This is a genomic window from Modestobacter versicolor (genome assembly GCF_041028285.1).
In the GTDB taxonomy this organism is placed as follows: Bacteria; Actinomycetota; Actinomycetes; order Mycobacteriales; family Geodermatophilaceae; genus Modestobacter; species Modestobacter versicolor_A.
The window spans coordinates 1-56,717 of record NZ_JABGDB010000001.1; the positions used below are offsets into that span (position 1 = coordinate 1).

General features: G+C 75.6%; 54 protein-coding genes and 2 tRNA genes (1 of these 56 running past the window's edge). 40 read left to right on the plus strand and 16 right to left on the minus strand.

Annotated elements, in window-relative coordinates:
• Positions 1–185 precede the first annotated feature (185 nt).
• From HL054_RS00005 to HL054_RS00035, 7 genes are all read left to right on the plus strand, one after another.
• The gene (locus HL054_RS00005) at positions 186–551 is read left to right on the plus strand and encodes a hypothetical protein (protein ID WP_369136628.1); all 366 of its coding nucleotides are present in this window, start codon (positions 186–188) and stop codon (positions 549–551) included.
• An 18-nt stretch (positions 552–569) separates the two neighbouring features.
• Complete coding sequence (locus HL054_RS00010; protein WP_369136629.1) at positions 570–1,010, plus strand: SRPBCC family protein; 441 nt, start codon at positions 570–572, stop codon at positions 1,008–1,010.
• 60 nt (positions 1,011–1,070) lie between these two features.
• Positions 1,071–2,231: an FIST signal transduction protein gene (locus HL054_RS00015; protein ID WP_369136630.1), complete on the plus strand. Its 1,161-nt coding sequence runs from the start codon at positions 1,071–1,073 to the stop codon at positions 2,229–2,231.
• Positions 2,231–4,987 (plus strand): EAL domain-containing protein, encoded by a 2,757-nt coding sequence (locus tag HL054_RS00020; protein WP_369136631.1) that lies wholly within the window; start codon positions 2,231–2,233, stop codon positions 4,985–4,987. The genes HL054_RS00015 and HL054_RS00020 overlap by 1 nt, the downstream gene beginning before the upstream one ends.
• Before the next feature lie 64 nt (positions 4,988–5,051).
• Entirely contained in the window at positions 5,052–5,909 is an 858-nt protein-coding gene (locus HL054_RS00025; protein ID WP_369136632.1) for an NAD-dependent protein deacetylase, read from the plus strand.
• Positions 5,906–6,205, plus strand: coding sequence for a biopolymer transporter Tol (locus HL054_RS00030; protein ID WP_369136633.1), 300 nt, complete (start codon positions 5,906–5,908; stop codon positions 6,203–6,205). The genes HL054_RS00025 and HL054_RS00030 overlap by 4 nt, the downstream gene beginning before the upstream one ends.
• Before the next feature lie 105 nt (positions 6,206–6,310).
• Entirely contained in the window at positions 6,311–7,225 is a 915-nt protein-coding gene (locus tag HL054_RS00035; protein WP_369136634.1) for an MSMEG_6728 family protein, read from the plus strand.
• Here the strand turns inward: HL054_RS00035 and HL054_RS00040 are convergent.
• The 3 genes from HL054_RS00040 to HL054_RS00050 are packed head-to-tail and all read right to left on the minus strand — an operon-like array spanning position 7,185 to position 8,823.
• Positions 7,185–8,069: a phosphotransferase family protein gene (locus HL054_RS00040; RefSeq protein ID WP_369136635.1), complete on the minus strand. Its 885-nt coding sequence runs from the start codon at positions 8,067–8,069 to the stop codon at positions 7,185–7,187. The two genes, HL054_RS00035 and HL054_RS00040, sit on opposite strands and share 41 nt — an antisense overlap.
• Positions 8,066–8,467, minus strand: coding sequence for a PaaI family thioesterase (locus HL054_RS00045; RefSeq protein ID WP_369136636.1), 402 nt, complete (start codon positions 8,465–8,467; stop codon positions 8,066–8,068). The genes HL054_RS00040 and HL054_RS00045 overlap by 4 nt, the downstream gene beginning before the upstream one ends.
• Positions 8,464–8,823 (minus strand): VOC family protein, encoded by a 360-nt coding sequence (locus HL054_RS00050; RefSeq protein WP_369136637.1) that lies wholly within the window; start codon positions 8,821–8,823, stop codon positions 8,464–8,466. Before HL054_RS00050 ends, HL054_RS00045 begins: the two co-directional genes overlap by 4 nt.
• Before the next feature lie 91 nt (positions 8,824–8,914).
• Here HL054_RS00050 and HL054_RS00055 point away from each other — a divergent pair, with 91 nt between their 5' ends.
• Complete coding sequence (locus tag HL054_RS00055; RefSeq protein ID WP_369136638.1) at positions 8,915–9,460, plus strand: YbaK/EbsC family protein; 546 nt, start codon at positions 8,915–8,917, stop codon at positions 9,458–9,460.
• Between the two features lie 30 nt (positions 9,461–9,490).
• On the plus strand, positions 9,491–9,673 hold the full coding sequence (locus tag HL054_RS00060) for a hypothetical protein (protein ID WP_369136639.1): 183 nt from the start codon (positions 9,491–9,493) through the stop codon (positions 9,671–9,673).
• On the opposite strand, the gene mscL is transcribed toward HL054_RS00060, so the two are convergent.
• The 4 genes from mscL to HL054_RS00080 form a co-directional block, all read right to left on the minus strand.
• A complete protein-coding gene (gene mscL / locus HL054_RS00065; protein ID WP_369136640.1) occupies positions 9,670–10,128 on the minus strand; it encodes a large conductance mechanosensitive channel protein MscL in 459 nt (152 codons plus the stop codon). The genes HL054_RS00060 and mscL overlap by 4 nt on opposite strands.
• A gap of 48 nt (positions 10,129–10,176) precedes the next feature.
• Positions 10,177–10,833, minus strand: a complete 657-nt coding sequence (cpaB, locus tag HL054_RS00070; protein ID WP_369136641.1) for a Flp pilus assembly protein CpaB — start codon at positions 10,831–10,833, stop codon at positions 10,177–10,179.
• Between the two features lie 109 nt (positions 10,834–10,942).
• Positions 10,943–11,305, minus strand: a complete 363-nt coding sequence (locus HL054_RS00075) for an FmdB family zinc ribbon protein (protein WP_369136642.1) — start codon at positions 11,303–11,305, stop codon at positions 10,943–10,945.
• A 124-nt stretch (positions 11,306–11,429) separates the two neighbouring features.
• The gene (locus HL054_RS00080) at positions 11,430–12,305 is read right to left on the minus strand and encodes a helix-turn-helix domain-containing protein (protein WP_369136643.1); all 876 of its coding nucleotides are present in this window, start codon (positions 12,303–12,305) and stop codon (positions 11,430–11,432) included.
• A 37-nt stretch (positions 12,306–12,342) separates the two neighbouring features.
• Here HL054_RS00080 and HL054_RS00085 point away from each other — a divergent pair, with 37 nt between their 5' ends.
• The 4 genes from HL054_RS00085 (at position 12,343) to HL054_RS00100 (ending at position 15,138) form a co-directional block, all read left to right on the plus strand.
• Positions 12,343–12,891, plus strand: a complete 549-nt coding sequence (locus HL054_RS00085) for a TIGR03086 family metal-binding protein (RefSeq protein ID WP_369136644.1) — start codon at positions 12,343–12,345, stop codon at positions 12,889–12,891.
• 28 nt (positions 12,892–12,919) lie between these two features.
• Positions 12,920–13,402, plus strand: a complete 483-nt coding sequence (locus HL054_RS00090) for a MarR family winged helix-turn-helix transcriptional regulator (protein ID WP_369136645.1) — start codon at positions 12,920–12,922, stop codon at positions 13,400–13,402.
• A 43-nt stretch (positions 13,403–13,445) separates the two neighbouring features.
• Positions 13,446–14,471 carry an LLM class flavin-dependent oxidoreductase gene (locus tag HL054_RS00095; protein ID WP_369136646.1) on the plus strand — a complete coding sequence of 342 codons (1,026 nt, stop codon included), beginning with the start codon at positions 13,446–13,448 and terminating at the stop codon, positions 14,469–14,471.
• Between the two features lie 109 nt (positions 14,472–14,580).
• Entirely contained in the window at positions 14,581–15,138 is a 558-nt protein-coding gene (locus HL054_RS00100; RefSeq protein ID WP_369136647.1) for a dihydrofolate reductase family protein, read from the plus strand.
• An 8-nt stretch (positions 15,139–15,146) separates the two neighbouring features.
• Here the strand turns inward: HL054_RS00100 and HL054_RS00105 are convergent, their stop codons facing one another.
• From HL054_RS00105 to HL054_RS00115, 3 genes are all read right to left on the minus strand, one after another.
• Positions 15,147–15,866, minus strand: a complete 720-nt coding sequence (locus HL054_RS00105) for an ABC transporter ATP-binding protein (protein ID WP_369136648.1) — start codon at positions 15,864–15,866, stop codon at positions 15,147–15,149.
• Positions 15,867–16,014: 148 nt separating this feature from the next.
• Positions 16,015–17,520: a carboxyl transferase domain-containing protein gene (locus tag HL054_RS00110; RefSeq protein WP_369137959.1), complete on the minus strand. Its 1,506-nt coding sequence runs from the start codon at positions 17,518–17,520 to the stop codon at positions 16,015–16,017.
• Positions 17,521–17,525: 5 nt separating this feature from the next.
• Positions 17,526–18,758: a CaiB/BaiF CoA transferase family protein gene (locus HL054_RS00115; RefSeq protein ID WP_369136649.1), complete on the minus strand. Its 1,233-nt coding sequence runs from the start codon at positions 18,756–18,758 to the stop codon at positions 17,526–17,528.
• A 193-nt stretch (positions 18,759–18,951) separates the two neighbouring features.
• Between HL054_RS00115 and HL054_RS00120 the strand changes: the two genes are divergently transcribed.
• From HL054_RS00120 to HL054_RS00140, 5 genes are all read left to right on the plus strand, one after another.
• Positions 18,952–19,902, plus strand: coding sequence for a UTP--glucose-1-phosphate uridylyltransferase (locus tag HL054_RS00120; RefSeq protein ID WP_369136650.1), 951 nt, complete (start codon positions 18,952–18,954; stop codon positions 19,900–19,902).
• A 110-nt stretch (positions 19,903–20,012) separates the two neighbouring features.
• Positions 20,013–21,503 (plus strand): molybdotransferase-like divisome protein Glp, encoded by a 1,491-nt coding sequence (glp, locus tag HL054_RS00125; RefSeq protein ID WP_369136651.1) that lies wholly within the window; start codon positions 20,013–20,015, stop codon positions 21,501–21,503.
• Positions 21,504–21,558: 55 nt separating this feature from the next.
• Positions 21,559–22,122, plus strand: a complete 564-nt coding sequence (locus HL054_RS00130; RefSeq protein WP_369136652.1) for a GNAT family N-acetyltransferase — start codon at positions 21,559–21,561, stop codon at positions 22,120–22,122.
• A 220-nt stretch (positions 22,123–22,342) separates the two neighbouring features.
• Entirely contained in the window at positions 22,343–23,047 is a 705-nt protein-coding gene (gene sepX, locus HL054_RS00135; RefSeq protein WP_369136653.1) for a divisome protein SepX/GlpR, read from the plus strand.
• Positions 23,048–23,147: 100 nt separating this feature from the next.
• Positions 23,148–23,221 (plus strand) — tRNA-Ala (locus HL054_RS00140).
• A gap of 42 nt (positions 23,222–23,263) precedes the next feature.
• On the opposite strand, the gene HL054_RS00145 is transcribed toward HL054_RS00140, so the two are convergent.
• The 4 genes from HL054_RS00145 to HL054_RS00160 all read right to left on the minus strand — a co-directional run bounded on the left by HL054_RS00145 (position 23,264) and on the right by HL054_RS00160 (position 27,331).
• Positions 23,264–24,052 carry an enoyl-CoA hydratase/isomerase family protein gene (locus HL054_RS00145; RefSeq protein ID WP_369136654.1) on the minus strand — a complete coding sequence of 263 codons (789 nt, stop codon included), beginning with the start codon at positions 24,050–24,052 and terminating at the stop codon, positions 23,264–23,266.
• A 61-nt stretch (positions 24,053–24,113) separates the two neighbouring features.
• Positions 24,114–25,013, minus strand: a complete 900-nt coding sequence (locus HL054_RS00150) for an aminotransferase class IV (protein WP_369136655.1) — start codon at positions 25,011–25,013, stop codon at positions 24,114–24,116.
• A gap of 4 nt (positions 25,014–25,017) precedes the next feature.
• On the minus strand, positions 25,018–25,746 hold the full coding sequence (locus tag HL054_RS00155) for a hypothetical protein (protein WP_369136656.1): 729 nt from the start codon (positions 25,744–25,746) through the stop codon (positions 25,018–25,020).
• Between the two features lie 55 nt (positions 25,747–25,801).
• A complete protein-coding gene (locus HL054_RS00160; RefSeq protein WP_369136657.1) occupies positions 25,802–27,331 on the minus strand; it encodes a dolichyl-phosphate-mannose--protein mannosyltransferase in 1,530 nt (509 codons plus the stop codon).
• A 77-nt stretch (positions 27,332–27,408) separates the two neighbouring features.
• Here HL054_RS00160 and rsmI point away from each other — a divergent pair, with 77 nt between their 5' ends.
• Complete coding sequence (gene rsmI, locus HL054_RS00165; RefSeq protein WP_369136658.1) at positions 27,409–28,248, plus strand: 16S rRNA (cytidine(1402)-2'-O)-methyltransferase; 840 nt, start codon at positions 27,409–27,411, stop codon at positions 28,246–28,248.
• 49 nt (positions 28,249–28,297) lie between these two features.
• Here the strand turns inward: rsmI and HL054_RS00170 are convergent, their stop codons facing one another.
• Together HL054_RS00170 and corA are read right to left on the minus strand one after the other, a co-directional pair.
• Entirely contained in the window at positions 28,298–29,179 is an 882-nt protein-coding gene (locus HL054_RS00170; protein ID WP_369136659.1) for an endonuclease domain-containing protein, read from the minus strand.
• A 119-nt stretch (positions 29,180–29,298) separates the two neighbouring features.
• Positions 29,299–30,399 carry a magnesium/cobalt transporter CorA gene (gene corA / locus HL054_RS00175; RefSeq protein ID WP_369136660.1) on the minus strand — a complete coding sequence of 367 codons (1,101 nt, stop codon included), beginning with the start codon at positions 30,397–30,399 and terminating at the stop codon, positions 29,299–29,301.
• Between the two features lie 155 nt (positions 30,400–30,554).
• On the opposite strand from corA, the gene HL054_RS00180 reads away from it, so the two are divergent.
• The 21 genes from HL054_RS00180 to HL054_RS00280 form a co-directional block, all read left to right on the plus strand.
• On the plus strand, positions 30,555–32,063 hold the full coding sequence (locus HL054_RS00180) for an amino acid permease (RefSeq protein ID WP_369136661.1): 1,509 nt from the start codon (positions 30,555–30,557) through the stop codon (positions 32,061–32,063).
• A gap of 107 nt (positions 32,064–32,170) precedes the next feature.
• Positions 32,171–32,833, plus strand: a complete 663-nt coding sequence (locus tag HL054_RS00185; RefSeq protein WP_369136662.1) for a hypothetical protein — start codon at positions 32,171–32,173, stop codon at positions 32,831–32,833.
• 130 nt (positions 32,834–32,963) lie between these two features.
• Positions 32,964–34,787 carry a methionine--tRNA ligase gene (gene metG, locus HL054_RS00190; RefSeq protein WP_440347906.1) on the plus strand — a complete coding sequence of 608 codons (1,824 nt, stop codon included), beginning with the start codon at positions 32,964–32,966 and terminating at the stop codon, positions 34,785–34,787.
• Positions 34,784–35,650: a TatD family hydrolase gene (locus HL054_RS00195; protein WP_369136664.1), complete on the plus strand. Its 867-nt coding sequence runs from the start codon at positions 34,784–34,786 to the stop codon at positions 35,648–35,650. Before metG ends, HL054_RS00195 begins: the two co-directional genes overlap by 4 nt.
• A gap of 57 nt (positions 35,651–35,707) precedes the next feature.
• On the plus strand, positions 35,708–36,541 hold the full coding sequence (locus tag HL054_RS00200) for a hypothetical protein (RefSeq protein WP_369136665.1): 834 nt from the start codon (positions 35,708–35,710) through the stop codon (positions 36,539–36,541).
• A 356-nt stretch (positions 36,542–36,897) separates the two neighbouring features.
• Positions 36,898–37,977 (plus strand): ubiquitin-like domain-containing protein, encoded by a 1,080-nt coding sequence (locus HL054_RS00205; RefSeq protein ID WP_369136666.1) that lies wholly within the window; start codon positions 36,898–36,900, stop codon positions 37,975–37,977.
• Positions 37,978–38,146: 169 nt separating this feature from the next.
• On the plus strand, positions 38,147–38,878 hold the full coding sequence (gene rsmA, locus HL054_RS00210) for a 16S rRNA (adenine(1518)-N(6)/adenine(1519)-N(6))-dimethyltransferase RsmA (protein ID WP_369136667.1): 732 nt from the start codon (positions 38,147–38,149) through the stop codon (positions 38,876–38,878).
• Positions 38,879–38,949: 71 nt separating this feature from the next.
• A complete protein-coding gene (locus HL054_RS00215) occupies positions 38,950–39,918 on the plus strand; it encodes a 4-(cytidine 5'-diphospho)-2-C-methyl-D-erythritol kinase (RefSeq protein ID WP_369136668.1) in 969 nt (322 codons plus the stop codon).
• 91 nt (positions 39,919–40,009) lie between these two features.
• A tRNA-Gln gene (locus HL054_RS00220) sits at positions 40,010–40,085 on the plus strand.
• A gap of 75 nt (positions 40,086–40,160) precedes the next feature.
• Entirely contained in the window at positions 40,161–41,696 is a 1,536-nt protein-coding gene (gene glmU, locus HL054_RS00225; protein ID WP_369136669.1) for a bifunctional UDP-N-acetylglucosamine diphosphorylase/glucosamine-1-phosphate N-acetyltransferase GlmU, read from the plus strand.
• Positions 41,693–42,673: a ribose-phosphate diphosphokinase gene (locus tag HL054_RS00230; RefSeq protein WP_369136670.1), complete on the plus strand. Its 981-nt coding sequence runs from the start codon at positions 41,693–41,695 to the stop codon at positions 42,671–42,673. The genes glmU and HL054_RS00230 overlap by 4 nt, the downstream gene beginning before the upstream one ends.
• 467 nt (positions 42,674–43,140) lie before the next feature.
• Entirely contained in the window at positions 43,141–43,836 is a 696-nt protein-coding gene (locus tag HL054_RS00235) for a 50S ribosomal protein L25/general stress protein Ctc (protein ID WP_369136671.1), read from the plus strand.
• 81 nt (positions 43,837–43,917) lie between these two features.
• Positions 43,918–44,505 carry an aminoacyl-tRNA hydrolase gene (pth, locus tag HL054_RS00240; RefSeq protein ID WP_369136672.1) on the plus strand — a complete coding sequence of 196 codons (588 nt, stop codon included), beginning with the start codon at positions 43,918–43,920 and terminating at the stop codon, positions 44,503–44,505.
• A gap of 224 nt (positions 44,506–44,729) precedes the next feature.
• Positions 44,730–46,223, plus strand: a complete 1,494-nt coding sequence (locus tag HL054_RS00245) for a sugar transferase (protein ID WP_369136673.1) — start codon at positions 44,730–44,732, stop codon at positions 46,221–46,223.
• Between the two features lie 175 nt (positions 46,224–46,398).
• Positions 46,399–47,676: a DUF1972 domain-containing protein gene (locus HL054_RS00250; RefSeq protein ID WP_369136674.1), complete on the plus strand. Its 1,278-nt coding sequence runs from the start codon at positions 46,399–46,401 to the stop codon at positions 47,674–47,676.
• Positions 47,673–48,434, plus strand: a complete 762-nt coding sequence (locus HL054_RS00255; RefSeq protein WP_369136675.1) for a CDP-alcohol phosphatidyltransferase family protein — start codon at positions 47,673–47,675, stop codon at positions 48,432–48,434. The genes HL054_RS00250 and HL054_RS00255 overlap by 4 nt, the downstream gene beginning before the upstream one ends.
• Positions 48,431–49,111 carry a hypothetical protein gene (locus HL054_RS00260; protein WP_369136676.1) on the plus strand — a complete coding sequence of 227 codons (681 nt, stop codon included), beginning with the start codon at positions 48,431–48,433 and terminating at the stop codon, positions 49,109–49,111. Before HL054_RS00255 ends, HL054_RS00260 begins: the two co-directional genes overlap by 4 nt.
• Entirely contained in the window at positions 49,108–50,334 is a 1,227-nt protein-coding gene (locus tag HL054_RS00265; protein WP_369136677.1) for a glycosyltransferase family 4 protein, read from the plus strand. Before HL054_RS00260 ends, HL054_RS00265 begins: the two co-directional genes overlap by 4 nt.
• Complete coding sequence (locus tag HL054_RS00270; RefSeq protein WP_369136678.1) at positions 50,331–51,065, plus strand: polysaccharide deacetylase family protein; 735 nt, start codon at positions 50,331–50,333, stop codon at positions 51,063–51,065. The genes HL054_RS00265 and HL054_RS00270 overlap by 4 nt, the downstream gene beginning before the upstream one ends.
• 256 nt (positions 51,066–51,321) lie before the next feature.
• Positions 51,322–55,872, plus strand: a complete 4,551-nt coding sequence (locus HL054_RS00275) for a PKD domain-containing protein (protein ID WP_369136679.1) — start codon at positions 51,322–51,324, stop codon at positions 55,870–55,872.
• Positions 55,873–55,974: 102 nt separating this feature from the next.
• Positions 55,975–56,717, plus strand: the 5' portion of a protein-coding gene (locus HL054_RS00280) for a hypothetical protein (RefSeq protein WP_369136680.1). It continues 517 nt past the right edge of the window; only the first 743 of its 1,260 coding nucleotides appear in the window; it begins with the start codon at positions 55,975–55,977; its stop codon lies beyond the right edge, outside the window.

Genomic DNA, 56,717 nt, shown 5'->3' on the forward strand with positions numbered 1-56,717 from the left:
TGAAGTCCCACGTGAAGGCGATCCTGCGCAAGCTGGGTGCCCGGGACCGGGCGCACGCGGTCTCCCTGGTCGTGTCCGCCCGCAACGGCGGCACCTGCACCTGCGGCGCCCACTCGCTCACCGCGGCCCCGGCGGCCGTCGTCGTCGACTGACCGCTGCGGGCGGCACCGCACTACCGTTCCTCCATGGTCGGTGTGCTGATGGCCGTGCTGCTGCTCGTGCTGCTGGCCGGCATCGTCGCCTGGGCCGCCGCGGCGCCCCGGCCCGCCGCAGCGTCCGGCCGGCTGCCCGCCACGAGCCGCTCCCAGCGGCGGGTCGGGCCGGTCCCGGCCCACTGGTCCGCGGCCCACGACGAGGTCGACGGCACCACCCGGGTGCTGCTGCGCCGCACCGTCCCCGGCCCGGACGGCCGCCCCGAGGTCCTGGAGGAGCGGGTGTTCGAGACCTTCCCCGCGCGCGACCCGCTGTGGGAGGCGCGGTTCACCGAGGCGATGGCCGACGCCCGGTTCCGCTGCCGCTACCTCGACGCCGAGGAGGAGCCGCCGGGGTGAGCGGGCAGACTGGGCGGCATGGGTCAGGTCGTCGCCACAGCTGAACGGGTCGTACGGGCACCGGCGGACGTCGTCCGCGCCGCGCTCGCCGACTACACCACCACCCGCCCCGCCGTCCTGCCGGAGCAGTACAGCGCGTACCGGGTCGACGAGGGCGGCCAGGGCTCGGGCACCCGGGTGCACTGGCGGCTGCAGGCCACGTCCAAGCGCGTCCGCGAGCAGGACGTCGTCGTCACCCAGGGCGCCGACGGCACGCTGGTGGAGAGCGACACCAACTCCAGCATGGTCACCACCTGGAGCGTGCACCCGACCGACGACGGCGGGAGCACCGTCCGGGCCCGCACCACCTGGACCGGCGCGACCGGCATCGGCGGGTTCTTCGAGCGGACCTTCGCACCCCGCGGGCTCGCCCGGATCCACGGCGCGCTGCTGGACCGGCTGGCCGGCACGCTGGGCTGAGCTCCCCCCACGGGATGACCTCGGGTCAAGCCCGGGGCGGCCGCTGACGACCAGGAGTGGGTGAGCACCCTCCTGCACGGCACCGGGTCCAGCGACGCACCCGCCGCCACGGACGCCGGCCGCGCCGCCGCGACCGCGGCCGTCGCCGGGCTGCCCGGCGCACCCGACCTGGTCGTGGTGTTCACCTCCGTCCGCTACGACCTCCCCGAGCTGCTGGCCGGCATCCGCTCGGTCACCGGCGACGCCCCGCTGGTCGGTGCCACGAGCGTCGGCCACTTCGTCGGTCCTGACGTCACCGGCCCGGGGCAGGGCGTCGCCGTCCTGACGCTGTCCGGCGGCGGGTACCGCTTCGGGGTCGGGTCCGCGCGCGGCATGAGCTCCCGGCCGACCGAGGCCGGTGTCGAGCTGGTGCGGGAGGCCCGCGCGGCCGCCGGCGACCACGGCCTGCCGCACGCCGCCCTGCTGCTGCTGACCGACGGGCTGGTGGGCGGGCAGCAGTCCGTCGTCGCCGGCGCGCACCGGGCGGCCGGGTCCAGCGTGCCGATCGTCGGCGGCGTCGCGGCCGACGACTGGCAGCTCAGCTCCACCAAGGTCCTGCTCGGCGACGAGGCGCTCAGCGACGCCGCCGTGGGCGTCTGGATCGCCTCGCCGCACCCGCTCCGGGTGGCCACCGCCCACGGCTGGACGCCGGTCGGGCCGCCGCTGCTGGTGACCCGGGCCGAGGGCCTGGTCCTGCACGAGCTCGGCGGGCAGTCCGCCGGCGAGGTCTTCGCCGAGGCCACCGGGCTCGCCGAGGCCCAGCAGCAGGGCATCGCCGACACCGTCGTGGAGAGCTCCTACGCCCTCGGCCTGATCCAGCCCGACGGCTCCCACCTGGTCCGGGCGGTGTTCAGCGGGCCCTGCGGCGAGCTCAACACCTTCGAGCCGGTGCCGACCTTCGCCGCCGTCCAGGTGATGAGCGCCGAGCAGTCGACGCTGCTCGCCGTGGTCGACGACGTCGCCGCCGGGACCGTGGTCACCGGCTCCGAGCGGGTGCTGCTCACCTTCGACTGCGCCGCCCGGCAGACCCTCCTGGGCGAACTCGTCGCGGAGGAGGTCGACCGGCTGCAACGGGAGGCCGGCCGGGCGACCGTGTTCGGCCTGTACACCTACGGCGAGTTCTCCCGGTCGCGCGGCGCCGGTGGCGTGCACAACGCCACCCTGACGGCGATCGCCCTCTGATGACCGCGCTCGTCCCCCCGCCGCGCCCGTGGGCGCCGGGCGTCCCGCCGGTCGCCGGGCCGCGCGGCGATCCGCAGGCCGGCCAGCTCCGCCGGGCGCAGCTGGCCGCCCAGGAGGCCTACCGGCGGTCGGCCGGCCTGGTCCGGATGCTGGACCTGCTGGGCCGCAGCGGCAGCCCCGAGGAGCTGGCCGAGCGGGCCGTCGAGGCGCTGTCGGAGATCTTCTCCGCCGACCTCGTCCTCTGGGGCCGCAGCGCGGCCGCCGGCATGGAGGTGCTCGCGTCCTGCGGCTTCGGCGACGAGCACGTGCCCGCGCTGCCCGCCGAGGTCGTCGCGGCGGGCCTGCTGGCGGGCCGGTCCCCGGGCACCTGGACGGCGCCGGCGGACACGCTGCCGGTCGTCGCGGGCGTCGCCGTCCGGACGGTGGCCCACGTGCCCGTCGACAGCCGGGGCGCCGGCAGCGCCGCCCTGGTGCTGGTGCACGCCGAGCCCACCACGCTGCAACCCACCGACCTGCTGCTGCTCCGCTCCATCGCCGAGCGGCTGCAGTCCGCGGTGCAGGACGCCGAACGCCGGCAGACGGTGGAGCGGCTGGCCGGCGCCGGGGCCCGGCTGGCCCGGCACCTCGAGCCCGAGGCGCTGCTGGCGGAGGCGGTCGACGCACTGGCCGAGATCGCCGGCGCGGCCTGGACCAGCGCGGTCACCGTCGAGGACGGCGTGGCCGAGCTGGCCACCGCCCGCGCGTGGGTGGTCGACGACGAGGCCCGCTGGCCCCGTCCGGTGTCCGAGCTGGTGTCCTGGCCGGCGGCGCTGCGCGGGGAGACCACCGTGGTGCACGACATGGCCGAGGGCCCCGACCGGCTCGGGCCCGACCTGCGCGGCGACGTCCGGTCGCTGATGTGCATCCCGGTGCTCGTCGAGGGCCGGCCGGTGGTCCTCCTCTACGCCGTGGACCCTCGGCCGGGCGCCTTCACCACCGCCGCCGTCGACGCGGCCGCCCTGCTGGGCGGGTCGCTCGCGGCGGCCCTGGTCAACGCCCGGCTGTACCGGGCACTGGCCGACAGCGAGGCCCGGCTGCGGGTGCTCACCGACGCGATCAGCGACATGGTCGCGGTGGTGGAGCCCAGCGGCACCGTCCGGTGGGTCTCGCCGTCCTACTCGCGCGGGCTCGGGGTGCCGCCGGAGGAGCTCGTCGGCCGCCGCTGGGTCGACCGCGTGCACCCCGACGACCGGGCCGAGGTGCGCCGCGCGCTGCGCTCCTGGCCCCGGGTCACCCGGGTCGAGCACCGGCTCCGGCAGGGCACCGCCGACCACGTCGGCCAGGAGGCCGGCGAGTGGGCGTGGGTGGAGACCGGGCTGTCGGTGTCGCCGGGTGAGGAGGGCAGCACGGTGCTGTCCTCCCGGTTCACCGGCGAGCGGCGCCGCCTGGAGGACGAGCTGCGGGTGCAGGCCACCCACGACTCGCTCACCGGCCTGGCGAACCGGGCACTGGTGCGGCGCGCGCTGGACGAGCGGCTGGCCGGCGGGCCGCCGTGCACCGTCGGCGTGCTGTTCTGCGACCTCGACGAGTTCAAGGCGGTCAACGACCGGCTCGGCCACGAGGCCGGTGACGACCTGCTCCGCCAGGTCGCCGACCGGCTGCGCGGCTGCGTCCGGCCGGGTGACCTGCTGGCCCGGCTGGGCGGCGACGAGTTCGTGGTCGTGCTCGCCGGCACCGCGGACCGGGACGTGCTGACCGCGGTCGGCGAGCGGGTGCTCGCCGCGCTGCGCCGCCCGTTCTCCCTGGACGGCGACCCGGTGCGGATCGGGGCCAGCGTGGGCGGGGCGCTCGGTGAGCGGACCGGGCCCGCGGCGGTGAGCGACCTGCTCCGGGACGCCGACGCGGCGATGTACGAGGCCAAGCGGGCCGGCCGCGGCCGGGTGCAGGTCTTCGACGCGGCGGCGGCGCGGCGTTCGGTCGAGCGGCTGGGGCTCCGGCAGGAGGTGCAGGGCGCCCTGGCGCGCGAGGAGCTGCGGGTGCTCTTCCAGCCCATCGTGGCGCTGGCCGGCGGGCGGGTCGAGGGGGTGGAGGCGCTGCTCCGCTGGCAGCACCCGGTGCTCGGCGACGTCACGCCGGAGGTCTTCGTGCCGCTGGCCGAGGAGACCGGGGTCATCGCCGCGATCGGTGACTGGGTGGTCGAGGAGGCCTGCCGGGAGCTGGGCGCCTGGCGCGCCCTGCCCGGGAGCGGCCACCTGCGGGCGTCGGTGAACCTGTCCGCCGTGCAGCTGGACGACCCGTGGTTCGTCGACCGGGTGGCCGCCACGATGCGCCGGCACGGGGTGCCCGCCGGCCACCTCCGGCTCGAGGTGACCGAGAACATGGAGCGGACCGCTGCCCAGCTGCAGGAGCTGCACCGGCTCCGCGACGCCGGGGTGAGCCTGGTGCTCGACGACTTCGGGGTGTCCTACTCCAACCTCGCGCACGTCCGTGACCTGCCGGTGGACACGGTGAAGATCGACCGCAGCTTCGTCCGCGACCTCGGCGGCGACAGCGAGTGCCGGTCGCTGGGCGTCGGCATCGTCCGCGCCGTGATGGCGCTGTCCGAGGCGGCCGGCCTGGACGTGGTCGCCGAGGGCGTGGAGACCGAGGAGCACCGGGACGCGCTGCTGCGGCTGGGCTGCCGCTCGGCGCAGGGCTGGCTGTTCTCCCCGGCGCTGGACGCCGGCAGGATGACCGCGCTGCTGGTCGGCGGCGGCGTGCTGGTGCCGGTCGGCTGACCCTCGCCGCGGGGCGGGCGCCGCGGGGCGGGCGCCGCGGCCGATCCGCGGGGACGATGGTGCGGTGACCGCAGTCCCCACCACCGTCGAGGGCGGCCCGGCCCCCGCCGACCTGCTCGCCGACCTGCTCACCGACGGCGGTGCGCTGGTGCTGTCCGGCGCCGGGCTGTCCACCGACTCCGGCATCCCCGACTACCGCGGCGTCACCGGCTCGCAGCGCCGGCACACGCCGATGACCTGGCAGACCTTCACCCGCGACCCGCGCGGCCGGCACCGCTACTGGGCCCGCAGCTTCGTCGGCTGGCGGCAGATCGGGGAGGCCCGCCCCAACGCGGGGCACCGGGCGGTCGCCGAGCTGCAGGCGGCCGGGGCGGTCGGGGCGGTCATCACCCAGAACGTCGACGGGCTGCACCAGGCCGCCGGTGCGCGCGAGGTCACCGAGCTGCACGGTGGGCTGGACCGCACGGTCTGCCTGGGCTGCGGCGACGTCGCCGACCGGGCCGACCTCGACGTCCGGCTGCGGGCGGCGAACCCGGGGTTCCGGCCCGACGCCGCCGACGGGGTGAACCCCGACGGTGACGTGGACCTGCCCGAGGAGGCGCTCGACGGGTTCGTGATGGTCGACTGCCTGGCCTGCGGGGGCGGGCCGCTCAAGCCCGACGTCGTCTTCTTCGGCGAGACCGTGCCCCGCGACCGGGTCGACCACTGCTTCGGGCTGGTCGAGCAGGCCCGCTCGCTGCTGGTGCTGGGCTCGTCGTTGACCGTGATGAGCGGCTACCGGTTCGTCATCGCCGCCGCCAAGCGGGGCATCCCGGTGGCGATCGTGAACTCCGGGCCGACCCGCGGCGACGCGAAGGCCGACGTCCGGGTGGACGCCCCGCTGGGCGCGGTGCTGCCCGAGCTGGCCCGCCGGCTGCGATGAGCCGCGAGGTCGAGCACACCGACGACGGGCGCTGGATCGTCGTCGACGGGCGCCGGTGGCGGACGGCGGACCCGGCGCTGCCCGACGACGTGCGGTCCCGGCTGCTGCACCACCTCGGCGTGGCCCGTTCCGCGGTGCGCACCTCCCGGGGGGACGACGCCGCGGTGGCCGCGGCCCGCGCCCGGGTGCAGCTGGCCAAGACCGGGCTCGGTGAGCGCGGCGAGGCCTGGTGGGACCAGGACGACGACGCCCGCCGGGACCGTTGGGAGACCGCGCTGCGGGAGCTCGAGCCCTGAGGAAGGACCTCCCTGCCCCCCACCGTTCGCAGGCTCACGGCGGGCCCCTGCAGGCAGGCCGGCTGACCGGGCGCGCTGCGCGCGGCTGACAGAGGATGGGCGGCGATGCAGACGTTCCTGCCGGTCGCCGACTTCACCGAGTCCGCCCGGCTCCTGGACAACCCCCGGCTCGGCAAGCAGCGCGTGGAGTGCCTGCAGGTGCTCCGCGCGCTGGAGCTGCCCGACTACGGCTGGGCCAGCCACCCGGTGGTCACGATGTGGCGCGGGTACACCGCCGGCCTGGTCGTGTACTCGCTGGCGATGGTCCGGGTGTGGCGCGAGCGCGGGTTCGCCGACAGCACCGAGGCGCTGATCGCCGAGTTCGCGCCGGACGCCGCGGGCCTGACCCAGGCGGAGGCGGCCGCCGCCGGGCTGCTGCCCAGCTGGGTCGGCAACGAGGAGCTGCACCTCTCGCACCGGTCCAACCTGCTGGCCAAGGACCCGGAGTTCTACCGGGCCCGGTTCCCCGGCGACCCGGACGACCTGCCCTACCTGTGGCCCGGCTCGGACGACGTCCCGCCCGCCCCGCCGCCGGCGGGGGTGCCGGTGTGGGTGGTGCGGCCGCGCGCGCACACCGAGCTGGGGGCCGCGCTGGCCACCGGGGTCGTCGGCCTCGGCACCCAGTCCGGCGTGGACGTCGACGCCACCGGGCTGTCCGCGGCCGAGCTCCGCGCGCTGTCCAAGGAGCTCACCGGCAAGCGCCCGGCCAAGGACCTGCGGCAGCTGTCGGCGCTGCTGGACGAGATGGCCCCCGGCGACCTCGTCGGGCTGCCGGTCGAGCACGGCGCCGGGTTGCTGCTGGGCGAGGTGGTCGGGGACTACGCCTTCGCCGGCCGGGAGCTGCTGCCGCACCGCCGGCCGGCCCGCTTCGCCGCCGTGGTGCCCCGCTCGGCGGCCCGGCCCCCGGCCACCCTGCAGGACCCCCGCGCGCTGTTCCGGGTCACCCTCGACCCCGGGGCGCTGCCGCCAGGCCTGCGCTGACCTCGGCGACCGCGGCGGCCAGCCGGTCGCGGGCGGCGGGCCCGTGGTCGGGCTCCCGGACGGCGTGCACGGCCCACCACGCCGCGGCGTGCAGCCGGCGCAGCCAGGTGAAGGGCGCCAGCTCGGCGTCCGGGACCGGGTCGGGCATCGCGTCCAGCGCCGCGCGCCCGTCCAGCCGGCCGGTCGTCCGGAGCGTGGCGAGGTCCCAGGCGCGCGGGCCGGCCGAGGTGTCCTCGAGGTCTGTCCACCGCCAGCCCGCGGGCGTGGCCAGCAGGTTCCCCGGGTGCGCGTCGCCGTGCAGCGTCCCGGGCTCACCGGTCAGGCGGGGGAGCAGCCGGCCGACCAGGTCACCGACCGCCGCCACCCGGCCCGGGTCGGCGCCCAGGTCGGTCCCGCGGCGGCCGAACTCGGCCAGGTCGTCGAGCACCCGGTCCAGCGGCCGGGTGGCCGGGTCCGGGCGGACGTGCGCCAGCGCGACCTGCAGCTCGGCCAGGCAGCGGCCGGCCACCTCGGGCCCGGGCTGGTCGGGCAGCACCCGGACGTGCCGCCAGAACGAGAGGGTGAGCCCGTCGTGCCGGTGCGGCCCGGGCGGCAGCAGGTCCGACGGCGGCACCACGGCCGCCCCCAGGTCGGTCAGCGCGGTCGCCAGCGCGACCTCGCGGGCGAACGGCACCTCGACGGCCGGCCGCAGCAGCGGGGTGTACGTGGCCACCCGCGCGACCACCGGCGCGGGCCGCAGGTGGACGACGCAGTTGACCCCGTCGTTGAGCACCACGGGGTCGGTGCTGGTGAGGCCGTGCGCGCAGGCCACCGCCACCGCCGCGGCGACGGCCGCGGCGGTCACCCGGCGGGCAGCGGGACGTTCTGCAGCCGCACCTGGCCGCGGGCGACGAGCTTGCCGTCCTCCCGGGTCAGCGTGACCAGCCACAGCTGCAGCGTCCTGCCCTGCTGCACCGGCTCGGCGACGACGTCCAGCCGGCCGGCGGTCATCGGCCGCAGGAAGTCGGTGCTGTTGGCCACCCCGACGGAGAACTGGCCGCGCTCGGCCACCGCGGTGCTCGCCCCGATGGAGGCCGCCGACTCCACGACCGTGCAGTAGACGCCGCCGTGCACCACGCCCCACGGGGTGTGGTGCTGCGGGCCGACCTCGACGTGCCCGGTCACCCGGGTGCCGGTGACCTCGGCGAGCTCCAGACCGGTCGCGGCGACGAAGGCGCTGGCCGCGGTGAGGTCCGGGGTCACGCCGCGTCCCAGACCAGGCAGAACGGGTGGCCGACCGGGTCGGCGTAGACCCGGAAGTCGCCGCCGCCACCGGGCAGCCGGCGCGCGCCGATGGCCAGCACCTGCGGCTCGGCGACGTCGATGTCGGCGACCCGGATGTCCAGGTGGAACTGCTGCGGGCGGGCCGGGTCGGGCCAGTCCGGGGGCTGCAGGCCCGGCGCCTCCTGGAAGGCCAGCCGGTAGCCGGCGCCGGTGGCGACCACCCAGTCGTCGCCCGGCTCGCCCTTGACCTCCATGCCGAGCACGCCGGCGTAGAAGGTGGCCAGGGCGTGCGGGTCGGGGGCGTCGATGACCACGGAGTGCAGCTGACCGATCATGGTCGACATCCTCCCCCCGGCCGGGCCGGCGCGACACCGGGACGGTCGACCCGGCGGGCGCGCGGCCAGGCCGGTGCCGCACGATCAGGTCATGACCGCACCGCAGCTCGGCACGCTCACCTGGACGCCCGCGCACGAGCACCCGGACCTGCTCGGCGCCCCGGTCGCCGCCGCCCTGCCCGGGTTGTCCGGGCCGGCCTGGGTGGCCGCCATCGACGACGACGCGGCCGACACCGCGGCGTTCACCGACGTCTACGGGGTGCCGGCCGCCGCGTCGGCGAACTGCGTCGTGGTCGCGGCCCGGCGCGCGGGGGAGACCACGCTGGCCGCCTGCCTGGTGCTGGCGACCACCCGGGCCGACGTGAACGGGCTGGTGCGCCGGCACCTGGGCGCCCGCAAGGCGTCCTTCGCGCCGCAGGACGTCGCCGTCGCCGAGTCCGGGATGGCCTACGGCGGGATCACCCCGGTCGGGCTGCCGGCGTCCTGGCCGGTGCTGGTGGACGCCGCCGTCGCCGCCAGCGAGCTCGTCGTCATCGGGTCGGGCACCCGCGGCAGCAAGCTCGCCGTGTCCGGTGCGGTGCTCGCGGCGCTGCCGGGCGCCGTGGTGCTGGACGGGCTGGGTCAGCCGCTGGACTGACCGCGGCCCGCCGGCGCCTACGCTCTGGACGTGTCCGAGCAACCAGTGCCGGGGCAGCCGGCGCCCGAGCCGCAGCACGGGACCGCACCGAGCCCGCCACCGCGCCGAGCGCCCGACGACAGCGACGTCGGCTGGGGCGAGCGGCCGGTCGACCCGGACGACGAGGACCGCCGCTGGCTGGAGGACCGCCCCCCGCACTGGGGCAGCGACTAGACCGGGCGGCGGAACTCGCCGGTGTGGGCGTGCCGGCCGCCCTCCTCCTCGACGGCCGGCTCGAGGCCCTGCTGGGCGCGCAGCAGGTCGCGGATCTCGGCCAGCAGCTCGACCTGGCTGGGCTGGGCCGGGCCGGCCTCCTCGCCGCGCCGGCGCCGCTCGGCCACGGCCTTGAGCGGCAGCACCACCACGAAGTAGATGACCGCCGCGGTCAGCACGAAGGTGATGATCTGGTTGATGAACGAGCCCCAGGTGAACACCTGGCCGTTCACCGTGAGGGTGCCCCCGGTGACCCCGCCGCCGCCGACCAGGCCGATCAGCGGTTCGAGGAACGACGCGGTGAACGAGCCGACCACGGCGGTGAAGGCGGTGCCGATGACGACGGCGACGGCCAGTTCGACGACGTTCCCGCGCAGCAGGAAGTCCTTGAAGCCCTTGACTGCGTTCTTGAGCAACGAGGCACCCTCGGGTCGTGGGGGCAGGCGAGGCAGGGCCCCCCGTGGTCACGGCCGGCCGAGCGTAACGGTGAGGGAGCCCGCGGTCCCGGCAGCGGCCAGCTGCTGGGCGGTCGCCGTCGGCACCGCCAGGACCAGCAGTCCGCCGTCACCGGACCCGCCCGGGTCGTCACCCGCCGGGCCGGCGGTCACCACCAGCGCGTCGCCGGCCACCACCTCGACCGCCGGCGGCCCGCCACCGCCGCCGTCCCCGCCCGCGGTGGTGGCGAGGACGTCGACCCGGTCGCCGGCCCGGAGCAGGGTCGCCACGGCCAGGTCGGCCAGCCGGACCGGCGCCGCGACCAACCCCTCCGGGACCGCCGACCACAGCCCCGGCCCCACCACCCGCACGTCGGTGACCGGCTCACCCGCCCGGACGGGGGCGGCGAGCACCCGGCCGTCCAGCCCGTCGGGCGCCGCGGCGACGCCGGCCGGTGCGGTGCCGGCCGGCAGCGGCACGACGGCCAGGTCGGCGGGGGTGAGCACGGTGCCGGCCGGCAGGTCGGCCGCGGCGACCGTCACCGGCACGGTCGGCGGCCCGGCCGCGACCCCGGTGGCCGGAGGTGGCGGGCGCAGGGCCAGCACCAGCGCCAGGCACACCAGCGCCGCAGCGGTCACCTGCCGGAGCCGGTGCACCGGTGGGCGGGGGCGGAGGAGGCGGGGCACCCCACGAGCGTGGCCGGTGGGGGACACCGGCCGGGGGCTCAGCGGCGGGTTGTGGACCGCGCTGCCCGCTGTGGACGGCCGGCAGCGCGCCGGCGTCGTCCGTGCCGGGTCAGTTGGCGGCCTTGCCGCCGGTGCTCGTGCTCGCGGCGCTGGTGGAGGGCGTCGAGCTGCTGCCGGCCGAGTCCTTGCTCGCGCCGCCTGAGCCGCTGGTCGAGGACTCCTTGCTGCTGCTGCCGGAGTCCTTGCTGCCGGAGTCCTTGCCGGTGGCAGGGGTGGCGGCGCTCTCGGCCTTGCGGCTGTCGGTGCGGTAGAAGCCGGACCCCTTGAAGACCACGCCGACCGAGCCGTAGACCTTGCGCACCGGGGCGCCGCACTCGGGGCAGGTGGCCACCGCGGCGTCGGTGAACGACTGCACGACCTCGAACTCGTGCTTGCCCTCGGGGTTGGTGCAGACGTACTGGTAGGTGGGCACGGTGCTGGGAACTCCTCGTGGTGTCCGGGCCGAGGCTGGCACTCGACCCCGGCGACTGCCAATGATGCGCCGTCGCCCCGCCCGCCGTCCACGCCGGGCCCCCGTGGCGGGTGGGTGCGCCGCGTCACATCTGGTCGTCGCGCCGGTCGGCTCCGGAGTCGGCTGCGGTCGCGTGGCGCGCGGCGAACCGGCCGGGCGTCGTCCCGGTCACCCGGGAGAAGTCGCGCACCAGGTGCGCCTGGTCGGCGTAGCCGAGCACGGCGGCGGTCGCGGCGACCGTGCCGCCGCCGCTGCGCAGCCGCTCGGCCGCCTCCTGCAGCCGGCGGCGCTGGATCAGCCACTTCGGCGTCAGCCCGAGCCGGCGGTGCACCAGCCGCTGCAGCGACCGTTCCGACAGGTCGAAGGCCGCGCAGACCTGGCTGACCCGGAGCACCTCCGGGTCGTCCTCGACGTAGGCGACCACCCGGTCGACCAGCTCGCCCTCGGCGTCGACCGGCAGCAGCGGGCGCAACGCGTCGTCGAAGGCCGCCATCGCCGCCCGGTGCGCCGTCGCGGCGTGCGGGTCAGGGGTCATCGCCGTCCGGACCCGGTCGACCAGCCGCTCCCCGGCGGCGCCGAGCACCTCCTGGACGTCGACGTGCCGGTCGGTGAGCTCGGCGACCGGGCCGCCGGCGACCAGCCACCCGGCCGCCGGGGTGAGCATCACGCCGACCGCCCAGCCGTCGCCGGCCAGCGTGGTGGTGGACAGGCCGGTCCGCACGCCGTAGCAGCGGGCGTAGTCGTGGGCGACGACGAGCAGGCAGACCGGGTACTGCAGCACCCGCTGTGCCGCCTCCTCGCCGGGCGGCACGGACCAGACCGGGATCCAGAACCGGCGCACCAGGCCGGCGAGCCCGGGGTCGGGCTCGTAGCGGTACATCACGTGCGAGGCGTCGCCGGGCTCCTTGAGGTGCGCCCGTTCGACCAGGTCCAGCCGGGGCGGCTCGCTGTCGGCTTTCATCAAGACCAGCCTGCCGCACCGGGCCAGGCTCGTCGGCATGAACACCACCGCCACCGCCTACGAGGCGACCGCCCGCTCGCTGTCCGCCGTGCTCGACGCCGTCCCCGCCGAGGCGTGGGACCGGCCCTCGCCGTGCGAGGGGTGGAGCGCGCGCGACGTCGTCCGGCACCTGGTCGACACCCAGCGCGAGCTGTTCGGCCGGCACGAGCTCGACCTCGGTCCCGCCCCGGACGTCGACGCCGACCCGGCCGCGGGCTGGCGGGCGCACGAGCAGCGGGTGGCCGCGGTGATCGCCGACGACGAGGTCGCCGGCCGCGGCTACGACGGCTTCTTCGGGCCCACGACGATCGGCTCCACGCTGGAGCAGTTCTACGTCTGGGACATGGTGGTGCACCGCTGGGACGTGGCCCGGGCCACCGGCCAGGACACCGGGCTCACCGACGCCGAGCTGGACCGGGTGGAGGCCGGCGCGGACAGCTTCGGCGACTCGCTCTACATGGAGGGCATCTGCCGGCCCGCGGTGCCGGCCGGCGAGGGGACCGACCGCGCCACCCGGGTGCTCGCCCGGCTGGGGCGGGCGGCATGAGCTCCCCGGGTGGGTACCGTCTCGCCCCGTGGAACCGCAGTGGCTCGACGACCGGCAGCAGCGCACCTGGCGTGCGTGGCTGGCGGTCACCGAGCTGCTGCCCCGCACCCTGGACGCCCAGCTCCAGCGCGACGCGGGGCTGACGCACGCCGCCTACGTCGTGCTGGCGATGCTGTCGGAGGCCCCGGACCGCAGCCGCCGGATGAGCGACCTGGCGCGCACCGCGAACCAGTCGCAGAGCCGGCTGTCGCACACCGTGGCCCGGCTCGAGGAGCGCGGCTGGGTGCGCCGGGAGCGGGCCGCCGACGACCGCCGGGGCAACCTGGCGGTGCTCACCGACGCCGGCTGGGAGGTCGTCCGGCGGGTCGCCCCCGGGCACGCCGCCGCCGTCCGGGAGGGGCTGTTCGCCGGGCTCACCCCGGCCCAGACCGAGGCGCTCGGGGACGCGCTGGCCGTCGTCCTGGACCGGCTCGACCCCGACCACACGCTGCGGGTGCCCGAGGTCGGCTGAGGCCTCGGGAAGCCCGGCCACCGGGTCGGCGTTGCCGCCGGTGATGAACGAGGACCCGCTGCCCCTGTCCGTGCTCGAGCTGGCCACGGTCGGCTCCGGCCAGACGACCGCCGAGGCGCTGGCCGCCACCGTGGCGGTCGCCCAGGCCGCCGACCGGCTGGGCTACCGCCGGATCTGGGTGGCCGAGCACCACAACATGCCGGCGGTGGCGAGCACCAACCCGCCGGTGCTCATCGCGCACCTGGCGGCGGTGACCGGGCGCATCGTCGTCGGCTCGGGCGGGGTGATGCTGCCCAACCACGCCCCGCTGGTGGTCGCCGAGCAGTTCGCGCTGCTCGAGGCGCTGCACCCGGGCCGGATCGACCTGGGCATCGGCCGGGCACCGGGCACCGACCAGCACACCGCGCTCGCCCTGCGCCGCGACCCGACGGCGCTGTCGGCGGAGGACTTCCCGCAGAACGTGGTCGACCTGCTGGGGCTGTTCGGCGACGAGCGGGTCGAGGGCGGCCTGGCCGAGCGGTTCCGCGCCACCCCCGCCGCGCAGACCGCGCCGCGGGTGGTGCTGCTGGGGTCCAGCGGTTTCTCCGCGCAGCTGGCCGGCCAGCTGGGCCTGCCGTTCACCTTCGCCCACCACTTCGGCAGCCCGAACACGGTCGCCGCGCTGACGCTGTACCGCGAGTCCTTCCAGCCCTCGCCGGTGCTCGCCGAGCCCTACGCGGTCGTCACCGCGAACACGCTGGTCGCCGACTCCGACGAGGAGGCCCGCCGGCTCGCGCTGCCCGGGCAGCTGATGCGGCTGTCGATCCGGACCAACCGGCTGCGCCCGGTGCCGTCGCTGGCCGAGGCCGTCGCCGACCCGGAGCGCGCCGCGGCGGAGGCGATGCCGAGCAACGCGATCATCGGCGGGCCCGAGCGGGCGGTCGCCGAGCTGCGGCAGCTGGCCGCCGACACCGGGGCCGACGAGCTGATGGTCACCGCCTCCACGCACGGGGTGGCCGAACGGCTGCACAGCCTGGAGCTGCTGGCCGCGGCCTGGGGCCTGCCCGCCCCGCACCAGGCGGCCGCCTGACGGAGGCGGCGCCCGGGGGCTGCGCCCGTCCGTCGATGAGTTCCCGGTCGGGCGGGGGTCAGAGCCTGCAGGACGCTGCCGCAGCGCGGCGCTGGCACCGGGAGGCAGCATGGCCGAGCTGGTCTACGGGATGGTCACCTCGCTCGACGGCTACGCCGAGGCGGCGTCGGGCGGACTCGGCACCGGGGCCGAGGACGAGGAGGTGCACACCTTCATCGGCGACCGCTTCCGCTCCGTCGGCACGTTCCTCTACGGCCGCCGGATGTACGAGACGATGGTCTTCTGGGAGACGGCGGACGCCGCGCCCGGGGCGCCCCCGTTCGTCGTGCAGTACGCCCGGGACTGGCAGGCCGCGCAGAAGGTCGTGTACTCCACGACGCTGCAGTCGGTGTCCAGCGCGCGGACCCGGGTCGAGCGGACCTTCGACCCCGACGCGGTGCGCCGGCTCAAGGCCGGGTCCGACCACGACCTCAGCATCGACGGTCCCCAGCTCGCGGCCCAGGCGATCGCGGCCGGGCTGGTGGACGAGTACCACCTGTTCGTCACCACGAGCGTCGTCGGCGGCGGGAAGCGGTTCTTCCCCGACGGCGTGCGGCTCGACCTCCGGCTGGTCGAGGAGCGGTCCTTCGGCAGCGGGCTGGTGTACCTGCGCTACCGGAACCGCTGACCCGTCCGTCACCGGAGGTGGCGCAGGTAGGCCCCCGGGTCGTCCAGGAACTGCCGCCAGTCCCGGGTGAGCCGGAGGTCCTCCCAGCGCGCCGGGCGCAGCCCCCAGTCGCCCACCTCCAGCAGCTGCGCGCCGGGCAGCGCCGCGACGACGGGGGAGTGGGTGGCGACGACGACCTGCGCGCCGGCGGCCACCACGTCCAGCAGGACGGCGACCAGCGCGAGGCTGCCGCCGAAGGACAGCGCGGCGTCCGGCTCGTCGAGCAGGTAGGTGCCGCTGCCGTGCGCCCGGCGGGTGAGCACCTCCAGGAACGCCTCCCCGTGCGACAGCTCGTGGTACTGCGGGTCGGGGCTGCCGATCTCCTCGAGGTGGCTGTACAGACCGTGCAGCGTCTCGTCGCGCAGGAAGCAGCCCCACGTCGACGCACCGGGGCTGCGCTCGACGACCAGGCCCTGCGACTCCGGCTCGCTGGCGCGGGTGCGGAACCGGGTGTTCCGGGTGCCGCCCTCGGGGTTGAAGCCGAGGGTGACCGCCAGCAGCTCCATCACCGTCGACTTGCCCGAGCCGTTCTCGCCGACCAGCACCAGCGCGCCGGCGGGCAGCTCGAGTCCCTCGGCGAGCAGCTGGGCCACCGCCGGCACGGTCAACGGCCAGCGGGCGCGCTGCTCGGCGGTCGGCGGCGGTGCGCCGGGGTCGGGCTTGACGCGGCGGATGGGGCGGGTGTCCACGCGATCATGGTGGCCCGCGGGTACGACGGCGCCGTCCGCCGTCCGCCGTCGTCCGTCGACTGTCCGGGCTCACCGCCGTTGCTCCTGGCTCACCGCACACCGTGAGCCAGGAGCACCCGGGATCAGGTCACCTGATCCCGGGGGTCGGCTAGCGGCCGAGGTGGCGCCAGCGGCGGGTGCGGCTGCGCAGCCGTTCGACGTCGTCGCGGCCCAGCAGCCCGGCCAGCTCCTCGGCGAGCACCCGGCCGAGCCGCCGGCAGAACTCCACCGGCTCGTCCGCGGCGTCCGGCCGCTCGGGCACCACCCGGTCGACGATGCCGGCCCGCCACAGGTCGGTGGCCCGCACGCCCTGGGACGCCGCCATCTCGTCGGCCCGGTCGACCGTCCGGTGCACGATCGCCGAGGCGCCCTCCGGCGGCAGCGGGCCGAGCCAGCCGTTGGCCGCGGCCAGGACCCGGTCGGCCGGCACCAGCGCCAGCGCGCCGCCGCCGGTGCCCTGACCGAGCAGCACCGCCAGCGTCGGTGCCCGCAGCATCACCAGGTCCTGCAGGCAGCGGGCGATCTCGCCGGCCATCCCGCCCTCCTCGGCGGCCACCGACAGCGCGGCCCCCGGGGTGTCGATCAGGGTCAGCAGCGGCAGCCGGAGCTCTGCGGCCAGCCGCATCCCGCGCCGGGCCTCGCGCAGCGCGCCCGGTCCCAGCGGCGCCGACAGCGACTGCCCGCGCCGGTCCTGGCCGAGCACCACGCACGGCGCCCCGCCGAACCGGGCCAGCGCCAGCAGCAGCCCCGGGTCGGACTCGCCCGCGCCGGTGCCGTTGAGGGTGACGACGTCGGTCGCCGCCGTCCGCAGCAGCTGCCGCACCCCGGGCCGGTCGGCCCGGCGCGAGGCGGTGACGACGTCCCACGCGGTGCGCCCGTCCTCCGGGTCGTCGGCGTCGGTGCCGTCGCCCTCGACCGGGCCCTCGACGGCCGCGCCCCGGTGCCAGGTCTCGCGGGCGGCCAGCACGCGCAGCGCCCGGTCGGCGACGTCGGCCAGCTCGTCGACCGGGACGACGCCGTCGATCAGCCCGTGCGCGGCCAGGTTCTCCGCGGTCTGCACGCCCTCGGGGAACGGCTCGCCGTACAGCGCCTCGTAGACCCGGGGGCCGAGGAAGCCGACGGCCGCACCCGGCTCGGCGATGGTCACGTGGCCCAGCGACCCCCAGGAGGCCAGCACCCCGCCGAACGTCGGTCCGCGCAGGTAGACCAGGTAGGGCAGGCCGGCCTCCTTGTGCCGGGCGATCGCGGCGGTGATGCCGATCATCTGCAGGAAGGCGACCGTGCCCTCCTGCATCCGGGTGCCGCCGGAGACGGGCGCGGCCAGCAGCGGCAGCCCCTCGTCGGTGGCCCGCTCGACCGCCGTCATCAGCCGCTCGGCGGTGGCCACCCCGATCGAGCCGGCCAGGAAGCCGAACTCGCCGGCCACCACGGCGACCCGGCGGCCGCGCAGCGTCGCCTCGCCGGTGACCACCGCCTCGTCCTGGCCGGACCGCTCGGCGGCGACGGCCAGCTCGCGGGCGTAGTCGTCGTCGGCCTCGCGCGGCGGCACCGGGGTGTCCCACGGCCGCCAGGACCCGGGGTCGAGCACCAGGTCGCGCAGCGTGCGGGCGTCCATCCGGCTCACGTGGCGTGCCCGTCCTCGACGTCGTCCCCGGCCGGCTGCGGCACGCCGTCGGCGGTGGACAGCCAGGCCCGGACGGCGTCCCCGTCGGCCCCGAGCACCGGTGGCGGGGTGTGGTCGCGGCGGGTGGTCTCGACCTCGCCGTCCGCGCCGGGGGCGAAGAAGCGCAGCGGCGGCCCGGGCAGCGTCAGCCGGCCAGCGGTCGCGTGCTCCACCTCGATCTTCAGGCCCTGCGACTCGACCTGGTCCCAGGCGTACACCTCGTCCAGGGTGCGCACCTTGCCCGCCGGCACCCCGGCGGCGGCCAGCCGGGCCAGCAGCTCGGGGGCCTCGATGCCGGCGAAGGTCGCCTCCAGCAGCTCGATGACCTCCTGCCGGCGGGCGACCCGTTCACCGTTCGTGGCGAAGCCGGGGGCGTCGGGGTCCAGCCCGAACTCGCTGCACAGCCGGCGCCAGAGCCCCTCGCTGCCGCAGGACAGCTGCACGCTGCCGCCGGCGCAGTGGAAGAGGCCGTAGGGGGAGATGGAGGGGTGGTGGTTGCCCTGACCGCGGGGGACCTTGCCGCCCACGGTGTGCGCCGTGCCCTGGTAGGCGTGCACGCCGACGACGGCGGACAGCAGCGAGGTGCGCACCACCTGGCCGCGGCCGGTGCGCTCCCGCTCGAGCAGGGCGGCCAGCACGCCGTAGGCGCCGTACATGCCGGCCAGCAGGTCGCTGATCGGGACGCCGACCTTCTGCGGGTCCTCGGGGCCGGAGCCGGTCATCGACATCAGGCCGGCCTCGCCCTGGGCGATCTGGTCGTAGCCGGCCCGCCCGCCCTCGGGACCGTCGTGGCCGAAGCCGCTGATCGCCAGGGTCACCAGCCGCGGGTTGAGCTCGGCCAGCACCTCGGTGCCGAAGCCGAGCTTGGCCAGCGTGCCGGGGCGGAAGTTCTCCAGCAGCACGTCGGCGCGGCGGACCAGCTGGGTCAGCACCTCCTTGTCCCCGGCGTCCTTGAGGTCGAGGGTGATCGACTCCTTGTTGCGGTTGGCGGCGAAGAAGTAGGTCGACTCGCGGTCCGCGCCCTCGGGCTGGACGAACGGCGGGCCCCAGCCGCGGCTGTCGTCCCCGCTGCCCGGGCTCTCCACCTTGATCACCCGCGCGCCGAGGTCGCCGAGCATCATCCCGGCGTGCGGGCCGGCCAGGGCGCGGGTCAGGTCGACGACGAGGACGCCGTCCAGGGGGCCACTCACGGGGTCGGGGTCCTTCCGAGGAGACGACAGAGACGTCCGCCCACCCTCTCACCGGGGCGCCCGGGACGTCAGTCGAGCTGCTGCCGGTCGGCAGCCGGGCACCTCGACGACCGCGGGGTGTGCCCGGGATCGCCCCCGGCTTCACCGTCTCGGGGGACCCGGGCCCGGCGGTCGGCTCGTTAGGCTGCCCGGCATGCCGAGCCCGTCCACTGACCACTCGACGCCCCGGACCGCCACTAAGGCCGTGATCCCCGTCGCCGGGATGGGCACCCGTTTCCTGCCCGCGACCAAGGCGGTGCCCAAGGAGCTGCTGCCGGTGGTCGACCGGCCGGCCCTGCAGTACATCGTCGAGGAGGCCGCCCGCGCGGGCCTGCCCGAGGTGCTGATGGTCACCGGCCGCGGCAAGGGCGCCATCGAGGACTTCTTCGACCGCACCCCCGAGCTGGAGACCGCGCTGGAGGCCAAGGGCGACCAGTCCCGACTGGACGCCGTGCACGAGTCCACCGACGTGGCGCAGGTCCACTTCGTCCGGCAGGGCGAGGCGAAGGGCCTGGGGCACGCGGTGCTGCAGGCCGCGGCGTTCGTCGGCGACGAGCCGTTCGCCGTCCTGCTGGGCGACGACATCATCGACGCCCGCGACCTGCTGCTGGAGCAGATGCTCGCCGTCCAGGCCGAGCACGGCGGGGCGGTGATCGCGCTGCTGGACGTGGGCGCGGAGAACATCTCCAAGTACGGCGCGGTCGCCGTCGAGGACGCGAAGGTGTCCGGGGACGCCGCCGGGGACGAGGTCTTCCGGGTCACCGGCCTGGTGGAGAAGCCCCCGGCCGAGGAGGCGCCGAGCTCGCTGGCGATCATCGGCCGCTACGTGCTGCCGCCGGAGGTCTTCGAGGCGATCCGCAAGACCCCGCCCGGCCGCGGCGGGGAGATCCAGCTGACCGACGCGCTGCTCCGGCTCGTCGACGACGGCGTGCCGGTGCACGGTGTCGTCTTCTCCGGCCGCCGCTACGACACCGGCGACAAGCTGGACTACCTCAAGGCCGTGGTCCGGCTCGCCGCCGAGCGGTCGGACCTGGGCCCGGCGTTCGGGTCCTGGCTGCGTGACTTCGTCGCCGACCTGCCCGCCGAGGGCGCGTCGCCGGCCTGACCGGCCCCGTCAGGAGGCACCATCGGGGCTCAGGTCCGTCGACGGCGGCCGTGGCCGGCGGTCCGGCCGTGGGGACAGGCCCGACGACGGGGAGGACGACGGTGGTGGGGATGAGCGACGACAGCAGGCGCGGGTGGTTCTCGGGAGGTGGCCGGGACACCTCCCAGCTCGACCTCGGACAGGGCGCGCTGGTGCCGGCGCCCCGGGACAACGGGCTGGCGACCGCCCCGCGCGCCGCGGTGGCCGGGCACGACACCGTCCAGGTCGACCGCGGCATGTTCGCCTCCGACCGGGTGCCCTCCCCGGCGATCGCGACCGGCGACCGCACGCCCGACCCGATGGCCGACACCGGCTCGGTCGACGTCTCCGGCGTGCGGCTGCGCACCGTCGAGCAGCACCTGGACGGGATCCTCGGCGCGGTGCCGCAGCCGGCGCCGATCGAGCTCGCGGTCCTGGACGCACAGGGCCTGCTCTGCGCCGAGCTGGTCACCAGCTCCCGCGCGCTGCCGGCCTTCGACCAGGCCGGCCTGGACGGCTACGCGGTGCGCTCGGCGGACATCGCCACCGCGACCGTCGAGCTGCCCACCGACCTGGTCGTCGCGGGGGAGACCGTGGCCGGCTCGGCGCAGGTGGCGACCATCAGCGCCGGCCTGGCGCAGAAGGTCGCCGTCGGCGCGATGCTGCCGGCCGGCGCGGACGTCGTCGTCCCGGCCGCCTGGACCGACCAGGGCGCAGCGCGGGTGCAGGTCTACGCCGCCCTCGCGCCGGGCAGCTACGTGCGCCGGATCGGCGACGACGTGGCGCCCGGCGACACCGCCGTGCAGATCGGCACCCCGATCGGCCCGGCCCAGATCAGCCTGCTCGCCGCCGTGGGGCGCGAGCGGGTCGCGGTGCGGCCCCGGCCGCGGATCGCGGTGCTGTGCGCCGGCGAGGAGCTCGTCGACGTCGGCGCCACCGTCGGCCCCGGCCAGCAGGTCGACGTGAACAGCTACGCGCTCGCCGCCGCCGCCCGGGACGCCGGCGCCGAGGCCTACCGCGCCGGGATCATGCCCAACGACAAGCGGCGGATGGTCGAGCTGATCGAGGGCCAGACGCTGCGCAGCGACGTCGTGCTGATCGCCGGCACGTTCGCCACCGGCGCGCCCGACCTGCTGCAGGAGGCGCTGGACGAGCTGGGCGGGCTGTCGTTCACCCAGGTCGCCATGCACCCCGGGCCGGTGCACGCCTTCGGCACGCTGGGCCCCAACGACGTCCCGGTGATCTGCGTGCCCGGTGAGCCGGTCGCCGCGCTGGTCGCCTTCGAGGTCTTCGTCCGGCCGGCGATCCGGCTGATGCTGGGCAAGCGGCAGCTGTTCCGGCGCACCGTGCAGGCGGTCTCCGCCCAGCAGCTGCTCTCCCCGCTGGGCTACCGGCAGTACCTGCACGGCCAGGTCATGCGGCACCCCGACGGCGGGTACGTCGTCGAGCCGATCGGGGACGGCGACCAGGCGATGCTGGCCCGGATGGCTCGGGCGAACTGCCTGATCGTGGTGGACGAGGACGTCACCGAGGTGTCCGCCGGCGGACTGGTGACCGTCATGCCCATGCTGCTGGGGGGCTGAGCTGGACCCGGCGCTGCACCCGGGGTGGCCGGCCCGGCTGGCCCACGGGCCCGTGGTGCTGCGACCCCTCGAGCGGTCCGACGCCCGCGACTGGGTCCGGGTGCGCACCGAGAACGAGGCCTGGCTGACCCCCTGGGAGCCCTCCGCGCCGCTGCCCTGGGGTGACCGGCACACCCCCGCGGCGTTCCGGGCGATGCGCCGGGCGGCGTCCCGCCGGGCCCGGGTGGGCATGTCGCTGCCGTTCGCGGTGCACCACGAGGGCCGGCTGGTCGGCCAGGTCACCGTGGACAACGTGGTGCGCGGCGCGCTGCGCTCCGGGCACCTGGGGTACTGGATCGACTCCGCCGTCGCCGGTCGCGGCGTGGCCTCGCTGGCGGTCGCGCTCGTCTGCGACCACGCCTTCGGGCCGGTGGGGCTGCACCGGCTGCAGGCCGACATCCGGCCGGAGAACCGGGCGAGCCGGCGGCTGGTCGAGCGGTTGGGGTTCCGGCAGGAGGCGCTGTTCCGCAGCTACCTCGACATCGACGGCGGCTGGCGCGACCACCTCGGCTACGCCCTGCTGGCCGAGGACGTCCCGGGCGGGGCGCTGGCCCGCTGGGAGCGGCGGGCACCGCTGTGACACGGACCGTCGCGGACCGCTGACCGGCTGTTATCGCTTCGAGATCCACGGGGACTGCCGACACGCCGCGACGTCCGGCAGACTGCGCCGACACACCGCAGGAGTTCCCTGGTATCGGCGGTCGACGCCCTTACCGTGACTCCCGAGTGACGGATGTGACTCGTGTGGCCCCAGGGATGGGGTCGTTCCGTTGTGCCACGGATGGATCGAGGTGTTGGTGATGGGATCGGGCGTACTGCTGGCCGCTCTCGTCGTGTTGTGGTTCGTGGTCCTGGTGCCGATGGTGGTCACCCGGGGCGACGCACACGCGACGGCCGGTGCGGCGGACTCGGGTCGCACCCTGCAACGACGTCGTCCGGTGGACCCCGTCGTCCACGCGGAGACCGAGCGGGTGTCCATCGACCGCGCCGCGCTGGTCAGCAGCGGTGAGCTGCGGGTCGACGTGCACGCGGTCCGCCGGCGCACGCTGGCCGGCCTGGTCGCCCTCGCCGTCCTGGCGCTGGTCGGCGCGCTGACCTACCGGTCCTGGCTGTGGGCGCCGCAGCTGCTGCTCGACGTCGCCGTCGTCGGCTACCTGATGGTGATCAAGGCCGCGGCCGACCGCGAGCGCCGGGCCGCGGCCCGCCGCCACGCCCGGCTGGCCTCCCGGGCCCGGCTCGAGCACGAGCGCCCGGTCCGCCGCCCCGCCGAGCGTCCCGTCGCGCCCGCCCCCCGGCCCGCGCCGGTGGTCGCCGCCCCGACCGGCCCGATCCACCCGAGCCTGCCGCTCGCCCCGGTGCACCCGCTGCGCCCGGGCCGGGTGGTCGCCGCCCGCGTCCCGGTCGCGGCCGGCTGGCAGCAGAGCGCCGTCGTCGGCCTGGACGACGAGGACATGGCCTTCGCCGAGATCGACGAGTACCGCCCCGCCCGGGTGGTCAACGGCTGACGACGGACCCTCCTGCCGCCGTTGCTCGCAGCGGGCCGCGCAGGAGGGTCACACCCCCTGGCGGTGCCGGAGCAGGCGGACGGTAAAGTCGTGGGGGCAAGGGGCTGTGGCGCAGTCCGGTAGCGCACCTCGTTCGCATCGAGGGGGTCAGGGGTTCAATTCCCCTCAGCTCCACCCTGGTCAGGCCGGGTCCACGAGGACCCGGCCTGACGCACGTCAGGGGCTCCCGCGGAAGTCCGGACGACGCCCGGCCAGGAACGCCGCCACGCCCTCCCGGCTCTCCGGGTCGGCCGCGGACTCGGTGGCCAGCCGGGCCTCGTCCTCGAGCTGCTCGTCCAGCGTCCGGATCGCGGCCCGGCGGACCAGGCCGCGGGTGCGGACCATCGCGCGCACCGGACCGGCCGCGATCGACCGGGCCAGGGCGGTGACCTCCTCCACCAGCGTCTCGTCGTCGACCAGCCGGGCCACCAGCCCGGAGGTGTGCGCGTCGGCGGCGTGCAGCACCCCGTCGGTGAGCAGCAGCTCCAGCGCCCGGGGCGCGCCCAGTGCCCGGGTCAGCGCCCAGGACGTCCCGCCGTCCGGCGACAGACCGAGCGGGCCGTAGCCGGGGCGGAGCTTGGTCGAGCGGCCGCAGACGACGAGGTCGCAGGCACCCAGCAGGCCGATGCCGGCCCCGGCCACCTGCCCGCGGACGCCGGCCACCACCGGCACCGGGCAGTACAGGACGGCGCGGACCACCTCGTGCCAGGCGGTGGACAGCTCGCGGAGCGCCGCCGGCAGGTCCGCGCTGCCGGCGAGCGCCGCGACGTCGGTGCCCACGCAGAAGTCGCGGCCGGTGCTCAGCAGCAGCACCGTGCGGGCCGACCCCGGGCGCCGGGCCAGCGCCTCGGCCAGCTGCGCGGCCATCACCCGGTCGACCGGGTTGCCGGTGTCGGCGGCGGCCAGGTCGATCCGCCAGACGTCGCCGTCCGGCGTCGCGTCCACCCGTGCTGCCGGTGCGGTCATGTCCGTCCTCCTCCGGTCGGGGCCCCGTCCACGCTAGGGGGAGTCGGCCGGCCCGGCCCGGTCAGACGACCGGCGTCCCGCTGCTGGCGGTGAGCGCGGCGTAGTCGGCGGCCAGCCGGCGGGTGACCAGCCCCGGCTCGCCGTCCCCGATGGTCCGGCCGTCGACCTGCAGCACCGGGGTCAGCTCGCCCATCGTGCCGGTGACGAACGCCTCGGCCGCCGCGTACAGCTGCGGCAGCGAGAAGTCGCCGACGTCGTAGGGGATGCCGGCGTCGGCGGCCAGCCGCAGCACGGTCGCGCGGGTGATCCCCTCCGGGCAGGCCGCGGTGGTGGAGGTGCACAGCACCCCGTCGATGACGAAGAAGAGGTGCGTCGCGTTGGTCTCGGCGACGTGCCCGCGGGAGTCGAGCATCAGCGCGTCGTCCGCGCCGGCGACGTTCGCCTCGATCTTGGCCAGGATCGAGTTGAGCAGGTTGTTGGAGTGGATCTTCGGGTCGAGCACGTCCGGGGTGGGCCGGCGGACGCTGGAGGTGACCAGGGTGATCCCGCCGGCGTCGTAGACCGGCGGCTTGAACTCGGCGAGCACGATCAGCGTCGGTCCGCTGGTGTTGAGCCGCGGGTCCATCCCGCTGGTCGTCTTCACCCCGCGGGTGAGCGTCAGCCGGACGTGCACCCCGTCGGTCATCCCGTTGGCCGCCAGCGTCCGGCGGAGCTGCTCGATGATCTCCTCGTCGCTGGGCACCTCGGTGAAGGCCAGCGCCTGGGCCGAGCGGCGCAGCCGGGCCAGGTGCTCGTCGAGGGCGAAGACGCGGCCCTGGTAGAGCCGCAGCCCCTCCCAGACGGCGTCCCCGCCCTGGACGACGGAGTCGAAGGGGCTGACCGCGGCCTCGTCGCGGTGGGTGAGCCGGCCGGCGACGTTGACCACCAGGTCGCGGTTGCGCTCGTCGAACTGCTGCAGCACGTGCTCAGCTCCTCTGCGGGGCCAGTCGGGAACCGGCCATCTCGTCGTACGCGGCGCGGCACTGGTCGGCCAGCACCGCCAGGTGGTCGGGCAGCTCGACCGCCGGCTCCCGGTACGGCCCGAAGCCGGTGGAGGCCTCGACCGAGGCGTACCAGTACGGCGCCCAGACGCCGTCGGACGCGCGGGGGCCGGCCGGCCAGGACAGCATCGCCGGGTCGAAGGGCACCTCGAGGGCCGCGCACAGCGCGCGCAGCACGCCCTCGGGGTCGCGGAGCAGGTCGCCGGAGTCGACGACCGGGCCGCCGAAGCGGCGGTACAGCGCCAGCTGCTGGGTGAGGCCCAGGTCGGCCAGCGTCGGCTCGGCGCGCACCCGGGCGTAGGAGGCCAGCAGCTGCCGGGGGTCGCGGAGCAGGAAGGCGTGCCGCAGACCGGCGAAGGCGGCCAGGTCGACCTCGGGCAGCACGTGGTGGGTCATGTGCTTCTGGTAGCCGATGGTCGCGCCGTCCGGCAGGTCGCCGGTGGTCAGCCCGGCCAGCACGGTCCGCCAGTCGGTGGACTGCGCGGCGAGCACCTCGTCGCGCCCGGGGTGGTCCAGCCCGGTGGCCGCCAGGTAGTAGGCGTACAGCGGCTCGTCGACGACGACGGTGTCCCGGCGGTTCTCCCAGGCGCGCATCGTCGCCGTGGACAGCGTCCGCGGCCCCGACCACATGGCGATCCGGATCGGTGGGCTCATCGCCGGCACGGTAGCGCTGCGGTGTTCCCGCTGCACGACGCGACGGCGGCCGGCGTCAGAACCAGGAGGGGAACCACATCCGCTGCAGCCACTCGCCGTGCGACAGCGGGTGCCCGGTGAGCACCGGGTAGAAGAAGACGAAGGTCATCGCCACCACCGCCAGGTACAGCGAGACGACGCCCAGCCCCACCTGCCGGCGCAGCGCGCTGTCCCGCGGGCGGCCCAGCACGTCCTGCAGCACCAGCGTCACGGCCAGCACGAAGAAGGGCACCGCCGGCGCCATGTAGAAGATGAACATCGTCCGGTCCAGGTTGACGAACCAGGTCAGCCAGCCCGCGGCGATGCCGCCGGCGGCGACCACCGCGGCCTGGTCCCGGCGGGCGAGGACCCGCCACAGCAGCCACAGCATCGCCGGCGCGAACAGCCACCAGAGCGTCGGCGTCCCGAGCATGAGGATGTACCGGACCACCTGCTCGCCGTCGGCGTCGGTGAGGTCCTGCGGGTTCCACAGCAGGATCGGCCGGCCGTCGACCAGCCACGACCACGGGCCGGACTCCCACGGGTGCGGGGTGGAGAGGCCGTTGTGGAAGGTGAGCCACTCGCCGTGCATGTGCCACAGCGAGCGCAGCGCCCCCGGGACGAACGGGAAGGCGGTGTCGGGGTGCTGGTCGGCCCAGTGCCGGCCCTGGGCGTTCTCGCCGCGGAACCAGCCGGTGAAGGTGGCCAGGTAGGTGAGCACCGGCAGGGCGCCCAGCGCCCACGCCGCCCCGGGCAGCCCGCGGCGCAGCGCCACCGCGGTCGGCCGGGTGACACCGGCGTCCCGCCAGGCGGCCCGGTCCCACCACAGCGACAGCAGCGCGAACAGCGCCAGGAAGTACACGCCGCTCCACTTGACCGCGCACGCGCTGCCGAAGAGCACGCCGGCCGCGAGCCGCCATCCCCGTGGGCCGAGCCGGAAGCCGTGCCGGGTCATCCGGTCGGTCATCCGGTCGCTGCCCTCGCGGACCCGCTGCCGCACCCGGTCGCGGTCGACGACCAGGCAGGCGACCGCGCTGACCACGAACGTCTGCAGGAACACGTCGAGCAGGCCGATCCGGCCCAGGCTGAAGGAGAACGCGTCCAGCGCCAGCAGCAGCCCGGCCACCAGGCCGAGCAGCGTCGAGCCGGTCAGCCGGCGGGTCAGCCGGGTCAGGACGACGACCGCGACCGCGCCGGCGACCGCGCTGGGGAACCGCCAGCCGAAGGAGTTGTAGCCGAAGAGGTGCTCGCCCGCGGCGATGAGCAGCTTGCCCAGCGGCGGGTGGACGATGAACGTGTAGCCGCGGTTGTACTCGTAGCCCAGCTCCAGGATCTCCTGGGCCTCGGGCGGGTAGTAGGCCTCGTCGAACACCAGGTCCGCGGGGTAGCGGATGTCCCAGAGCCGGGTGACCAGCGTGGCCAGCCCCAGCAGCGTCGTCAGCACCGCGGCCAGCCGCCGGTCGCCGGGCAGCGCCGGCGCGTGCTGGCGGCGGGGGAGCGGGAACCGGCGGTGCGGCGCGGGGTCCTCGGGTGCCGACTCCGCCCGCTCGGGGGTCAGCACCGCCATGGCGCCAGGGTAGACAGCCGACCTGACCGCCCCCCGGTAGTCGGGCCGAGGGGGACCGCCGTGACAGGCTCGGCGGCATGACCGGACGACTCGTGCTCGGCGGCGCGCCGCTCGGCCAGCCCGGCGACGTCGGCCCGCGGCTGCGCGAGGTGCTGGCCACCGCCGAGGTGCTCGCCGTCGAGGACACCCGCCGGCTGCACCGGCTCGCCGCCGACCTCGGCGTCACCTTCACCGGCCGGCTGGTCAGCTTCTACGAGTCGGTCGAGGCCGCCCGGCTGCCCGGGCTGGTCGCCGCGATGCAGGACGGCGCCACGGTGCTGCTGCTCACCGACGCCGGGATGCCCTCGGTCTCCGACCCCGGGTACACGCTGGTGCGCGCCGCGATCGACGCCGGCATCGACGTCACCTCGGTGCCCGGGCCGTCCGCCGTCGTCACCGCGCTGGCCGTCTCCGGGCTGCCGACCGACCGGTTCTGCTTCGAGGGGTTCCTGCCGCGCAAGGGGGGTGAGCGGCGGGCGGCGCTCACCGCGCTGGCCGCCGAGCCCCGGACGATGGTCTTCTACGAATCGCCGCACCGGCTGGCCGAGGCGCTGGCGGACGCCGCCGCCGTGCTGGGCGCCGACCGGGCCGCCGCCGTCTGCCGCGAGCTGACCAAGACCCACGAGGAGGTCCGCCGCGGGCCGCTGGGCGAGCTGGCGGCGTGGGCGGCCGACGGCGTGCGCGGGGAGATCACCGTGGTGGTGGCCGGTGCGGTGGCCGGGCCGGCGTCGATGTCCCCGGCCGAGCTGGCCGCCGAGGTCGCCGCCGAGGAGGCCGCGGGCGCCGACCGCAAGGAGGCCATCCGCACCGTCGTCGCCCGCACCGGCCTGCCCCGCCGCGCCGTCTACGACGCCGTGGTAGCCGCCAAGGGCTCCTGACGCCCGCCGTTGTGCACTGGTGGCTGCCTCGACGTGCATGAGGCAGCCACTAGTGCACAACGGTGGTCAGCGCTGCGGAGATGCGGGCGATGAGCTGGTCCGGCCGGTGGAGGTCGGCGGCCGTCACGAAGACCACCCGCCATCCGGCGGCGGTGAGCCGGTTGAGCCGCTGCCGGTCCCTGACGAACTGCTGCGTGTCGTTGTGCCACAGCCCGTCGTACTCCACGGCCAGGCGCTGCTCCGGCCAGCCGAAGTCGACCCTCGCCACGAACCGGCCACCGGCGCGCACCTCGAACTGCGCGACCGGGAGCGGCAGGTCGCTGCGGCCGATGAGCAACCGGAGCCGGGTCTCCTGCGGCGACCCGGCCCGGCCGTCGGCGAGGCGGCACGCCCGTCGGGCGCGGCGGCACCCGGGGCCGTCCGCGGCCTCGGCCAGCCACCGCACGGTCGCCAGGTCGGCGCCGCCGACGACCACCAGCTGGTCGACGGCAGCCACCGCCTCGTCCAGGTCGGGGCCGGCCGCGAGCTCCACCGCCGTTGCCGCTGGGCTGCTCACCCACATGCCCAGGTGGCGGAGGACGTGCCGTTCCTCCAGGTCCGCGCGGCGCAGGCGGATGCCCGCAGCCCGCACCGGAGGGCGGCCGGGGAAGGCGGCCAGCTCGACGTCGTCGTCCGGCCCGGCCATCGGCGCACCCCAGAGGACGGCGGCGCTGCGGCCACGGACGACGGCGTGCGGGTACCGCAGCGTCGACGCCCGGACGCGCAGCTCGTGGGTGATCGGGATGCCCTCGTGCACGTAGACGTCGCGGAAGAGCCGCCGCCACGGACGGCTCCGCAGCTGCGCGCGGGTGAGGAGCTGCTGGGCGATGGCCTCCGTGCCGCGGAACGGGCGGGAACGCAGCTGGTCGGGCACGGCAGCCGGAAGGGGCACCGGGGCACGGTGCCCGACCAGGCGGTGCGCCCGCTCGAGCCGTCCACAGGCCTGCACCGTTGTGCGCTCATGGCTGCCTCGACGGGCGCGAGGCAGCCACGAGTGCACAACGGAGGGGGCTACAGCCAGCCGCTGCGCTTGAAGGCTCGGTACAGGAGGTAGACCAGGCCGGCCATCAGGAGCAGGGCGAAGGGGTAGCCGAAGGACCAGCCCAGCTCGGGCATGTGCTCGAAGTTCATCCCGTACACCCCGGCGATCAGGGTCGGCGCGGCGATCAGACCGGCGTAGGAGGAGATCCGCCGCATGTCGTCGTTCTGCGCCACCGAGATCCGGGCCAGCGCGGCCTGCAGGATGTTCGACAGCAGCTCGTCCAGCCCGCCCACCTGGTCCCGGACCCGCAGGGCGTGGTCCTGCACGTCGCGGAAGTACGAGCGCATCGCGTCCGGCACCAGCGCGTCGGGCCGGTCGGCCAGCGTGGACAGCGGCACCTCCAGCGGCTGGACGGCCTTCCGCAGCTGCATGATCTCCCGCTTGAGCTGGTAGATCCGCGGCGTGTCGTCGGTGCGCGAGGAGCTGAACACCGACGTCTCCAGCTCCTCCACGTCGTCCTCCACCGCCTCCGCGACCTCGACGAAGTGGTCGACCACCAGGTCGCTGACCGCGTAGAGCACCGACGACGGGCCGAGCTGGAGCAGCTCGGTCTGGCCCTCCAGGCTGTTGCGCAGGTCCTTGAGGCCGCCGTGGTCGCCGTGCCGGACGGTGATCACGTAGTGGCTGCCGAGGAAGACCATCACCTCGCCGGTGTTGACCACCTCGCTGGTGGCGGTGAGCGCGTCGTGCTCCACGTAGCGCGCCGTCTTCAGCACCATGAACAGCGAGTCCTCGTAGCTGTCCAGCTTCGGCCGCTGGTGCGCCTCGACGGCGTCCTCGACCGCCAGCGGGTGCAGCCCGTAGACGGCGGCCACGCCCGCGAGCTCGGCCTCGGTCGGCTCGTGCAGCCCCAGCCACACGAAGCCGTCGTGGTCGACCGCGGCCTGCAGCGCCTCGTCGTAGGCGACCGGCGCCTGCCGCCGGCCGTCGACGTAGACCGCGCAGTCGACGACGAAGTCGGTGCCCGGGCGCTCGTCCACCGGCGGCGGAGGGGCGCCCACCGGCCGCGGACGACGCCGCACCTGGGGCAGCCGCGAGCGGGAGCCGGACGTGCTGTCGGTGCTGGTCACCGGGTCCTCCTGCTCTCTCGTGCGCCGCGCCCCGACCGGGCACGCGGCCCGCAGAGCGTAGGTCTGCGGGATGCGTCACAGCGTGGGACGCTCGCCGCACAGGTGATCACCAGCCGGCCGGCGGACTGTTCCCGGCCGTTCGAGAGGGGGTGCTCGTGGCCGACAACAGGGCGCGGGTCAAGAGCGTCGAGGAGTCGATCCGCGACACCGAGGAGCCGGACCACCAGCTCAAGAAGAACCTCTCCGCCCTGGACCTGACCGTCTTCGGGGTCGGCGTCATCATCGGCACCGGGATCTTCGTGCTGACCGGCGAGGTGGCCAAGACGACGGCCGGCCCGGCGGTGGCGATCTCGTTCGTGGTCGCCGGCATCGTCTGCGGCCTGGCCGCGCTCTGCTACGCCGAGCTGGCCTCGACCGTCCCGGTCGCCGGGTCCGCCTACACGTTCTCCTACGCCACGGCCGGCGAGCTGGTCGCCTGGATCATCGGCTGGGACCTGGTCCTGGAACTCGCGCTCGGTGCGGCCACGGTGGCGGTCGGCTGGTCCGGGTACCTCAACCAGCTGCTCGGTGACCTGGGCATCCCGCTGCCCACGTCGATCGCCGGCGAGGAGGCGACGGTCAACATCCCGGCCATCGTCATCGTCGCGGTGATGACGACCGTGCTGATGCTCGGGATCAAGTTCTCCTCGCGGGTGACCTCGGTCATCGTGGCCATCAAGGTCGCGATCGTGCTGCTGGTCATCGTGGTCGGGCTGTTCTACGTCAAGGCCTCGAACTACTCCCCGTTCGTCCCGCCGGCCGAGCCGTCCGAGACCGGCAGCGGGTGGAGCGCGCCGCTGATCCAGACGCTGTTCGGCTTCGCCCCCAGCACCTTCGGCGTGGGCGGCATCCTCGCCGGCGCGGCGATCGTCTTCTTCGCCTTCATCGGCTTCGACATCGTGGCCACCGCGGCCGAGGAGACCAAGGACCCCAAGCGCGACCTGCCGCGCGGCATCCTCGGCTCGCTGGCGGTCTGCACGCTGCTCTACGTCGCGGTGTCGCTGGTCGTGGTCGGCATGCAGCGGTACACCGAGCTGTCCTCGGAGGCGCCGCTGGCCGACGCCTTCCGCAGCGTCGGTCTGCCGTTCCTGTCCGGCGCCATCTCGGTCGGTGCCCTCGCGGGTCTGACGTCGGTGGTGATGATCCTGATGCTCGGCCAGTCGCGGGTGCTGTTCGCGATGAGCCGGGACCACCTGCTCCCGCCGGCGCTGGGCGCGGTGCACCCGAAGTACGGGACGCCGTACAAGATCACCCTGATCACCGGGGTCGTCGTCGCCGTGCTGGCCGGCTTCATCCCGCTGGGCGTGCTGGCCGAGCTGGTCAACATCGGCACGCTGTTCGCCTTCGTGCTGGTGTCCATCGGCGTCATCGTGCTGCGCCGCACCCGGCCCGACCTGCCCCGCGCCTTCCGGGTCCCGCTGGTGCCGGTCCTGCCGATCGTGTCCACCCTGGCCTGCCTGTACCTGATGCTGAACCTGCCGGGGGAGACCTGGGCCCGGTTCGGCGTCTGGATGGCGCTCGGCGTCGTCCTCTACTTCGTCTACGGCCGCCAGCACTCCCGCTTCTCCCGGCGGGGCGCGGCCGAGCGCGAGGCGGCCGGCCAGCGGGCCGGCGGGGAGCGCTGACCCCGGGACCTCACCCCCCGGGGTGAGGTCCCGTGCCCCGCCCTCCGGAGCGGGCCCGCACCACCCGACCTGATCGGTGACACCCGTCCCCGGTCAGGAGGCCGTCCGTGCCCAGCGCCCTGCTCGACGCACCCCGCGTCGTCCCCACCGCGCCGCGTCCCGGTGCCGTGGCCGGGCGCCCGCGGCGGATGCCGGCCCCGGTCTTCGCGGTCGCGGCGCTGGCGGTGCTGGAGTCCCTCGCCCTGCTGGCCCTGGGGCTGACCAGCCTGGACGGCGTCTTCGGCACCGGCATCCGCCCGGACGGCGGGCTGGTGGCGACCACGCTGCTGCTGCTGGCCGGCTGGGTCGTGCTCTGCGCCGGTGGCGGGGCGACCCTCGTCGACGGCGCGGGCCGCTCGCTGGTGGTGTCGGTCGCCTGGGGCGAGATCGTGCTGCTGCTGGTGCTCACCGTGGCCGGGGTGCTCGGCGCCGACGGCGTCTGGCTGGTCGCCCTCGGCCCGCTCGGCGCGCTGCCGGTGCCCGCGCTGGCCCTGCTCGCGCTCGGCGTCCCGACCGCCAAGCTGCTGCTGGCCACCTCGACCTCCGCGGTCGCCTGGGTCGCCGCCGGTGGCCGGCCCCGCACCCGCCGCGCCGCGCCGCGCGTCGTCCACCGCGGGCTGCGGACGGTCACCGTCGTCTGCATCGGCGTCGCGCTCACCGGGGTTGCCCTGCTGGGCAGCACCGCCGACCCGGCGGCCCCGCCGACCACGGCGTCCACCGTCGCCCCCTGAGCCGGGTGCTCGCCGGAAGCGGCTGGACGGCGGCCACCACGACACGGTTCGGCTCCGCTCTCGATCCGCTCCTCGGTCGCTGGCGCTCCCTGCGATGCTCCCTCGATCGTCACCTCACTACCCTCAGCACGTGACAGATCGGCACATCCTCACCGCCGTCGCCTGGCCCTACGCGAACGGCCCGCGGCACATCGGGCACGTCTCCGGGTTCGGCGTCCCCTCCGACGTCTTCAGCCGCTACCACCGGATGGCCGGCGACAAGGTGCTGATGGTGAGCGGCACCGACGAGCACGGGACGCCGATCACCGTCGCCGCCGACGCCGAGGGGGTCACCCCGCGCGAGATCGCCGACCGCAACAACCGGGTGATCGTCGACGACCTGCAGAGCCTCGGGCTCAGCTACGACCTCTTCACCCGGACGACGACCGCCAACCACCGCGCGGTCAGCCAGGAGATCTTCCTGGGCCTGCTGAAGAACGGCTACGTCTTCCCGCAGACCACGTTGGGCGCGATCAGCCCGTCGACCGGGCGCACCCTGCCCGACCGCTACATCGAGGGCACCTGCCCGATCTGCGGCTACGACGGCGCCCGTGGTGACCAGTGCGACAACTGCGGCAACCAGCTCGACCCGACCGACCTGATCAACCCGGTGAGCCGGATCAACGGCGAGACGCCGAAGTTCGTCGAGAGCGAGCACTACTTCCTCGACCTGCCGGCCTTCGCCCGGGCGCTGGGCGACTGGCTGGCCACCCGGACCAACTGGCGCTCCAACGTGCTGAACTTCAGCGTCAACCTGCTGGAGGACCTCAAGCCGCGCAGCTACACCCGGGACATCGACTGGGGCGTGCCGGTGCCGCTGGACGGCTGGCGGGACCGCGACGACAAGCGGATCTACGTCTGGTTCGACGCGGTGGTCGGCTACCTGTCGGCGTCCATCGAGTGGGCCCGCCGCTCCGGTGACCCGGAGGCCTGGCGGCAGTGGTGGCAGACGCCGGACGCCGACGCCTACTACTTCATGGGCAAGGACAACATCGTCTTCCACGCCGAGATCTGGCCGGCCCAGCTGCTCGGCTACAACGGCGAGGGCGACAAGGGCGGCACCCCGGGCTCCTACGGCCGGCTCAACCTGCCGACCGAGGTCGTCTCCAGCGAGTTCCTCACCATGGAGGGCCGCAAGTTCTCCTCCTCGCGCAACGTCGTCATCTACGTGCGCGACTTCCTGTCCCGCTACGACCCGGACGCGCTGCGGTACTTCATCGCCGTCGCCGGCCCGGAGAACCAGGACACCGACTTCACCTGGGCGGAGTTCCTGCGCCGCAACAACGACGAGCTGGTCGCCGGCTGGGGCAACCTGGTCAACCGCTCGGTGTCGATGGCCGCCAAGAACGTCGGCGCCGTCCCGACGCCGGGGGAGCTGACCGACGCCGACCGGGCGCTGCTGGCCACCACGTCGGGGGCCTTCGGCCCGATCGGCGACCTGCTGGCCCGCAACCGGCAGAAGGCCGCCGCCACCGAGGCGATGCGGATCGTCAGCGAGGCCAACAAGTACCTGTCCGACCAGGCGCCGTGGAAGCTCAAGGAGGACCCGGCCCGCCGGGACACCGTGCTGCACACCGCGTTGCAGGCGATCAAGGACTGCAACACGCTGCTGACGCCGTTCCTGCCGCACTCCTCCCAAAAGGTGCACGAGCTGCTGGGCGGCACCGGCACCTGGTCGGTGGCGCCGCGGATCGACGAGGTCACCGACCTCGACGACGGCTCGCCCTACCCGGTCATCACCGGCGCCTACGCCGAGTCGCAGGCGGTGTGGGCGTCGACGCCGCTGCCGCCGCCGGGCACGCCGCTGGCCCCGCCGACGCCGGTCTTCACCAAGCTCGACCCCTCGATCGTGGACGAGGAGCTCCGGCGTCTGGAGGGCGGCGAGGGGGACGGCACGGCGGACGGCGAGGCATGAGCCGCTCGGCCTCCTCCCGCGCCAACCGGCGCGGCGAACCGCCACCGTCGCCCGAGCCGCTGCCGGCCCCGGCGGTCGACAGCCACACCCACTTCGACATCGCCGTGGGCGGGGAGGACCGCGCACCCACCGACGCCGAGGTCGACGAGGCGGTCGCCGCCGCGGTGGCGGTGGGTGTCCCGCGGCTGGTCCAGGTGGGGGTGGACGTCGCCTCCTCGCGCTGGTCGGCCGAGCTCGCGGCGCGGCACCCCAACGTGCTGGCCGCCGTCGCGCTGCACCCCAACGAGGCCGGTGCGGGCGCCGCCACCGAGACCGCGCTGGCCGAGATCGACCGGCTGGCCGGCCACCCCCGGGTGCGCGCGGTGGGGGAGACCGGGCTGGACCGCTACCGCACCGGCGCGGAGGGCTGGGCGCCGCAGGAGGCCTCCTTCCGGGCGCACATCGACATCGCCAAGCGGCACGGCATCGCCCTGGTGGTCCACGACCGGGACGCCCACGACGACGTGCTGCGGGTGCTCGAGGACGAGGGCGCCCCGGAGCACACCGTGCTGCACTGCTTCTCCGGGGACGCCGCCTTCGCCCGGCAGTGCGTCGAGCGCGGCTACGTGCTGTCCTTCGCCGGCACGCTGACCTTCGGCAACGCCGGGTACCTGCGCGAGGCCGCCGCGCTCACCCCGCTGGACCAGCTGCTGGTCGAGACCGACGCGCCGTTCCTCACCCCGGCCCCGCTGCGGGGCCGGCCCAACTCCGCACGGCTGGTGCCGCACACGGTGCGGGCGCTGGCCGAGGTCACCGGCACCGACCTCGAGCAGCTGTGCGCCGCGCTGACCGGCACCGCGGAGCGGGTCTTCGGCGCCTGGTGAGCAGGCGGCGGTGAGCGGCCGGCCACCCTCCGGCCGGATCCGGGGCACACTGGCACCGTGGGCCGCCTCATCGCCGTCGTGCTGTTCATCGCCCTCCTGATCCCTGCCGCACTGCTCACCCGCGGGTGGTCGCACGCCGCCGAGCGCCGCGCCGCCGCTTCGGCCGGTGTCGAGTTCGTGCCGGCCACCCCGACCGCGACGGCGCAGCTGGCCCGCCAGGCCGCCCACGGCCGGCGGGTGCGCCGGATCGGCTTCGCCCTCGGCGTCGCACTGGTCGTGGTCTCGGTCGTGCTGTTCGCCGAGGCGTCGGTCTTCCTGTGGGTGCCCGCGCTGGCGGTCGGCCTGCTGGCCGGCGTGCTCCTCGCCGAGGCGACCCGGCCGCGGCCGCGCTGGGCGCTGTCCAGCCCGCCGCGGCGGCAGCGCCGCGGCGAGCAGGTCTCCCCGTGGCTGCTGTGGACCATGCGCGCGGTCGTCGCCGGTGCGGCGGTGGCCGCCTGGCTGCTCGCCGAGGACCTGGGCACGGCGGCCACCGCGATCGCCCTCGCCGTCCCGCTGGGCGGCTGGCTGCTCGCCGAGGCGGCGCTGCTCCGCATCCTGCTGCGCCCGCTCCCGGCCGAGGGCGCCGACGTCCCGATCGACGAGGCGCAGCGCACCTGGACGGCGCACCTGGTGGTCGCCGCGGCGACGGTGGCCGGCGTCATCCCGCTCGGCGCGCTGCTGCTGCGCGCGGCGATCGACCTCGACGACCGGGTGGCCGACGACGGCACCGGGCTGCTGCCGGTGGCCCTGGTGGCGGGCGGCTTCTCCGCCCTGCTGGCCGGCTTGATCGTGGCCGGTTTCCTGCTGACCTGGCTCAAGCCGGTCCGGCAGACCTCGCACGCACTCGCCTGAGGCCGGTTGCCGGTGTGCCGTTGGCCACGTGGACGCCCGGGCCGCTGATCGTCCAGCACGGCGTGTGCGTGACCGTCCGTGTCGGCGCGCCTGCACTGCGCTGGGTCGACATGTTGGTTTCCTCATCGAGCACCGTTGTCTTCCGAAGCGCGTTCGTTATCGTGTCGTGACCGACCAGCCGGGGTGGGGAACACCTGGGCGAAGAGCTCCGCCGGGACGGGTGACCCCGGTCCTGCGGAGACGTCGGGCGCAGCACGACGACGGGCGCCACTCCGGGTGGGGCTCGTGGGCTGCTGCCCCCGTTCCCCTGCCCGGGCCCAGTGACCCGTGGATGTGTTGTGCGCCGATCGTTGAATTTGAGTCTCTTCACCCTGGTCCTGCTGGGCCTGGTGGGTGGGTCCGCCGCGTTCTACCTCGCCCAGAAGACGGTGACCGTGACCGTCGACGGCCAGGCGAGCGAGGTGCGCACCTATGCCGCCACCGCGGGTGAGGTGCTCGCCGACGAGGGCCTGGAGCCGGCGTCCCACGACGTCGTCCTCCCCGCCCCGGACGCCAGCATCGGCGACGGCGACACGATCGTGCTCAACCGCGCCCGGCCGCTGTCGCTGACCGTCGACGGGGTGAGCAGCGACGTCTACACGACCGCGCTCTCCGTCGACGGCGCGCTCGACGAGCTCGGCTACCGCGCCGAGAACCTGGTGCTCTCGGCCAGCCGCAGCGAGCGCCTGCCGCTGGACGGCATGGCCCTGTCGATCGCCACGAACAAGACCGTCACGCTGGTCGCCGACGGCCAGCAGCGGGTCGTCGTCACCACCGCGCAGACCGCCGGCGACCTGCTCGCCGAGCAGGGCATCGCGCTGTCGGCCACCGACCGGACCTCGCTGTACCCGCGCCAGCCGCTGCTCGACGCGATGGTGCTGCGGGTGACCCGGGTGCAGGTCACCGACGTGACCGAGGTGCTGCCGGTGGACTTCGCGACGGTCGAGACCCCGGACGCCGAGGCCCTCGAGGGCGACCGCACGGTCACCCAGGAGGGCGTCGAGGGCGAGCAGACGATCACCTGGCGGGTCACCGTCACCGACGGGGTCGAGACCGGCCGCGAGCAGCTCGGCGCCGTGGTCACCACCCCCGCCGTCGACGAGCTGGTCACCGTGGGCACCAAGGAGAAGCCGGCCAGCACCGCGGTGGTCTCCGCCGACGGCCTGAACTGGGCCGCGCTGGCCGCCTGCGAGTCCGGCGGCCGGCCCGACGCGGTGAGCGGCACCGGCAAGTACCGCGGCATGTACCAGTTCTCCACGGGCACCTGGGCGACCGTCGGCGGCAGCGGCGACCCGGCCGCCGCGTCGGCCGAGGAGCAGACGATGCGGGCGCAGATGCTCTACGCCCGGTCCGGCGCCGGGCAGTGGCCGCACTGCGGCTCCCGCCTCTTCGGCTGATGGACCGCCCCCGGCAGCGAGGCCGGTCCTGAGCACACCCCCCGAGCAGCCGTCCGACGGGCTGCTGGGCCCGGCCGCCATCCGCGACCTGGCCCAGCAGCTCGACCTGCGGCCCACGAAGACCCTCGGCCAGAACTTCCTGCACGACGCCAACACCATCCGGCGGATCGTGCGGACCGCCGACCTCGTCCCCGGGGACGTCGTCCTCGAGGTGGGGCCCGGGCTGGGGTCGCTGACCCTGGGCCTGCTGCCGGCGTGCGCGCACGTCACCGCGGTGGAGATCGACCCGCGGCTGGCCGACCGGCTGCCGGTGACCGTCGCCGCGCGGGCTCCCGCGCTGGCCGACCGGCTCACCGTGGTGACCGCCGACGCGCTGCGGGTCACCGAGCTGCCCGGCCCGCCGCCCACCGCGCTGGTCGCCAACCTGCCGTACAACATCGCCGTCCCGGTGCTGCTGCACCTGCTCGAGCTGCTGCCGACGCTGCGCACCGCCCTGGTGCTGGTGCAGGCCGAGGTGGCCGACCGGCTGGCGGCCGCCCCGGGCAGCGCGGCCTACGGCGTGCCCAGCGTCAAGGCGGCCTGGTACGCCGACGTCCGGCGGGCCGGCAACGTCCCGCGGCCGGTGTTCTGGCCGGTGCCCAACGTCGACTCCGGGCTGGTCGCGCTGGTCCGCCGGCCGTCGCCGCCCGGCGACCGGGCCGCCACCTTCGCCGCGATCGACGCCGCCTTCGCCACCCGGCGGAAGGGCCTGCGGGCCGCCCTGGCCCGCTGGGCCGGCAGCCCCGCGGCGGCCGAGGCACGGCTGCGCGCCGCCGGGATCGAGCCCACGACGCGCGGGGAGCAGCTGTCGGTCACCGAGTTCGCCCGGCTCGCCGCGACCGCCCCCGACGTCGGCGCGTGACCGCGGCCGGCGTCGGCGCGTGAGCGGCGCTGGCGTTGGCGCCCGACCGCCCCGGCAGGCAGGGTGACCGGGTGAGCAACGCGACCCCGGGCGGGCCCGGGCGGCTGGCCGGCAACGGCGCCGTGTCGGCGCGCGCGCCGGCGAAGGTGAACGTGCACCTGGGCGTGGGGCCGCTGCGGGCCGACGGCTTCCACGAGCTGCAGACGGTGTTCCTGGCGGTCTCGCTCTTCGACACCGTCACCGTGCGCCGGGCCGAGGGGATCTCGCTCACCGTGCGCGGGGAGGGCACCGACACCGACGCGGGGCCGGCGAGCGTGCCCGCCGACCGGCGCAACCTGGTCTGGCAGGCCGCCGAGCTGCTCGCCCGGCACGCAGGCGTGCGCGCCGAGGCGCACCTCGAGGTCGACAAGTCGATCCCGGCGGCAGCCGGGCTGGCCGGCGGCAGCGCCGATGCCGCGGCCACCCTGGTCGCGCTCGACGCCCTGTGGGGCACCCGCGCGACCCGCGGCGACCTCGCCGGCCTCGCGGCCGAGCTGGGCAGCGACGTCCCGTTCAGCCTGCTCGGCGGGGTGGCGCTGGGCACCGGCCGGGGCGAGCAGCTCTCCCCGGTGCTCGCCCGCCGGCGCTGGGACTGGGTGCTGGGCATCGCCGGCGCGGGCCTGTCCACCCCCACCGTCTACGGCGAGCTCGACACGCTCCGCGCCGCCGGCGCCGTGCCCGGCGGCGAGGTGCTCGCCTCGACCGAGCCGGTCATCGCCGCCCTGCGCAGCGGCCCGCCGTCGGCGCTCGCCGCGGCCCTGGACAACGACCTGCAGGCCCCTGCCCTGCGGCTGCGCCCGGAGCTGCGCCGGGCGATGCAGGCGGCCACCGAGGCCGGCGCCCGGGCCGCCCTGGTCAGCGGGTCAGGACCCACCGTGGCCGCCCTCGCCGACGACGAGGACGCCGCCGTCCGGCTGGCCGCCGAGCTGGCCGGGGCGGGCGTGTTCCGGACCGTCCGCGCGGTGCACGGCCCGGTGCACGGCGCACGGCTCGTGGGCTGAGCCACCGCGCCGGTCGACCCTGGGTGCTCCCGCCCGGCCCCGGCCCTAGGCTCACGGTGGGCCGCCGCGCTTCTGCCCGGCGGGCCGGTGATGGGGGATGGGGTAATCGGCAGCCCGCCGGCCTTTGGAGCCGTGCAGTCTCGGTTCGAGTCCGAGTCCCCCAGCCAGTCCGCGCTGTGGCCGGCCGACCTGCGCTCCACCGGGGCGGGGCAGCCGCAGCACACGTCGTCGCGAGGAGCCACGTGAGCCAGCAGGAGACGCCGTCCACGACCGCCACGGACGGGGGCATCGGGGCCGTCGTCGTCCTCGCCGCCGGGCAGGGCACCCGGATGCGGTCGGGCACCCCCAAGGTGCTGCACCGCCTGGGCGGCCGGTCGATGCTCGGGCACGTGCTCGCCGCTGCCGAGCCGCTCCGGGCCCAGCGGACGGTCGTGGTCGTCGGCTCCGGCCGGGACCAGGTCGTCGCGCACCTCGCCGAGGCGGCCCCGCACGCCCAGGCCGTCGTCCAGGAGGAGCAGCTCGGCTCGGGGCACGCGGCCGAGGTCGCACTGGCCGCGCTGCCCGACCTCGAGGGCGCCGTCCTCGTCGTCAACGGCGACGCACCGCTGCTGACCAGCCGCACCCTGACCGCGCTGGTGGCCGCCCACCGGGCCGCCGGCAGCGTCTTCACCGTGCTCACCGCCGAGGTGGCCGACCCGGCCGGGCTGGGTCGCATCGTCCGCGACGAGCGCGGCGCACCCCAGGCCATCGTCGAGGAGCGCGACGCCACCGACGACCAGCGCGCGATCCGGGAGATCAACGCCGGGGTCTACGTCGCCAACGCCGGCACGCTGCGCCGGGTGCTGGCCGGACTCGGCTCGGCCAACGCGCAGGGCGAGCAGTACCTCACCGACGCGCTCGCCCCGCTCGTCGCCGGGGGCGCACCGACCGCGGCCGTCCGCGCCGACGACGCCGACGACGTGCTGGGCTGCAACGACCAGCGGGAGCTCGCCGAGCGCCGCCGGACCCTCAACGACCGGGTGCTCGACGACCTGATGCGCGCCGGGGTCGTCGTCGTCGACCCGCGGACCACCTGGGTCGACGTCACCGTGGAGGTGGCCCCCGAGGCGGTGCTGCACCCCGGTACCCAGCTGCTCGGCGCCACCCTCGTCGGCGCCGGCGCGACCGTCGGCCCGGACACCACGCTCACCGACACCGAGGTCGGTGAGGGGGCGTCGGTCGTCCGGTCGCACTGCCAGCTCGCCGTCATCGGGCCCGACGCCACCGTCGGGCCGTTCAGCTTCTGCCGCCCCGGCACCCGGCTGGCCCGCGGCGCGAAGGTCGGCGCCTTCGTCGAGACCAAGAACGTCGAGGTCGGCGAGGGGTCCAAGGTGCCGCACCTGTCCTACGTCGGCGACGCCACCATCGGCCGGGGCAGCAACATCGGCGCAGCGACCGTCGTCGTGAACTACGACGGGGTCGCCAAGCACCACACGACCATCGGCGACCACGTCCGGATCGGCTCGGACACCATGCTCGTGGCGCCGGTCACCGTGGGCGACGGCGCCTACACCGCGGCGGGGTCGGTCATCACCGACGACGTCCCGCCGGGGGCCATGGGCATCGCCCGGGGGCGCCAGCGCAATGTGGCAGGCTGGGTCGGACGACGGCGTCCGGGCACGCCCGCAGCCGAGGCGGCAGCAGCAGCTGGGAGTGCAGCCCCCGGGCCCGCGACCGACACTCAGCACGCAGGGTCGACGGCCCCCTCCACGGACGACGAACAGCAGGGACAGCCATGAGCGCCATCCGGCAGACGACCAACAAGAGCCTGATGCTCTTCTCCGGCCGGGCCTACCCCGAGCTCACCACGGAGATCGCCGGGCACCTCGGGGTCACCCCCACGCCGACCGCGGCCTACGAGTTCGCCAACGGTGAGCTGTTCGTCCGGTTCGAGGAGTCGGTGCGCGGCTGCGACGCCTTCGTGGTGCAGAGCCACACCGCGCCGATCAACACCTGGCTCATGGAGCAGCTGATCATGGTCGACGCGCTCAAGCGCGCCTCGGCCAAGCGGATCACCGTCGTCGCCCCCTTCTTCCCCTACGCCCGCCAGGACAAGAAGCACCGCGGCCGCGAGCCCATCTCCGCCCGGCTGGTCGCCGACATGTTCAAGGTCGCCGGCGCCGACCGGCTGATGACCGTCGACCTGCACACCGCGCAGATCCAGGGCTTCTTCGACGGCCCGGTCGACCACCTCTTCGCGATGGACCTGCTCATCGACGAGGTCAAGCGCAAGTGGGGCGACCGCGACCTCACCGTCGTCTCGCCCGACTCCGGCCGGGTGCGCGTCTCCGAGCGGTGGAGCGACAAGCTCGGCGGCACCCCGCTGGCCTTCATCCACAAGACCCGCGACGTCACCCGGCCCAACGAGGTCGTCGCCAACCGCGTCGTCGGTGAGGTCGAGGGCCGCGTCTGCATCCTGGTCGACGACATGATCGACACCGGCGGCACCATCTCCAAGGCGGCCGAGACCCTGTTCAACGCCGGCGCGGCCGACGTCATCATCGCCGCCACCCACGGCGTGCTCTCCGGCCCCGCGGTCGACCGGCTCAAGAACAGCCGGGTCAGCGAGGTCATCATCACCAACACGCTGCCGATCGAGCCAGAGCGCCGCTTCGACAAGCTGACCGTCCTGTCCATCGCCCCGCTGCTCGGCCGGGCGATCAAGGAGGTCTTCGAGGACGGCTCGGTGACGAGCCTGTTCGGCGGGGCTTCGTAGGACTGTCGCCCTCCGGGCTCCCACCGCGGCCAGGAGCCGTGCCCGGCCTTCGCTGAGCTGTTGGTCGCGGCGCCAGCAGGGACCCTGCGGGCCCCGTGCTGTCGCCGCCGGACCGGCTGCCGTCCCGGTCGGGCAGCCTCCGGCCGCCGCGACCGGGGCGGCAGGCGTCCCTCCGGGACGGCGGTCCGACCCCCACCCGCGGTTTCGCGCGTCTTCCCACGGGTGGTTTCGCGCGTCTTCCCACGCGCGCTTTCGCGCGTCTTCCCACGTCCGCGCTTTCGCGCGTCTTCCCACGCCGGGGGTTGGCGTGGGGAGGGGGTCTGGGTGGCGTGTAACCTGGCTGGCACTGCCCGGCGAGGGAGGGGCTCCGGCCTGCTCCGTGATCGACGTGCGTCTGCCCTCCAGGGTGTGCCGCGCTCGTGCGCCGGGCGCACAGACCCGATCCACCCTGTTGAGGAGCAATCACCGTGGCTGACTTCCGCCTCGTCGCCGAGCCCCGCACCGACTTCGGCAAGGGCGCGGCCCGCCGCACCCGCCGGGCCGGTCGCGTCCCCGCCGTCCTGTACGGGCACGGCCAGGACGTCGTCCACCTGTCGCTGCCGGCCCGCGAGTTCGCCGCGGCGCTGCGCAACGGCGGCACCAACGTGCTGCTGACCGTCGAGCTGGACGGCAAGGACCAGCTGGCGCTGACCAAGGCCGTGCAGCGCGACCCGATCTCCCGGGTGCACGAGCACGTCGACCTGCTGCTGGTCCGCCGCGGCGAGAAGACCACCGTCGACGTCCCGGTCGTCATCACCGGTGAGCCGGCCCCCGACACCATCAGCAACCACCAGCTGAACGTCGTCTCCCTCGAGGCCGACGCCACCAACCTGCCGGAGTCGATCGAGGTCGACATCACCGGTCGCACCGCCGGCAACGGGATCACCGCCGGCGAGCTGCCGCTGCCGGCCGGCGCCACGCTGATCACCGACCCGGAGGCGCTGGTCATCGGCTTCCTGGGCGCCCCGACCGCCGCCCAGCTCGAGGAGGAGCTCGCCGAGGCCGAGGCCGAGGCCGGCATCGAGCGCGACGAGTCCGACGCCGACGGCGACGTCGTCCCGGAGCCCGCCGACCAGGGCAGCGGCGAGTCGATGGACTCCGCCGAGAAGTCCAGCGACAGCTGAGACCGGAGCACGAGACTGACCGAGAGCACGACCCGCAGGGGCGCCGGCACCGCCGGCGCCCCTGCGGCGTCTCCCGACCCGGTGTCCGAGGGGCCGTTCCTGGTCGTCGGCCTGGGCAACCCCGGCCCCGGCTACGCCGGCAACCGGCACAACGTCGGCGCCATGGTGCTGGCCGAGCTCGCCCGCCGGGCCGGCGTGCGGCTGTCGCCCGGCAAGGGCCCCCGGGCCCGCTCGCTGTCCGGCGACGGCCGGCTGGCCGGCCGGCGGGTGGTGCTGGCCCAGCCGCTGACCTACATGAACGAGTCCGGTGGACCGGTGCGCGGGATGCTCGACTACCACCACCTGCCCGCCACCGACCTGGTCGTGCTGCACGACGAGCTGGACATCCCCTTCGAGGCGGTCCGGCTCAAGCGCGGCGGGGGCGAGGGCGGCCACAACGGCCTGCGGTCCATCTCCCGGTCGACCGGCACCAAGGACTACCTGCGGGTGCGGGTGGGGATCGGTCGTCCCCCCGGCCGGCAGGACCCGGCCGACTTCGTGCTCAAGGACTTCTCCGCCACCGAGCGGAAGACCCTCGACCTGCTGGTCGTCGAGGCGGCCGACGCCACCGAGCTGCTGCTCGAACGTGGCCTCGAGGCGGCGCAGAACGTGGTGCACCCCCGTTCGTGAGCCCCGGTCGCACGCACGGGTGGTGATCGGGCCGCCGTCGGCCCCCATCGGGTGAAAGCAGCCGGTGCGCGTTGCTGCCGTTGCTCACCTTCTGTGACGGTTGCGGGGCTTCGACGCCTCGACCCCAGCCCGAACAGCGCAGGATCGACCCACGAGTCGGAGCACCCGTCACCCACGGTGACGGCCGACACCGAGGGGGAACGTTGCTCGTCCAGCGGACCGAGATGCGCACCACCGATGGCCACGTGCTGCCCGCCCCCCGGGACGTCCGGCTCACCCTCGCGCCGCCGCCGGCTGCGGCCGCCGCGGTCCCGGTGCCGCGCACCGACGTCGACTGGGCCCGCCGGCACCGCACCGGCCTGGTCACGGCCGAGACCCTGCTCGCCGCCGGCACGGCCGCGGTCGTGCTCGCCGCCGCCGACGGGCCGCTGCCGGGCAGCGGGCTGCTGTGGGCCAGCCTCGCGCTGGTGCTGGCCTGGCCGGCGCTGCTCGCCGTCGTCGGCGCCTACGAGGAGCGGTCCTTCGGCATCGGCAGCGACGAGTTCCGCCGCATCGGCCGGGCGGGCCTGGTGCTGCTCGCCGGGCTCGGCTTCGTCAGCTACGCCGCCGAGCTCGACCTCAGCCGCGGCCTCGTCGTCGTCGCCGTCCCGGCCCTGGCGCTGACCACCGTCCTGGAGCGCTACCTCGCCCGGCTCCTGCTGGCCCGCCAGCGGCTGCAGGGGCGCAGCCTCAAGCGCGTCGTCGTCGTCGGCCGCGGCGGAGCTGTGCTGGAGCTCACCGACCGGCTGAGCCGCAACCGGCACGCCGGCCTCGACGTCGTCGCCGCCTGCGTGACCCCCGACGACCGCAGCCGGGTCGCCCGGGCGCTCGACCTGCCCGTCGCCGGCCTCGAGGAGGTGCTCGCCACCGCGCGGCTGCACGGGGCGGACACGATCGCCGTCACCTCCGCCAGCGAGACCGCCGCGGAGTACCTGCGCACGCTGTCCTGGCAGCTGGAGGGCAGCGGCCTGGAGCTGCTGGTGGCCCCCGGGCTGGTCGAGGTCGCCGGGCCGCGGCTGCACATCCGCCCCTTCGACGGGCTGCCGCTGCTGTCGGTCGAGCAGCCGCGCTTCGAGGGCTGGCGCCGCGTCGTCAAGGGCGCGATCGACCGGTCCGTGGCGCTGGCCGCGCTGGTCTTCTTCGCCCCGGTCCTCGCCGCCCTCGCCCTCGCCGTGCGGGTGTCCAGCCCCGGCCCGGTGTTCTACCGGCAGGAGCGGATCGGCCTGCAGGGCCGCTCGTTCGCGATGCTGAAGTTCCGCAGCATGGTCCCCGGCGCCGACCAGCAGGTCGCGAGCCTCTCCGACGGCAACGACGCCGACGGCCTGCTGTTCAAGATGCGGCACGACCCGCGGGTCACCCCGGTGGGTCGCTGGCTGCGCCGGTTCTCCCTGGACGAGCTGCCGCAGCTGGTCAACGTCCTGCGCGGCAGCATGTCCCTCGTCGGCCCGCGGCCCCCGCTGCCGCAGGAGGTCGCCCGCTACGACTCCTCGGTCAGCCGCCGCCTGCTGGTCAAGCCCGGCCTCACCGGGCTGTGGCAGATCTCCGGCCGCAGCGACCTCCCCTGGGAGGAGGCCGTCCGGCTGGACCTGCGGTACGTCGAGAACTGGTCGCTGACCCTCGACGTGCAGATCCTCTGGAAGACCGCCCGCGCCGTGGTGTCCGCCTCCGGGGCGTACTGAGCCGCATGCGGAGTGTCACCCCGTCCGGGTGACGGCGTCCGCCGATCCAGTGACGACACGCTCCGTGACGGGCAGTGTCGATCCAGTAAATGCCTGGTCACCGTCCCGTGGTGCCGGACCGCTCCGGCGGCCGGCCCCGACGAGTGCCGATGCACGCGGAGAAGGAGCGGCACCCATGCCACGGAGCACGTCGGACGGACTGCGCATCGCGCTGGTCGGCACGCGCGGTGTCCCCGCGCGGTACGGCGGCTTCGAGACCGCCGTCGAGGAGGTGGGCCGCCGGCTGGTCGACGCCGGCCACGAGGTCGTCGTCTACTGCCGGACGGCGCCGGGCCAGCCGCGGCCGAGCACGCACCTGGGCATGCGCCTGGTGCACCTGCCCGCCCTCCGCCGCCGGTCGCTGGAGACGCTGAGCCACACCGGGCTCTCGGTCGCCCACCTGCTCGCCCACCGGGTCGACGCCGCGATCGTGTTCAACGCGGCCAACGCCCCGTGGCTGCCGCTGCTGCGCGCCGCGCGCATCCCGGTCGCCACCCACGTCGACGGCCTGGAGTGGCAGCGCGCCAAGTGGGGCGGCGCCGGACGGCGCTACTACCGGATGGTCGAGGCCCTCTCGGTGCGCTGGTCCGACGCGCTCATCGCCGACGCCCAGGGCATCGCCGACTACTACCGCGACGAGTTCGCCGCCCCCACCGAGCTGCTCGCCTACGGCGCACCGGCGATCACCGGGGGCGCCGCGGACAAGCTGGCCGACGTCGAGCTGACCTCGCGGGGCTTCCACCTCGCGGTGGCCCGCTTCGAGCCGGAGAACCACGTCGACGTGATCGTCGACGGCTACCGCCGCAGCGGCGCGACGCTGCCCCTGGTCGTGGTCGGCTCGGCGCCCTACGCCGACGAGTACACCGCCCGGGTGCACGCGCTGGCCGACGACCGGGTCCGCTTCCTCGGGGGCCTCTGGGACCAGGAGCTCCTCGACCAGCTGTACGCGCACTGCGCCACCTACCTGCACGGCCACTCCGTCGGCGGCACCAACCCCTCGCTGCTGCGCGCCATCGGCGCGGGCGCGGCGACCATCGCCTTCGACGTGTCGTTCAACCGCGAGGTGCTGCAGACCAGCGGCCGGTACTTCCGCACCGCCGACGACGTCGCGGCCGCGGTGACCGCCGCCGAGGCCGACCCCGCCGGGGTCCGCCGGGACGGCGACCGCGCCCGGGTGCTGGCCGCCCGGTACGACTGGGACGACGTCGCGTCCGGCTACGGCACGCTGTGCCGGCGGCTGGCCGCCCGGGACTTCCCGCGCTCCCGCCCGAGCGGACGGCGCCGCACCGGCAGCGCCCCGGTCGACCCGGCGCCGGCCCCGGTGCGGCAGCTCGGAAAGCCGCCGGTGCCGTCGCCCCGGTCCGCCGCCGCCCCGGAGACCGCCGTCCGCACGACCACGGGAGCCCAGTCGTGAGCACCGTCCTGGAGCCGGCGGCCCCGCCCGCGCCGGCCGAGACCTTCCGGCAGACGCTGGCCCGGCTGTCCGGCGCGCAGAAGGGCGCGCTCGGCGCGCCCGCGTACTCCCGCTTCGTCAACCGCAAGCTCGGCCGCGTCCTGGCCGCGGTCGCCTTCCACCTCGGGCTGACCCCGAACCAGGTCACCGCGGTCAGCGCCGTGTTCTCGGCGACCGGCATCGCGACGCTCGCGCTGGTCGCGCCGTCCTGGCCGATGGGCGTCGCGGTCGCCGCCTGCCTGGTGCTGGGCTACGCCCTGGACGCCGCCGACGGCCAGCTGGCCCGGCTCCGCGGCGGCGGCTCGCCCGCGGGGGAGTGGCTGGACCACATGGTCGACGCGGTGAAGGCCTCGAGCCTGCACCTGGCCGTGCTGGTCGGGCTGTACCGGTTCGCCGACCTGGACCCGGCCTGGCTGCTGGTGCCGCTGGGCTACTGCGTCGTCGACGCCGTCCTGTACTTCGGCACGATGCTCAACGACGCGCTCCGCGCCCAGCACGGCGTGCCGATCCGGTCCAAGCAGCGCGGTGAGCGGCCCAGCGTGGTCCGGTCGCTGCTGGTGCTGCCCACCGACTACGGGCTGCTGTGCTGCGTGTTCGTGCTCTTCGGTGCGCCGACGGTCTTCCTGTCGGTGTACACCGCGCTCTTCGTGGCGATGGCGGCCTTCCTGGCCCTCGCCTCGGTCAAGTGGTTCCGCGAGATGGGCAGGTTGCCGCGATGAACGTCCCCTCCGACACCCCGGCCGGGCGCTGGTCGCGCCGCCGGCTCACGCTGCTCGGCGCGCTGCTGGCGGTGGTCGTCGCCGCCGTGGTCACCCTGGTGCTCACCACGGGCACCGACGACGAGCCGTCGCCGGCCGCGGCCGGGTCCGGGGCGGCGACGAGCACCCCGGCCGCGCCGACGCCGGCGGCCCCCTCCGCGGCCGCGCCGACCAGCGTCGCCCCGGTCGCCGTCACCCCCGAGCCCACCGGTCCGACGGCCGACGCCGACGAGCCGCCGGCCAGCCTCGTCCCGGTCGCCCTCGACCAGCCGGCCGCGGTCGGCAACGGCATCACCGCCGAGGTGGTCGCGCTCGAGGGCATCGACGCCACCGCCGTGGGCCCCGGCAACGTGTCCGGCCCCGCGCTGCGCGTGACGGTCCGGATCACCAACGGCACGGCCGGGCCGGTGCCGCTCGGGGGAGTGGCGGTCGACCTGGCCTCCGGCCCGGAGCTCGTGCCCGCGTCCCCGGTCGGCGACGCCTCGGCGGCGCCGTTCACCGGCACCGTCGCGGCCGGCGCCACCGCCGAGGGCACCTACGTCTTCAGCATCGCCCCGGCCGACCGGGGCGAGGTCACGCTGTCGGTCGGCTACCAGGCCGGCGCACCGATCCTCGTCTTCACCGGCTCTGCGGCGTGACGACGGCCCGCCCCCGCGTCCTGGTCGTCCACCCCGGCGCCGAGCTCTACGGCGCCGACCGGGTGCTGGCGGCGTCGGCGTCCGCGCTGGCCACCCGGTTCGACGTCACCGTGGCGCTGCCCGGGGACGGGCCGCTGGTGGGCGAGCTCCGGTCCCGCGGGCTGCGGGTCGTCACCTGCCGGATGCCGGTGCTGCGCAACTCGGCGCTGCGGCCGCGGGGGGCGCTGCGGCTGCTGGCCGACGCCGTGCTCGGTGCGGTCCCGGCGTTCCGGTTGCTGCGGTCCGCCGGCGAGGCCGGTGTCTACGTCAACACGCTCACCCTGCCGTCCTGGCCGCTGCTCGCCCGGCTGGCCGGCCGACGGTCGGTCTGCCACGTGCACGAGGCCGAGCAGTCCGCCCCGCGTCTGCTCCGGATCGGCATGGCGGTCTGCCCCGCGCTGGCCGACCGGGTGGTCGCCAACAGCCGGTTCTCCCTCGACGTGCTGGCGCAGACCGCGCCCTGGCTGCGCCGGCGGAGCACGGTGGTCTACAACGCCGTCACCGCCCCCGACGAGGTCGTCCCGCCCCGGGCCGAGCTCGACGGCCCGGTGCGGCTGCTGTTCGTCGGGCGGCTGTCCCCGCGCAAGGGCCCGCAGGTCGCCGTCGCCACCCTGCAGGAGCTGCTGGCCCGCGGGGTCGACGCCCGGCTGCAGCTGCTCGGCTCGGTCTTCGAGGGCTACGAGTGGTTCGAGGACGAGTTGCGCGCCACCGTGGCCGGCGCCGGGCTCACCGACCGGGTGGAGTTCCTCGGCTTCCGCAGCTCCGTCTGGCCGGCGCTCGCCGCCAGCGACGTCGTGCTGGTGCCGTCGGTCATGGAGGAGTCCTTCGGGCTCACCGCCGTCGAGGCGGTCCTCGCCGCCCGGCCCCTGGTGGTCAGCGACGGCAGCGGGCTGCGCGAGGCCGCGGCAGGCTACGCCAGCGCCCAGGCGGTCGTGCCGGGGGACGCCGTCCGCTGGGCGGACGCCGTCCAGCGGGTCGTCACCGACTGGGGCACGTTCCGCCGCGCCGCGGTGGCCGACGCCGCCGAGGCGCGCACCCGGCACGCCCAGCAGCACTACGCCGAGCAGCTGGTCGGGGTGGTCGCCGCCCTCAGCGGGCACCGGGACGTCGCGGTGCCGCCGCTGCCGACCCCGCGCCGGCCGGTCGACCCGTCCGCCGTCACGACCGCCGGAGGGTCCCGATGAGCCTGCCCACCACCGGCACCCGGACGCCGCTGCGGGTCCGCCCGGTGCTCATGTACCACTCGATCAGCCCGTCCACCGGGCCCGACCCGCACCGGCTGCGGGTGCACCCGGACCGGCTCGACCGGCACCTGCGCCTGCTGCGCCGGCTGGGCCTGCGCGGGGTGGGGCTCTCCGAGCTGCTGCGCGCCCAGGAACGCGGGGAGGCCGGGCGCCTCGTCGCGCTCACCTTCGACGACGGCTACACCGACTTCGGCGAGCACGCGCTGCCGGTGCTCGAGCGGCACGGCATGCGCGCCACGCTCTACGTCGTCGCCGGCCGGATGGACGGGTCGAACGCGTGGGACACCGGTCCGCAGCTGCCGATCATGGGCGCGGACCAGGTGCGCGCGGTCGCCGCCGCCGGCCACGAGGTCGGCAGCCACACCATGACCCACGAACGGCTGGTCGGCACCGCCGCGGCGACCCTGCAGGAGGAGGTCGCCGGCAGCCGGCGGGTCCTCCAGGACGTGCTCCAGGACGACGTCACCAGCTTCTGCTACCCCTACGGCGCCTGCGACGACGACGCCGTCGACGCGGTCGCGGCCGCCGGCTACGACAACGCCTGCGTCATCGGCGACTACGAGCCGGGCGACCGGCTCACCCTGCCCCGCTGCTACGTGAGCCCGCGGGACACGGCGGCGCACCTGGTCGCGAGGATGGCCCGGCACCAGCTCCGCCAGCACGGCCGCTGACGCCCCGGCCGGCGGCTGCCCCGGCCCGCACCCACCGCCTCCGGGGTCCCCGGCGGCGGTGCTCCGGCGCGTCCGGCACCTGACCCTCCCGGGTCACACTCGGTTACGCCGTCCGGGTGACACTCGCGGCTGAGCTGGGGTTTCGTACCGTATCGGGTGACGCGTTCACCCTGGTGGTGCCGCTCTCGTCACGCTTAGTGTTCATCGACTGCGCAGCCCGACCGGGCGCCAGGGGGACGACGGACGGGACACGAGCATGAGGGCAAGGACGGCGACCATCGCCGCGCGGTCCATCGCGGGAGCGGTGGGACTGGCGCTGGCGATCGGCGTGCTCGGGACGGCACCGGCGGCACTCGCCGACTCCGCGCCGCTGGACCCGACCAACGTGGCCACCCCGGTCACGGTCACCGCCGACGCGCTGCCCACCGTGCAGATCAACGGCGTCGCCTGGGCGCAGGTCGTCGTGGGCAACACCGTCTACGTCGCGGGCAAGTTCACCTCCGCCCGCCCGGCCGGCGCCGCCGCCGGCACGCAGGAGACGGTCCGCAACAACATGCTGGCCTACGACATCCGCACCGGTCAGCTGATCACGTCCTTCGCCCCCGACCTGAACGCCCAGGCGCTGGCGCTCACCGCCTCGCCCGACGGCCGCCGCATCTACGTCGCCGGTGACTTCAGCACCGCGAACGGCCAGACCCGCAAGCGCGTCGCGGCCTACGACACCGCGACCGGCCAGCTCGTCGCCGACTTCAAGCCCAGCGTCGCCGGCCAGGTCCGCGCGCTCGCCGCCACCTCCGACGCCGTCTACCTCGGCGGGAGCATCTCCGCGGTCGGCACCACCAGCCGGACCAGCCTGGCGGCGGTGTCGGCGGCCAACGGCTCGCTGCTGCCCTGGGCCCCGGTCCCCGGGGTCGGCACGACCAGCGGCAACCGGCTGCCGAACAACGACCCGCGCAACCAGCAGACCAGCACCGAGGTGATGGCCCTGCTGGTGACCGGCGGCGGCTCCCAGGTGGTCGCCGGAGGCCGCTTCGACTCCCTCAACGGCCAGAAGGCCACCGGCATCGGCGCCCTGGACGCGGTCAGCGGTGAGACGCGGACCTTCGCGGTCAACCAGTTGCTCACCAACCAGGGCGTCAACTCGGCCGTCTACAGCCTCTCGGCCGAGGGCGGCACGGTCTACGGCACCGCTTACGACTTCTACGGCCCCGGCAACATGGAGAGCGCCTTCGCGGCGCAGGCCGACGGCGGCGCCCTGGTCTGGGCGAGCACCTGCCGCGGCGACACCTACTCCAGCTACCCGGCCGGCGGGTCGCTGTACCTGGCCAGCCACGCGCACCAGTGCTCCAACATCGGGGGCTTCCCCGAGCAGAACCCGCAGGTCTTCAAGTTCGGCACCGCGCTGAGCACCGCCGCCGTCGGCGTCAACGGCAGCGCCACGATCGCCAACGCGGCCTTCGCCGGCAAGCCCGCCCCGGCCCTGCAGAACTGGTTCCCCTCCTTCGCCACCGGCACCTACACCGGCCAGTACCAGGCCGGCTGGTCGGTCACCGGCAACGGGCAGTACGTCGTCTACGGCGGCGAGTTCCCGCGGGTGAACGGCGCGACCCAGCAGGGCCTCGTCCGCTTCGCCGTCCCCTCGATCGCCCCGAACAAGGTCGGCCCGGACGCCGCGGCGATCAAGCCGACCGTCACCGCCGTCGGTGCCGGGGCCGTGCGCGTCGGCTGGACCGCCACCAGCGACAACGACAACGAGAACCTGACCTACCGGGTCTACCGCGACGGTGCGACCACGCCGTTCGCCGAGATCGCGCAGGCCTCGACCTGGTGGAACACCCCGGCCATGGCGGTCGGTGACACCGGCCTGTCCGCCGGTGCGCACACCTACCGCGTCACGGCCACCGACCCGATGGGCAACGTCGCCCGGTCCGCCCTGGTGACCGCCGACGTGGCCACCGCCGGCCAGGCCCGCCCCTACGCCGACGTCGTCCGCGCCGACGGTGCCACCGACCTCTGGTCGCTGGGTGAGGCCTCCGGCACCACCGCCTTCGACCTCGAGGGCACGACCGACATGACGACGGGCAGCGTGGTCACCCGCGGCACCGCCGGCGCCCTCACCGGCGACGCCGACACCGCGTACACCTTCTCCAACAGCACCTCGTCGTTCGCCTCGACCCGCACCTCGGTCAACGGCCCGCAGACGTTCACCGTCGAGGCCTGGGTCAACACGACCTCGACGACCGGCGGCCGCATCGTGGGCTTCGGCAACTCGACGACCGGGACCAGCAGCAGCTACGACCGGATGGCGTTCATGGACGCCAACGGCCGGGTCTCCTTCGGCATCTACGACGGCGCGGTCAAGACCGTCACCAGCACCGGCTCCTACAACGACGGGAAGTGGCACCACGTCGCCGCCACGCTGAGCGCCAGCGGCCTGGTCCTCTACGTCGACGGCACGCAGGTCGCCTCGCGCACCGACGCCACCTCCGCCCAGGCCTTCAAGGGCTACTGGCGGATCGGCTCGGACTCCGTGTGGTCCGGCTCGCGCACCTTCACCGGCTCCGTCGACGAGGTCGCGGTCTACCCGACCGCGCTGACCGCCCAGCAGCTGGCCGGCCACGTGGCCGTCGCCACCACCGGCAAGGCGCTGAACAAGGTCCCGACCGCCGCCTTCACCGCGACGTCGACCTTCCTCGACGCCCGCTTCGACGGCCGCGGCTCCAGCGACGTCGACGGCACCGTGGCCGCCCACGCCTGGGACTTCGGCGACGGCAGCACCGGCACCGGTGCGACCGCCACGCACACCTACGCCGCCGCGGGCACCTACGCCGTGACGCTGACGGTGACCGACGACGCCGGCGCGAGCACCTCGCGGACGACGGCCGTGTCGGTGGTCGCACCCCCGCCGAACGTCGCACCGACCGCCGCGTTCTCCGCGGTGACCGGCGGGCGGACCGGCGCGTTCGACGCCTCCGCGTCCGCCGACAGCGACGGCACCGTCGCCGCCCACCGCTGGGACTTCGGCGACGGCAGCACCGGCACCGGCGTCACGGCCTCGCACGACTACGCCGCCGACGGCACCTACACCGTGTCCCTCACGGTGACCGACGACGACGGCGCCAGCACCACCACCGCCCAGCAGGTCACGATCGTCGGGACGGTCCTGGCCGCCGACGGCTTCGGCCGCACGGTGACCGGCGGCCTGGGCACGGCCGACACCGGCGGTGCCTGGACCTCCTCGGCGGGTGCCGCCCGCCAGTCGGTCGGCGCCGGCACGGCGACGTTCGCGATGACCAAGGGCACCAACACCGGCGCCTACCTGGGCACCGTGTCGGCGACCAGCTCGGACGTGCAGACGTCCTTCTCGCTGGCCTCCCAGCCGACCGGCGGCGGTGCGTTCGTCTACGTCACCGCCCGCCAGGTCGCGCTGAACACCTCCTACTCCGCGCAGGTCCGGGTGCTGGCCAACGGCCAGGTCGGGGTCTCGCTGGTCCGGTTCGCCGGCACCACGGACGCGGTCGTGATCGCCAAGGAGGTCGTCCTCAAGGGCGTCACCCACACCGCCGGCACCGTCCTGCGGGTCGACGTCCAGGCGCAGGGCACCAGCCCGACCACCCTGTCGGCCACGGTGTGGGCGGACGGCACGACGCAGCCGGCCACCCCGACGCTGACCGCCACGGACACCACCGCGGCGCTGCAGGCGGCCGGTGGCGTGGGCCTGCTCGGGTACCTGTCCGGCAGCGCGACCAGCCCGGTCGCCCTCCGGCTGACCTCGTTCAGCGCCGTCCCGGTCGGTGGCGCGGCTCCCACGACGCCGACCACCCCCACCACCCCGACGACGCCGACCACGCCGGTCCCGCCGACGACGCCGGTCCCGCCGGTCAACACCGCCCCGACGGCCGCCTTCACCGCGACCACGGACGCGCTGACCGTCACCGTCGACGGCGCCGGCTCCACCGACGCCGACGGCACCGTGGCCTCGGCCGCCTGGGAGTTCGGTGACGGCTCGACCGGCACCGGTGCCACGGCGGCGCACACCTACACCGCCGCGGGCACCTACACCGTCGCCCTGACGGTGACCGACGACAAGGGCGCCACCGGCCGCACCCAGCAGACGGTGACCGTCACCGCGCCGGTCGTCCCGGTGACCCCGGAGGAGCCGGCCGAGGTCATCGCCGCCGACAGCTTCGACCGGACCGTCACCGGTGGTCTGGGCACCACCGCCGACGGCGGTGCCTGGGTCGTCAGCGCCGGTGCCGCCCGGCAGTCGGTGTCCGACGGCGCCGCGACGTTCGCGCTGGCCAAGGGCACCAACACCGGGTCGTACCTGACCGGTGTGGCGGAGACCAGCGTCCAGGTGCAGACGGCGGTCTCGCTGTCCTCGGTCCCGACCGGCGGCGGCGCGATGGTCTACGTCGGTGCCCGACGGGTGGACGCCAACGTGGCCTACCAGGGCCGGGTCCGGTTCCTCGCCGACGGCACCGTGGGCGTCGCGCTGGTCAAGCAGGAGGGCACCGCCGCCGACGTGCTCATCGGCAAGGAGCTCGTGCTGCCGGGCCTGACCTACACGCCGGGCACCGTGCTCAACGTGCGGGTCGTCGCCTCCGGTGTCGGCGCCACGGAGCTGTCGGCGACGGTGTGGGCGGCCGGCACGGCCGAGCCGGCCACGCCGACGCTGACCGGCACCGACACCACCGCCGGCCTCCAGGCGGCGGGCTCGGTCTGGCTGACCGCCTACCTCTCGGGCAGCGCCACTGCCCCGGTGGACGTGCGGTTCGCCGAGATCAGCGTCACGCCGGCCGCGTGACCGGGCCGCGGGGCCGCTCCGGCGGCCCCGCGGACCACCAGTTCGGGTGACGCCCGGTGCCGCAGCAGCGGCACCGGGCGTCGCTGCGGGGAGGATCAGACGGTGACCGGAGTGGTGCGCCTGCTGCGGCGACCCGCCACCGGCGCGCTCGCCGGTCAGGTGACGTCCGCGCTCGCCGGGCTGGTCCTGCAGGTGGCCGCGGCCCGGGCGCTCGGCGCCGCCGGGCTCGCCACCTTCTCCCTCGCCTACGGCGCCATCGTGCTGGCCACCGCGGTGTCGAGCGGTCTGGTCGGCGACTCGCTCACCGTGCTCGACCGCACCGACCCCGGCATCCGGGCCGGCCTGCACGTCAGCACCGCGCTGGTGTCCGGCACCGCCGGGCTGGCCGGCTGCGTGCTGGGGGTGGCCACCGGCGTCCTGCCGGCCTGGGCCGGGCTGCTGCTCGGGGCCGCCACCGCCGCCTTCATCGTCGAGGACACCCTGCGCCGGCTGCTCATGGCGGCCGGGCGGTTCTGGTCGCTGCCCGCGGTCGACGTCACCAGCCTGGTCGTCGCGCTGGCCACCCTGCTGGTGGCCGACCGGACCGGTGGGCTCTCCCTCGCCTCGTTCGTCCTCGCCCTGCTGGCCGGGCAGTCGGCCGCCGCGGTCGTCGCCTGGGCGGTGCTCCCGGCCGCCGAACGCCCGCGCGGGCCGTGGCGGCACCCGGCCCTGGGCGCGGTGGTGTCCTTCGGCAGCTGGCGCGCCGCCGCGCAGACCATCCGACCGGCGCTGCTGACGCTGCTGCGGCTGCTGGTCGTCGCGGTGGCCGGCGCTGCCGCCTACGGACCGCTCGAGGCGGCCCGGGT

What these genes read in the sequence shown, in the direction of transcription:
- HL054_RS00005 (WP_369136628.1), top strand. Translation starts at nt 186, where the DNA reads ATGGTCGGTGTGCTGATGGCCGTGCTGCTGCTCGTGCTGCTGGCCGGC.
- HL054_RS00010 (WP_369136629.1), top strand. Translation starts at nt 570, where the DNA reads ATGGGTCAGGTCGTCGCCACAGCTGAACGGGTCGTACGGGCACCGGCG.
- HL054_RS00020 (WP_369136631.1), top strand. Translation starts at nt 2,231, where the DNA reads ATGACCGCGCTCGTCCCCCCGCCGCGCCCGTGGGCGCCGGGCGTCCCG.
- HL054_RS00030 (WP_369136633.1), top strand. Translation starts at nt 5,906, where the DNA reads ATGAGCCGCGAGGTCGAGCACACCGACGACGGGCGCTGGATCGTCGTC.
- HL054_RS00035 (WP_369136634.1), top strand. Translation starts at nt 6,311, where the DNA reads ATGCAGACGTTCCTGCCGGTCGCCGACTTCACCGAGTCCGCCCGGCTC.
- HL054_RS00050 (WP_369136637.1), bottom strand. Translation starts at nt 8,823, where the DNA reads ATGATCGGTCAGCTGCACTCCGTGGTCATCGACGCCCCCGACCCGCAC.
- HL054_RS00055 (WP_369136638.1), top strand. Translation starts at nt 8,915, where the DNA reads ATGACCGCACCGCAGCTCGGCACGCTCACCTGGACGCCCGCGCACGAG.
- HL054_RS00080 (WP_369136643.1), bottom strand. Translation starts at nt 12,305, where the DNA reads ATGAAAGCCGACAGCGAGCCGCCCCGGCTGGACCTGGTCGAACGGGCG.
- HL054_RS00085 (WP_369136644.1), top strand. Translation starts at nt 12,343, where the DNA reads ATGAACACCACCGCCACCGCCTACGAGGCGACCGCCCGCTCGCTGTCC.
- HL054_RS00095 (WP_369136646.1), top strand. Translation starts at nt 13,446, where the DNA reads ATGAACGAGGACCCGCTGCCCCTGTCCGTGCTCGAGCTGGCCACGGTC.
- HL054_RS00100 (WP_369136647.1), top strand. Translation starts at nt 14,581, where the DNA reads ATGGCCGAGCTGGTCTACGGGATGGTCACCTCGCTCGACGGCTACGCC.
- HL054_RS00110 (WP_369137959.1), bottom strand. Translation starts at nt 17,520, where the DNA reads ATGGACGCCCGCACGCTGCGCGACCTGGTGCTCGACCCCGGGTCCTGG.
- HL054_RS00120 (WP_369136650.1), top strand. Translation starts at nt 18,952, where the DNA reads ATGCCGAGCCCGTCCACTGACCACTCGACGCCCCGGACCGCCACTAAG.
- glp (WP_369136651.1), top strand. Translation starts at nt 20,013, where the DNA reads ATGAGCGACGACAGCAGGCGCGGGTGGTTCTCGGGAGGTGGCCGGGAC.
- sepX (WP_369136653.1), top strand. Translation starts at nt 22,343, where the DNA reads ATGGGATCGGGCGTACTGCTGGCCGCTCTCGTCGTGTTGTGGTTCGTG.
- HL054_RS00145 (WP_369136654.1), bottom strand. Translation starts at nt 24,052, where the DNA reads ATGACCGCACCGGCAGCACGGGTGGACGCGACGCCGGACGGCGACGTC.
- HL054_RS00155 (WP_369136656.1), bottom strand. Translation starts at nt 25,746, where the DNA reads ATGAGCCCACCGATCCGGATCGCCATGTGGTCGGGGCCGCGGACGCTG.
- HL054_RS00160 (WP_369136657.1), bottom strand. Translation starts at nt 27,331, where the DNA reads ATGGCGGTGCTGACCCCCGAGCGGGCGGAGTCGGCACCCGAGGACCCC.
- rsmI (WP_369136658.1), top strand. Translation starts at nt 27,409, where the DNA reads ATGACCGGACGACTCGTGCTCGGCGGCGCGCCGCTCGGCCAGCCCGGC.
- HL054_RS00195 (WP_369136664.1), top strand. Translation starts at nt 34,784, where the DNA reads ATGAGCCGCTCGGCCTCCTCCCGCGCCAACCGGCGCGGCGAACCGCCA.
- HL054_RS00230 (WP_369136670.1), top strand. Translation starts at nt 41,693, where the DNA reads ATGAGCGCCATCCGGCAGACGACCAACAAGAGCCTGATGCTCTTCTCC.
- HL054_RS00245 (WP_369136673.1), top strand. Translation starts at nt 44,730, where the DNA reads ATGCGCACCACCGATGGCCACGTGCTGCCCGCCCCCCGGGACGTCCGG.
- HL054_RS00250 (WP_369136674.1), top strand. Translation starts at nt 46,399, where the DNA reads ATGCCACGGAGCACGTCGGACGGACTGCGCATCGCGCTGGTCGGCACG.
- HL054_RS00260 (WP_369136676.1), top strand. Translation starts at nt 48,431, where the DNA reads ATGAACGTCCCCTCCGACACCCCGGCCGGGCGCTGGTCGCGCCGCCGG.
- HL054_RS00270 (WP_369136678.1), top strand. Translation starts at nt 50,331, where the DNA reads ATGAGCCTGCCCACCACCGGCACCCGGACGCCGCTGCGGGTCCGCCCG.
- HL054_RS00275 (WP_369136679.1), top strand. Translation starts at nt 51,322, where the DNA reads ATGAGGGCAAGGACGGCGACCATCGCCGCGCGGTCCATCGCGGGAGCG.